This is a genomic window from Calothrix anomala FACHB-343 (assembly GCF_014696435.1).
In the GTDB taxonomy this organism is placed as follows: domain Bacteria; phylum Cyanobacteriota; class Cyanobacteriia; order Cyanobacteriales; family Nostocaceae; genus Aulosira; species Aulosira anomala_A.
Window position 1 is genome coordinate 57,672 of the sequence record NZ_JACJQG010000004.1, and the last position, 57,671, is coordinate 115,342.

The 57,671-nt window shown below is 39.4% G+C and carries 42 protein-coding genes and 1 pseudogene (1 of these 43 only partly in view); 27 read left to right on the forward strand and 16 right to left on the reverse strand.

The window, feature by feature from the left end; translation table 11 throughout:
• The 11 genes from H6G08_RS02980 to H6G08_RS03030 all read left to right on the forward strand — a co-directional run.
• Window positions 1-2,007: the final stretch of a non-ribosomal peptide synthetase gene (locus tag H6G08_RS02980; protein WP_390625552.1), read on the forward strand. Its footprint begins 7,623 nt before the window's first position; 2,007 of the gene's 9,630 nt are visible here — the last part of the coding sequence; its start codon lies off the left edge, out of view; the stop codon is at window positions 2,005-2,007.
• A 2-nt stretch (window positions 2,008-2,009) separates the two neighbouring features.
• Window positions 2,010-6,242, forward strand: coding sequence for a type I polyketide synthase (locus H6G08_RS02985; RefSeq protein ID WP_190538808.1), 4,233 nt, complete (start codon window positions 2,010-2,012; stop codon window positions 6,240-6,242).
• 357 nt (window positions 6,243-6,599) lie between these two features.
• Window positions 6,600-18,755: a non-ribosomal peptide synthetase gene (locus H6G08_RS02990; RefSeq protein WP_190538809.1), complete on the forward strand. Its 12,156-nt coding sequence runs from the start codon at window positions 6,600-6,602 to the stop codon at window positions 18,753-18,755.
• An 86-nt stretch (window positions 18,756-18,841) separates the two neighbouring features.
• On the forward strand, window positions 18,842-20,863 hold the full coding sequence (locus tag H6G08_RS02995) for an ABC transporter ATP-binding protein/permease (protein WP_190538810.1): 2,022 nt from the start codon (window positions 18,842-18,844) through the stop codon (window positions 20,861-20,863).
• Window positions 20,864-21,134: 271 nt separating this feature from the next.
• The gene (locus H6G08_RS03000) at window positions 21,135-21,278 is read left to right on the forward strand and encodes a microviridin/marinostatin family tricyclic proteinase inhibitor (RefSeq protein WP_167721284.1); all 144 of its coding nucleotides are present in this window, start codon (window positions 21,135-21,137) and stop codon (window positions 21,276-21,278) included.
• Window positions 21,279-21,506: 228 nt separating this feature from the next.
• A complete protein-coding gene (locus H6G08_RS03005) occupies window positions 21,507-22,511 on the forward strand; it encodes an MvdC family ATP-grasp ribosomal peptide maturase (protein WP_190538811.1) in 1,005 nt (334 codons plus the stop codon).
• A 52-nt stretch (window positions 22,512-22,563) separates the two neighbouring features.
• Window positions 22,564-23,541, forward strand: a complete 978-nt coding sequence (locus H6G08_RS03010; protein WP_190538812.1) for an MvdD family ATP-grasp ribosomal peptide maturase — start codon at window positions 22,564-22,566, stop codon at window positions 23,539-23,541.
• Between the two features lie 103 nt (window positions 23,542-23,644).
• On the forward strand, window positions 23,645-25,660 hold the full coding sequence (locus H6G08_RS03015) for a patatin-like phospholipase family protein (RefSeq protein ID WP_190538813.1): 2,016 nt from the start codon (window positions 23,645-23,647) through the stop codon (window positions 25,658-25,660).
• A gap of 122 nt (window positions 25,661-25,782) precedes the next feature.
• Window positions 25,783-26,187, forward strand: a complete 405-nt coding sequence (locus H6G08_RS03020; protein ID WP_190538814.1) for a hypothetical protein — start codon at window positions 25,783-25,785, stop codon at window positions 26,185-26,187.
• 122 nt (window positions 26,188-26,309) lie between these two features.
• Window positions 26,310-28,331 carry an ABC transporter ATP-binding protein/permease gene (locus H6G08_RS03025; RefSeq protein ID WP_190538815.1) on the forward strand — a complete coding sequence of 674 codons (2,022 nt, stop codon included), beginning with the start codon at window positions 26,310-26,312 and terminating at the stop codon, window positions 28,329-28,331.
• A 66-nt stretch (window positions 28,332-28,397) separates the two neighbouring features.
• The gene (locus H6G08_RS03030; protein ID WP_190538816.1) at window positions 28,398-30,092 is read left to right on the forward strand and encodes a GUN4 domain-containing protein; all 1,695 of its coding nucleotides are present in this window, start codon (window positions 28,398-28,400) and stop codon (window positions 30,090-30,092) included.
• A gap of 239 nt (window positions 30,093-30,331) precedes the next feature.
• Here H6G08_RS03030 and H6G08_RS03035 read toward each other — a convergent pair whose 3' ends face one another.
• The 3 genes from H6G08_RS03035 to rsmA form a co-directional block, all read right to left on the reverse strand.
• A complete protein-coding gene (locus tag H6G08_RS03035; RefSeq protein ID WP_190538817.1) occupies window positions 30,332-30,655 on the reverse strand; it encodes a DUF3082 domain-containing protein in 324 nt (107 codons plus the stop codon).
• 180 nt (window positions 30,656-30,835) lie between these two features.
• Window positions 30,836-31,789, reverse strand: a complete 954-nt coding sequence (gene ispE, locus H6G08_RS03040) for a 4-(cytidine 5'-diphospho)-2-C-methyl-D-erythritol kinase (RefSeq protein ID WP_190538818.1) — start codon at window positions 31,787-31,789, stop codon at window positions 30,836-30,838.
• A gap of 50 nt (window positions 31,790-31,839) precedes the next feature.
• Window positions 31,840-32,661 carry a 16S rRNA (adenine(1518)-N(6)/adenine(1519)-N(6))-dimethyltransferase RsmA gene (gene rsmA / locus H6G08_RS03045; RefSeq protein WP_190538819.1) on the reverse strand — a complete coding sequence of 274 codons (822 nt, stop codon included), beginning with the start codon at window positions 32,659-32,661 and terminating at the stop codon, window positions 31,840-31,842.
• Window positions 32,662-33,140: 479 nt separating this feature from the next.
• Between rsmA and H6G08_RS03050 the strand changes: the two genes are divergently transcribed.
• From H6G08_RS03050 to H6G08_RS03070, 5 genes and pseudogenes are all read left to right on the forward strand, one after another.
• Complete coding sequence (locus H6G08_RS03050; RefSeq protein ID WP_190538820.1) at window positions 33,141-33,530, forward strand: Pepco domain-containing protein; 390 nt, start codon at window positions 33,141-33,143, stop codon at window positions 33,528-33,530.
• 222 nt (window positions 33,531-33,752) lie between these two features.
• A complete protein-coding gene (locus H6G08_RS03055) occupies window positions 33,753-34,655 on the forward strand; it encodes a M48 family metallopeptidase (protein ID WP_190538821.1) in 903 nt (300 codons plus the stop codon).
• Window positions 34,656-34,733: 78 nt separating this feature from the next.
• Window positions 34,734-36,119 (forward strand): annotated as a pseudogene (locus H6G08_RS03060) (bifunctional serine/threonine-protein kinase/formylglycine-generating enzyme family protein); the annotation flags it as partial.
• A gap of 6 nt (window positions 36,120-36,125) precedes the next feature.
• Window positions 36,126-36,302 carry a DUF6888 family protein gene (locus H6G08_RS03065; RefSeq protein WP_190538823.1) on the forward strand — a complete coding sequence of 59 codons (177 nt, stop codon included), beginning with the start codon at window positions 36,126-36,128 and terminating at the stop codon, window positions 36,300-36,302.
• On the forward strand, window positions 36,299-36,475 hold the full coding sequence (locus H6G08_RS03070) for a DUF6887 family protein (RefSeq protein ID WP_190538824.1): 177 nt from the start codon (window positions 36,299-36,301) through the stop codon (window positions 36,473-36,475). The genes H6G08_RS03065 and H6G08_RS03070 overlap by 4 nt, the downstream gene beginning before the upstream one ends.
• 131 nt (window positions 36,476-36,606) lie before the next feature.
• On the opposite strand, the gene H6G08_RS03075 is transcribed toward H6G08_RS03070, so the two are convergent.
• The 3 genes from H6G08_RS03075 to H6G08_RS03085 all read right to left on the reverse strand — a co-directional run bounded on the left by H6G08_RS03075 (window position 36,607) and on the right by H6G08_RS03085 (window position 39,845).
• The gene (locus tag H6G08_RS03075; protein ID WP_190538825.1) at window positions 36,607-37,149 is read right to left on the reverse strand and encodes an REP-associated tyrosine transposase; all 543 of its coding nucleotides are present in this window, start codon (window positions 37,147-37,149) and stop codon (window positions 36,607-36,609) included.
• 369 nt (window positions 37,150-37,518) lie between these two features.
• The gene (locus H6G08_RS03080) at window positions 37,519-38,157 is read right to left on the reverse strand and encodes a Uma2 family endonuclease (protein WP_190538826.1); all 639 of its coding nucleotides are present in this window, start codon (window positions 38,155-38,157) and stop codon (window positions 37,519-37,521) included.
• Window positions 38,158-38,375: 218 nt separating this feature from the next.
• Window positions 38,376-39,845 carry an integrase gene (locus H6G08_RS03085; protein WP_190538827.1) on the reverse strand — a complete coding sequence of 490 codons (1,470 nt, stop codon included), beginning with the start codon at window positions 39,843-39,845 and terminating at the stop codon, window positions 38,376-38,378.
• A gap of 194 nt (window positions 39,846-40,039) precedes the next feature.
• Here H6G08_RS03085 and H6G08_RS03090 point away from each other — a divergent pair, with 194 nt between their 5' ends.
• Together H6G08_RS03090 and H6G08_RS38035 are read left to right on the forward strand one after the other, a co-directional pair.
• Window positions 40,040-40,669: a GerMN domain-containing protein gene (locus H6G08_RS03090; protein ID WP_190538828.1), complete on the forward strand. Its 630-nt coding sequence runs from the start codon at window positions 40,040-40,042 to the stop codon at window positions 40,667-40,669.
• Window positions 40,670-40,737: 68 nt separating this feature from the next.
• Complete coding sequence (locus H6G08_RS38035; protein ID WP_277877793.1) at window positions 40,738-40,863, forward strand: hypothetical protein; 126 nt, start codon at window positions 40,738-40,740, stop codon at window positions 40,861-40,863.
• 31 nt (window positions 40,864-40,894) lie between these two features.
• Here H6G08_RS38035 and H6G08_RS03095 read toward each other — a convergent pair whose 3' ends face one another.
• Entirely contained in the window at window positions 40,895-41,167 is a 273-nt protein-coding gene (locus H6G08_RS03095; RefSeq protein WP_190538829.1) for an RH3 domain-containing protein, read from the reverse strand.
• Window positions 41,168-41,285: 118 nt separating this feature from the next.
• Complete coding sequence (locus H6G08_RS03100; RefSeq protein ID WP_190538830.1) at window positions 41,286-41,903, reverse strand: ParA family protein; 618 nt, start codon at window positions 41,901-41,903, stop codon at window positions 41,286-41,288.
• Window positions 41,904-42,839: 936 nt separating this feature from the next.
• On the opposite strand from H6G08_RS03100, the gene H6G08_RS38040 reads away from it, so the two are divergent.
• Both H6G08_RS38040 and H6G08_RS03105 read left to right on the forward strand, forming a co-directional pair.
• The gene (locus H6G08_RS38040) at window positions 42,840-42,962 is read left to right on the forward strand and encodes a DUF8629 family protein (protein ID WP_096577909.1); all 123 of its coding nucleotides are present in this window, start codon (window positions 42,840-42,842) and stop codon (window positions 42,960-42,962) included.
• A gap of 230 nt (window positions 42,963-43,192) precedes the next feature.
• Window positions 43,193-44,860, forward strand: a complete 1,668-nt coding sequence (locus H6G08_RS03105; protein WP_190538831.1) for an MBL fold metallo-hydrolase — start codon at window positions 43,193-43,195, stop codon at window positions 44,858-44,860.
• Window positions 44,861-45,014: 154 nt separating this feature from the next.
• Here the strand turns inward: H6G08_RS03105 and H6G08_RS03110 are convergent, their stop codons facing one another.
• The 4 genes from H6G08_RS03110 to H6G08_RS03125 all read right to left on the reverse strand — a co-directional run bounded on the left by H6G08_RS03110 (window position 45,015) and on the right by H6G08_RS03125 (window position 47,736).
• Window positions 45,015-45,326, reverse strand: coding sequence for a DUF6679 family protein (locus H6G08_RS03110; RefSeq protein ID WP_086765716.1), 312 nt, complete (start codon window positions 45,324-45,326; stop codon window positions 45,015-45,017).
• Between the two features lie 568 nt (window positions 45,327-45,894).
• Window positions 45,895-46,110 (reverse strand): hypothetical protein, encoded by a 216-nt coding sequence (locus H6G08_RS03115; protein WP_190538832.1) that lies wholly within the window; start codon window positions 46,108-46,110, stop codon window positions 45,895-45,897.
• 317 nt (window positions 46,111-46,427) lie between these two features.
• Entirely contained in the window at window positions 46,428-47,216 is a 789-nt protein-coding gene (locus H6G08_RS03120) for a Nif3-like dinuclear metal center hexameric protein (RefSeq protein ID WP_190538833.1), read from the reverse strand.
• Between the two features lie 106 nt (window positions 47,217-47,322).
• Window positions 47,323-47,736: a secondary thiamine-phosphate synthase enzyme YjbQ gene (locus tag H6G08_RS03125; RefSeq protein WP_190538834.1), complete on the reverse strand. Its 414-nt coding sequence runs from the start codon at window positions 47,734-47,736 to the stop codon at window positions 47,323-47,325.
• A gap of 417 nt (window positions 47,737-48,153) precedes the next feature.
• Here H6G08_RS03125 and H6G08_RS03130 point away from each other — a divergent pair, with 417 nt between their 5' ends.
• Window positions 48,154-48,555: a pentapeptide repeat-containing protein gene (locus H6G08_RS03130; RefSeq protein WP_190538835.1), complete on the forward strand. Its 402-nt coding sequence runs from the start codon at window positions 48,154-48,156 to the stop codon at window positions 48,553-48,555.
• Window positions 48,556-48,617: 62 nt separating this feature from the next.
• Complete coding sequence (locus H6G08_RS03135) at window positions 48,618-49,571, forward strand: DUF4351 domain-containing protein (protein ID WP_190538836.1); 954 nt, start codon at window positions 48,618-48,620, stop codon at window positions 49,569-49,571.
• An 80-nt stretch (window positions 49,572-49,651) separates the two neighbouring features.
• On the opposite strand, the gene H6G08_RS03140 is transcribed toward H6G08_RS03135, so the two are convergent.
• Window positions 49,652-50,524 (reverse strand): DUF8623 domain-containing protein, encoded by an 873-nt coding sequence (locus tag H6G08_RS03140; RefSeq protein WP_190538837.1) that lies wholly within the window; start codon window positions 50,522-50,524, stop codon window positions 49,652-49,654.
• Between the two features lie 83 nt (window positions 50,525-50,607).
• Between H6G08_RS03140 and murG the strand changes: the two genes are divergently transcribed.
• The 4 genes from murG (at window position 50,608) to H6G08_RS03160 (ending at window position 53,939) form a co-directional block, all read left to right on the forward strand.
• Window positions 50,608-51,684, forward strand: coding sequence for an undecaprenyldiphospho-muramoylpentapeptide beta-N-acetylglucosaminyltransferase (gene murG / locus H6G08_RS03145; protein ID WP_190538838.1), 1,077 nt, complete (start codon window positions 50,608-50,610; stop codon window positions 51,682-51,684).
• Window positions 51,685-52,555: 871 nt separating this feature from the next.
• Window positions 52,556-53,038, forward strand: coding sequence for a hypothetical protein (locus H6G08_RS03150; protein WP_242046046.1), 483 nt, complete (start codon window positions 52,556-52,558; stop codon window positions 53,036-53,038).
• Between the two features lie 172 nt (window positions 53,039-53,210).
• Window positions 53,211-53,456 carry a DUF6737 family protein gene (locus tag H6G08_RS03155; RefSeq protein ID WP_190538839.1) on the forward strand — a complete coding sequence of 82 codons (246 nt, stop codon included), beginning with the start codon at window positions 53,211-53,213 and terminating at the stop codon, window positions 53,454-53,456.
• Between the two features lie 333 nt (window positions 53,457-53,789).
• Complete coding sequence (locus H6G08_RS03160; RefSeq protein WP_190538840.1) at window positions 53,790-53,939, forward strand: PsaJ protein; 150 nt, start codon at window positions 53,790-53,792, stop codon at window positions 53,937-53,939.
• A gap of 59 nt (window positions 53,940-53,998) precedes the next feature.
• On the opposite strand, the gene H6G08_RS03165 is transcribed toward H6G08_RS03160, so the two are convergent.
• Together H6G08_RS03165 and H6G08_RS03170 are read right to left on the reverse strand one after the other, a co-directional pair.
• Complete coding sequence (locus H6G08_RS03165) at window positions 53,999-54,802, reverse strand: SDR family NAD(P)-dependent oxidoreductase (RefSeq protein WP_190538841.1); 804 nt, start codon at window positions 54,800-54,802, stop codon at window positions 53,999-54,001.
• A 611-nt stretch (window positions 54,803-55,413) separates the two neighbouring features.
• Window positions 55,414-56,004 carry a thioredoxin family protein gene (locus H6G08_RS03170; RefSeq protein ID WP_190538842.1) on the reverse strand — a complete coding sequence of 197 codons (591 nt, stop codon included), beginning with the start codon at window positions 56,002-56,004 and terminating at the stop codon, window positions 55,414-55,416.
• A gap of 133 nt (window positions 56,005-56,137) precedes the next feature.
• Here H6G08_RS03170 and H6G08_RS03175 point away from each other — a divergent pair, with 133 nt between their 5' ends.
• Window positions 56,138-56,542, forward strand: a complete 405-nt coding sequence (locus H6G08_RS03175; protein WP_096641900.1) for an NIL domain-containing protein — start codon at window positions 56,138-56,140, stop codon at window positions 56,540-56,542.
• 18 nt (window positions 56,543-56,560) lie between these two features.
• Here H6G08_RS03175 and H6G08_RS03180 read toward each other — a convergent pair whose 3' ends face one another.
• Window positions 56,561-57,631 carry a DUF3616 domain-containing protein gene (locus H6G08_RS03180; RefSeq protein WP_190538843.1) on the reverse strand — a complete coding sequence of 357 codons (1,071 nt, stop codon included), beginning with the start codon at window positions 57,629-57,631 and terminating at the stop codon, window positions 56,561-56,563.
• Between the last annotated feature and the right edge of the window lie 40 nt (window positions 57,632-57,671).

A 57,671-nucleotide genomic window follows, 5' to 3' on the forward strand; every position in this document is an offset into this window, starting at 1 on the left:
GCGTCCACCATTGAGCGCATGACTGGTCATTTTGTCACCTTGCTGGAAGGTATTGTTGCTAATCCAGAACAGAAAATTGCACAATTACCTTTATTGACACAACATGAGCAACATCAATTATTAATTGAATGGAACGATACACAAGCAAATTATCCTCAACATAAATGTATTCATCAGTTGTTTGAGGAACGAGTTAATCAGACTCCCAATGCAGTAGCAGTAGTATTTGCAGAACAAAAACTGACTTATCAACAGCTAAATATTCGCGCTAACCAATTAGCTGATTATTTACAATCTTTGGGTGTAAAACCAGATACTTTAGTGGGTATTTGTGTGGAACGCTCTTTAGAAATGGTGGTGGGACTTTTGGGGGTTCTCAAAGCAGGTGGCGCATACCTACCACTTGACCCTGAATATCCAACCGAGCGTTTACGCTTCATGTTGGAAGATGCTCAAGTTTCAGTACTACTAACTCAACAGCGACTTGTTGAGAGACTCCCCGAACTTCAAGCAAATCTTATCTGTTTAGATGATATATGGGAAGAAATTGCCCAAAACAATCAAGATAACCCAAATAGTGAAGTTAGAGCCTTTAATTTAGCTAATTTAATTTACACTTCCGGCTCAACAGGTAGACCGAAAGGTGTGATGGTTGAGCATAAGGGATTATGCAACCTAGCTCAAGCTCAGATACAAACTTTTGGCGTAAATTCTGATAGTCGTATTCTTCAATTTGCATCCTTTAGTTTTGATGCTTCGATTTGGGAAGTCATCATGGCTTTGGGTTCAGGCGGAACGCTGTATTTAGGAACAAAAGATTCTCTACTCCCTGGAAAGCCATTAGTTGAGCAATTACGCAAACATAGCATTACCCATGTCACTCTACCACCATCGGCGTTAGCAGTGATGCCGAGTGACGAATTGCCAGCACTGCAAACAATCATTGTCGCTGGGGAAGCTTGTTCGCCTGAATTAATCAAACAATGGTCTGTTGGTAGAAGCTTCTTTAACGCTTATGGCCCAACGGAAGCAACTGTTTGTGCAACGATTGCAAAATGCACTGAAGATGAGAAAATTACTATTGGAAATGCGATCGCAAATACGCAAATCCACATTTTAGACGAGTATTTACAACCCGTACCCGTGGGTGTAGCAGGAGAATTACACATTGGCGGTGTAGGTTTAGCGCGAGGCTACCTCAACCGTCCAGATTTGACGCAAGAGAAATTTATTCCTAATCCATTGGAGAAGGCAGAAGGGAGTAGATTATATAAAACTGGGGATTTAGCACGTTATTTATCAGATGGCACAATTGAATATTTAGGACGTATCGACCATCAAGTAAAAATTCGTGGTTTCCGCATCGAATTGGGAGAAATTGAAGCAGCACTCAGCCAACATAATGATGTGCAGATATGTTGTGTTATTGCTCGTGAAGAAACTGGGGGAAATAAGCGTTTAGTCGCCTATGTAGGAACACAAAAGAACGTGACAATCACCACAGGCGAATTGCGGCAATTTCTGGCTGATAAATTGCCTGGGTATATGGTACCAAGTGCTTTTGTGATTCTTGAATCTTTACCTTTAACGCCTAACGGTAAAGTAGACCGTCGCGCTTTACCAAACCCAGATTTACATCAAGAATTATCAGATTATGTCATGCCAAATACAGAGATAGAAAATATCATTGCTGGCATTTGGCAACAAGCTTTAGCAATAGAAAAGGTAGGAATTTACAATAATTTCTTTGAACTAGGGGGTCATTCCTTATTACTGGTAAGCATTAATCAGCAGTTGCAAGAAAAATTTGGGGTAGAACTATCAATAGTTGATCTGTTTAATTACCCAACTATCCATAGTTTCAGCCAATATTTGATTACTAAAATCAATCAAGAAGAGACAACTAAGCAGAATCATAACCGCACACAAGCTTATAGCGAATTGAACTCCTTAAAAAATCAAAGATTACAGTCAAGACAACAATATCGCTCGCAGAGAAAAAGGTAAAAATGAGCTTAAATTTAAATAATAATGAATTTAATAATTCGGAAATTGCAATTATCTCTATTGCTGGGAGATTTCCAGGAGCAAAGGATATTGCTCAATTTTGGCAGAATCTTTGTGATGGTGTAGAGTCTATCTCTTGGTTGACAGATGAGGAATTAATTAATGCTGGTGTTGCACCAGATTTAGTAAATAATCCTCATTATGTAAAAGCTAGTGCGGCTCTAGAAGATATTGAATTATTTGATGCTAATTTCTTTGGGTATAGTGCGAAAGAAGCTGAGTTAATTGACCCACAACAACGCTTATTTTTAGAATTAGCTTGGGAAGCTATAGAAAAGGCTGGCTATGACCCGCAAACCTACAACGGGTTAATTGGGGTTTATGGTGGTGTGGGAATGAATCGGTATTTACTGAATAACCTTTATCCTCATCATCAATTATCAGAAACCTTTGACCCTCTACAATTAGGAATTGCCAACGATAAAGATTTTTTACCCACAAGAGTTGCTTATAAACTTAACTTAACTGGCCCAGCAATAAATGTACAAACAGCTTGTTCTACTTCTTTAGTTGCTGTTCACTTAGCTTGTCAAAGCCTTTTAAATGGTGAATGTGACATGGCTTTAGCTGGGGGAGTTTCTCTGAGCATTCCGCAAAACAAAGGCTATTTATATCAAGAGGAAATGATACTTTCTCCTGATGGACATTGCCGTGCGTTTGATGCTAAAGCACAAGGAACTATTGGCGGTAGCGGTGCGGCGATTGTGGTATTGAAAAGATTACAGGATGCAATAAGCGATCGCGACCAAATTTATGCCATCATTAAAGGCTCGGCTATTAATAACGATGGTGCAATGAAGGTGGGTTACACTGCGCCTAGTGTTAGCGGTCAAGCCGCAGTTATTGGTGAAGCACAAGCTGTAGCTGATGTAGAAGCCGAAACAATTACCTACATCGAAGCGCATGGTACAGCTACACCTTTAGGAGACCCCATCGAAATTGCCGCTTTAACTCAAGCTTTTCGGCAAAATACTGATAAAAAAGGCTTCTGCGCTATTGGTTCGGTAAAAACCAACTTGGGACATTTAGATACAGCCGCAGGTGTGACAGGTTTGATTAAAACGGTGTTAGCACTGCAACATAAAATGCTCCCTCCGAGTTTGCATTTTGAGACACCCAATCCCAAAATTGATTTTGCTAACAGTCCTTTTTATGTCAATACAACCCTAACTGAATGGACAACAGATAATACTCCTCGCCGTGCTGGGGTTAGTTCTTTTGGGATGGGGGGGACTAATGCTCATGTAATTTTGGAAGAAGCCAAACAAGTCAAAAGTCAAAAGTCAAAAGTCAAAAGTAAATATTTACTATTGTGTTTGTCAGCGAAGACTGCGAGTGCGTTGGAGAAGGCGACAAATAATTTAGTTACTTATTTAAAAGCGCATCCAGAGGTTAATTTAGGTGATGTAGCTTATACGCTTAATAGCGGTCGTCGAGGTTTTAATCATCGGCGGATGTTGATTTGCCAAAATTTAGAAGATGCTGTTCAATCTCTGAGCAATTTAGAGACAAAACAAGTTGTTACTAACTATACAGAGATTACAGAACGGTCTGTGGTCTTTATGTTTCCCAGTCAAGGTTCTCAATACGTCAATATGGCGCGGGAAATTTATCAAACAGAGATAGTATTTCAAGAACAAGTTGATGATTGTGCAGAAATTCTCAAACCCCTACTAGGGTTAGATTTACGCCATATTCTTTACCCTAGTGATGACAAAATTACTGAAGCATCACAGCAACTTCAACAAACTGCGATCGCGCAACCTGCTATTTTTGTCATTGAATATGCCCTAGCTAAATTATGGCAGTCTTGGGGAGTGGAACCACAAGCTGCGATCGGTCACAGTATTGGCGAATATGTAGCAGCAACCCTCGCCGGCGTTTTTTCCTTAGAAGATGCTTTATCTCTAGTAGCAGCACGCGGACAGATGATGCAGCAGCTTCCCACTGGCGCAATGCTTTCTGTTCCCTTGCCCGTAGAAAAGGTAAAATCCTTATTAGGCTCAGAGCTTTCTGTAGCTGCGATTAATCAACCTTCACATTGTGTAGTTTCCGGTTCCATAGCAGCAATCGAAGCTCTACAACATCAATTAGCTGCTCAAGGTGTTGAATGTCGTCGTCTGCATACTTCCCATGCTTTCCATTCTCAGATGATGGAACCAATATTAGAGGTATTTGCAGAGCGAGTCAAAAAAGTTACTTTAAATCCCCCAAAACTTCCTTATATTTCCAACCTCACAGGTACTTGGATTACAGTTAGTCAAGCCACAAATCCTGACTACTACGCACAACATCTGCGTTCTACAGTGCTGTTTGCTCAAGGTATCGATAAATTATTAGCAACACCGGAGCAAGTCTTATTAGAAGTAGGGCCAGGACATACACTCACGACATTAGCTAAAAGACATCCAGATAAAGCTGCAACACATACAATTTTAAATTCGGTACGCCATCCCCAAGATCAGCAATCGGATGTAGCTGTATTATTTACAACATTAGGTCAACTTTGGCTGGCTGGTGTAAAGATAGATTGGTTGGGATTTTATAGTCAAGATGAATATTATCGAATTCCCTTACCAACTTATCCCTTTGAACGTCAACGTTATTGGATTGAACCACCACAAAAAACGGCTTGGGGACAGTTGCAAACTGTACCAACAACAGCAAAATTGTGGACATCGCTGATAAAAGCAGGTGAAAAACAAGCCAATGCTAAAGATGTAAAACTCAATGAGGTGACATATCAAGAAAATAAACAGTGCTTAGATAGTTTATGTACAGCCTATATTAATATAGCTTTCCAGCAATTAGAGGCTTTTAGTAGTAGCAGTGAAAAGTATTCTGGAGAAGATTTGATAGCAAAATGTCAAATTGTACCCCGCTATCACCAATTGTTTTCTAGATGGTTACAAATATTAGTAGAGCAAGGTCAAATACAGCAACAGCAAGGCTTATTTACTAAATTTGTACCATGTTCGCCAAATTTTATTGATGAACATTTAGCAGCAGTTAGAGAAAAATTTGCTGCTACAACTCCTATAGATTTAGATTTAGTCCAACGCTGTGGTGAAAATTTAGCTGCTGTTGTTGTTGGTAAACAAGAACCATTAGAATTTTTCGATGAGTTGGTTTATCAAGATAAGCAAAACGGTTCGCATTTAGAATCACCTTTGGTTGCTTATTACAACTCTATTTTGCGTTCTAGTTTGGCACAAATGGTTAAGTTATTACCGCCATCAGTTCACCTAAGAGTTCTAGAAATTGGCGGAGGAACTGGTATGTCTACCCAAGCGATATTACCTGTTTTAGCCGCGCAACAAACCAGCTATACTTTTACAGATATTGGTAGCGGTTTCTTAACTCAAGCGCAACAGAAGTTTCAAGAATATCCATTTATTGACTACCAATTACTCGACATAGATAAGTCGCCTACTGAGCAAGGTTTTGAAAAGTATAGTTTTGATGTAGTCATAGCTTCTAATGTGTTACACGCAACTCAAAACATTGATAAAACCCTCCATCATGTGCGCTCTTTATTAGCTCCTGGTGGCTTTCTTTTACTCTGGGAAGTAACTCAGCCAAAAATCGATTTTGATATGAGTTGGGGTTTATTGCTAAAACCTTTAGATGATATAAGACGCAGCCCAGGTCAGCCTTTTATTACTCAAGAACAATGGTTTGAAGCATTACAAGCGCAAGGTTTTGTTGAAGTTGCTGCTTTTCCTCAAAGTGAAGCTTTCGACCATCAGATAATTATGGCTCAAGCTTCTGTGCAAACAGCATTTAGTAACAACTTTGAGAGAAAAGAGACTGAGCAAAAATCACAGAGTTTTTTACAGCCGCAAGCCAGGTTATCTACAATCTACGCCAGACCTGATTTGTCAAACTCATATATAGCTCCCAGGAATGATATTGAAGATAAAATTGCGGAGATTTGGCAAGAGTTATTAGGACTGAAACAGGTGGGAGTGAATGATAATTTCTTTGAATTAGGAGGAGATTCATTAATAGCAGTTCAAGTGATGTCTCGATTGCGGAATGCTTTTGATATCCAATTATCTGTGGCAAATTTGTTTGAGTCTCCCACAATAGCTGAAATAGCATTGAGGCTGGAGGAGCAAATAAAATTAGATACTGATTCGATTGCAATTGAGAGAGAAGAAATTGCAATTTAAAGGTTGAAATTGCCTAAAATTTGGGGCGGGCAAGATGCCCACCCCACAAGATGAATGATTTACAGCAATATTTGATAAGTTTTGAACACAAAATTATTATGACGAACCGCGAAGTTCACATAGACGCATTAGCGGCTTCCCGCAGGGTAGGACACAAAGAAGAAAATAAGAAAGAACACAGGAAATATTTTTATGAACAGTTTAAGTCTACTTTCTTTATTGAAATTATTAGGACTTATGCAATAACTCTCTAAAACATTCTTTGCTTCGTGTTCTTTGTGTCTTCGTGGTTAGTTTTTAATTACTGAATGACTTTGTAAGTCAGAAGTTAGGTGAATAGTTGGAGGTAATGTTTCTGTGAATATTGAGCAATTGGTAGCCGACCTAAATAAGCAAGGTGTAAAGTTGTGGGTGGATGGTGAGCAGTTGCGTGTTAATGCTCCCAAGGGAGTTTTGACAGCAGAAACTCGTGATTTATTGGCTAAAAATAAAGCAGAACTTATTTCATTACTACACAAGAATAATGAGATTAGTAATCACACACAGTCACCTTTAATTAAATGCGATCGCACTCAAAACTTACCCCTATCTTTTGCTCAAGAAAGACTCTGGTTATTAAACCAATTAGAACCAGATAACCCCTTCTACAACGAACAAATAGCTCTACAACTTCACGGTCAGTTAAATATTACTGCACTAGAGCAAAGCCTCAACCAAATTATCGCTCGCCACGAAGCTTTACGTACCAACTTCCGCACCATCAACGATCAGCCAGTTCAGGTAATTGCTGACAAATTAAATTTAAGTATATTAGTATTAGATTTAACGAATTTACCTGCGAGTGAAAGAGCGATCGCTACTCAGCAATTAGCGATCGCAGAAACTACCAAACCCTTTGACCTCGCTAATTCTCCTTTAATCCGAGTTTCTGTGCTGAAGCTCACGGATACAGAAAATATATTGTTAATTACAATACACCACATTATTATTGATGGTTGGTCAATGGACTTGCTAATGCGAGAGTTAGCAACCATTTACTCAGCTATCTGTAATAATTCGTCTCCAGAGTTACCTGAGCTACCAATTCAATACGCTGATTTTGCGGTTTGGCAACGAAAATGGTTGCAAACAGAGGCTATGCAAAAACAGCTAAACTACTGGCAGCAACTACTTCAAAACGCTCCTACCTTATTAGAATTACCCACAGACAGACCTAGACCTGCGATTCAAACTTTCCAAGGCGCACTGAAATATGTACACCTTCCCCAGGATTTGAGCCAAGCTCTAGTTAATTTCAGCAGACAACAGGGAGCTACTTTATACATGACCCTGTTTACAGCGTTTGTAACCTTACTTTATCGCTATACAGGCTCAGATGATATTGTAGTGGGTACGCCCATTGCCAACCGCGATCGCATAGAAATTGAAAGGTTAATTGGTTATTTTGCCAATACTTTAGTCCTACGCACCGATTTATCAGATAATCCTACTTTTAAAAAGTTACTGAATCGAGTGCGCCAGCAGACACTAGAAGCTTACGCTCATCCAGACTTACCTTTTGAGGAGTTGGTTAAGGTTTTGCAGCCACAGCGCGACCTCAGCTATACACCACTGTTTCAGGTAATGTTTGTTCTTCAGAATGGGGTCACATCGCCAGCAGAATTAACTGGTTTAACTGTCAGTCCCTTAGCTACAGGTCGGACAACCGCCAAGTTTGATTTAACTTTATTAATGCAGAACACTAGCCAAGGACTAGTGGCTGTTTGGCAATACAACACTGATTTGTTTGATGCAGCCACTATCGAGCGGATGGCTGGTCATTTGCAAACCTTGCTGGAAGGGATGATTACTAACCCACAGCAGCAAATTTCCCAATTACCTCTGCTGACGGAACCAGAAAAACAAAAGTTACTCGTTGAGTGGAACAATACTCAAACTGACTATGCCACAGATAAGTGTATCCATCAGTTATTTGAGGAACAGGTTCAGCGTACACCTGATGCAGTTGCGGTAGAGTTTGGCAATCAAAAACTCACCTACCATGAATTGAACTGTCGCGCTAATCAGTTAGCTCATTACTTGCGTTCATTGGGCGTGAAACCTGATGTTTTAGTTGGGTTATGTGTCGAACGTTCTTTAGAAATGGTCGTAGGACTATTGGGAATTCTCAAAGCGGGTGGTGCATACTTACCACTTGACCCAGAATATCCGCCTGAACGCTTGAGTTTTATGCTCGAAGATGCTCAAGTTTCTGTATTGCTGACTCAGCAGTCACTTGTTGACAGACTACCCCAGCATCAAGGGAAACTGGTTTGTTTAGATACTGACTGGCAGGTAATTTCACAGTTGAGCCAGGAAAATCTCATATCTAGAGTGCAAGGAAATAATTTAGCTTATGTAATTTATACCTCTGGTTCTACAGGTAAACCCAAGGGAGTGGCGATTAATCAGCTTCCCCTTTGCAACCTGATTTTGTGGCAACTGCAAAACACTACAATTTCTCATAGAGCAAAAACACTGCAATTTGCGCCCATCAGCTTTGATGTCTCCTTTCAAGAAATCTTTTCTACTTGGTGTTCTGGAGGCACATTGCTGTTAATTACAGAGGAATTGCGCCGTGATGCTGTGGCTTTATTAAGTTTTCTCCAAGAACAAGCTGTTGAAAGACTGTTTCTTCCCTTTGTCGCCTTACAGCAACTAGCGGAAGTAGCTGTTGATAGTGAAATATTTGCTAGTCATCTCCGAGAAGTAATTACGGCTGGGGAACAGTTGCAGATTACTCCCGCGATTTCCCAATGGTTCAGTAAACTTGGCGATCGCACTTTGCACAATCATTATGGCCCATCGGAAAGCCATGTAGTTACTACTTTTACACTTACTAATCCCGTAGAAACTTGGCCGTTGCTTCCTCCGATTGGCAAGCCAATTGCTAATACAGAAATTTATATATTAGATAAATATTTACAGCCTGTACCCGTTGGTGTACCAGGAGAGTTGTACATCGGTGGTTTATGTTTGGCTAGAGGCTACCTTAACCGTCCAGAGTTGACGCAGGATAGATTTATTCTGAATCCGTTCCAAAGAAGCAGAGGAGCAGAGGAGCAGAGGAGCAGAGGAGAGATTTTTTATTATGAACGTCTATATAAAACTGGGGATTTAGCTCGTTATTTGCCAGATGGAAATATTGAATACTTAGGACGCATCGATAATCAAGTAAAAATACGTGGGTTTCGTATTGAGTTGGGTGAAATCGAAGCTGCACTTAGCCAACATAGTGATATACAAGCTTGTTGCGTGATTCCCCGTGAAGATACACCTGGCGATAAACGTTTAGTTGCTTATGCGATCGCAAATCAAAACTCTACACCTACAATTAGTGAATTACGACAATACTTAAAAGCAAAACTCCCAGAATACATGACACCCAGTGCTTTTGTATTTCTGGATTCTCTACCACTTACGCCAAGTGGTAAAGTAAACCGTCGTGTTTTACCTGCACCAGATTCTTACATCGCCAGCACAGACAACTATATTGCACCGCGCAACCCTATCGAGGAACTATTAGTACAAATTTGGTCGCAAGTCCTCAAAGTAGCTCAAGTCAGCATTACTGATAACTTTTTTGAATTAGGTGGACACTCCCTATTAGGAACGCAATTAGTTTCACGCATCCGCAACATTTTCAAAGTAGAGCTACCATTGCGTGAGTTATTTGCTACTGCAACATTAGCAGAATTAGCCCAAGTAATTGATAAGTTACAGCAACAAAAAATAGAACTTTCTGCACCGCCAATTTTACCAAGGGCAAACAATGCAGAGTTACCACTGTCATTTGCTCAACAGCGTTTGTGGTTTTTAGACCAATTAGAGCCGAATAGTGCTTTATACAATATTCCTGTTGCTTTGCGTCTGGTAGGGAATCTCAATCAAGCAGCTTTAGAACAAAGCTTAATTGAAATAATTCATCGCCATGAAGCTTTACGTACTAATTTCATTACAGTTGATGGACAGCCAACACAAATAATTAGGGAACAGGGAACAGGGAACAGGGAACAGAGAATAATATCAATAGTTGATTTCAAGGCTTTATCTGCAACCCAACAAGAAATAGCGACGCAGCAATTAGCGCAACAACAAGCGATTGAACCATTTGACCTAGCAACTGAAGCGTTAATTAGAGCCACATTAGTAGTGCTGAATGATACAGAACACATTTTGTTAGTTTGTATGCACCATGTTGTCTCTGATGGCTGGTCAATGGGTGTATTTATCCAAGAACTAGCAGCACTGTACAACGCTTATTCTCAAGGTCAGCAGTCACCATTAGCACTACTTTCAATTCAGTACGCAGATTTTGCGATTTGGCAAAGAAACTGGTTGCAAGGGGATGTACTGCAAAGTCAACTCTCTTATTGGGAACAGCAATTAGCAAATGCACCCGCTTTATTAGCGTTACCTACAGATAGACCAAGACCTGCGATACAGACATTTACAGGCTCATATCAACAGTTCGCGCTGTCAGTTGAATTAACTGATAAATTGGTCAAACTCAGCCAAGAGCAAGGCTGTACTCTGTTTATGACGCTGTTGGCAGCCTATGATACCTTGCTTTATCGCTATACAGGACAGTCAGATATTTTGGTGGGGACACCAATTGCAAACCGCGATCGCTCTGAGATAGAAGGGTTAATTGGCTTTTTTGTCAATACCTTAGTTATGCGGAGCAATTTAGCAGGTAATCCCAGCTTTAGCGAATTGCTAAATCGCGTGCGAGAAATGGCAATGGATGCTTATGCTCATCAGAATTTGCCATTTGAAATGCTGGTGGATGCTTTGCAACCAGAACGGGATCTTAGCTATACACCACTGTTCCAAGTGATGTTTGCACTTCAGAATGCGCCGATGTCTCAAATAGAGTTGGCTGGGTTGACTGTTACTCCGTTGACCGCAGAAAGTTCAACAGCGAAATTTGATTTGAGTTTATCAATGCAGAATACTGCTGATGGACTGGTGGGTGTATGGGAGTATAGCACCGATTTATTTGATGCCAGCACTATTGAGCGGATGGTTGGGCATTTTGTCACCTTATTGGAAAGTATTGTTGCTAATCCAGAACAGAAGATTGCACAATTACCACTGCTGACACAAACTGAGCAACATCAATTATTAGTTGAATGGAACAATACCCAAGCAGATTATCCATTAGATAATTGCATCCATCAGTTGTTTGAGGCGCAAGTTGAGCGCACACCCGATGCTGTGGCTGTGGTGTTTGAAAATCAAAAACTGACTTACCATCAATTGAATTGTCGCGCTAATCAGTTGGCTGACTACTTACGCTCATTGGGCGTAAAACCAGATACGCTGGTGGGTATTTGTGTAGAACGCTCATTAGAAATGGTCATAGGGCTTTTGAGCATTCTCAAAGCAGGTGGAGCATACCTACCACTTGACCCAGATTATCCTCAAGAGCGTTTGAGCTTTATGCTTCAAGATGCTCAAGTTTCTGTGTTGTTGACTCAGCAGCATCTGAGCGAGACTTTACCTAAGCATCAAGCAAAACTTGTATGTTTAGATACTGACTGGCACTTAATCGCTGAGTATAGCCAGGAAAATGCCATCACCGATGTACAAGCTAGTCAATTACGGGAAAATCCCACAACCGAGCATGAAAATCCGTCTTTCCATGCCCCATGCCCAATGCCCCATGCCCATTCTCAAGCTAATAACTTGGCTTATGTAATTTATACTTCTGGTTCTACAGGTCAGCCTAAAGGGGTGATGCTTACTCACCGCAACCTTTGCAACCATATGTTATGGATGCAAGAAACTTTCCCGCTAAGTGAAACAGACAAGGTTTTACAAAAAACTCCCTTTAGCTTTGATGCTTCTGTTTGGGAATTTTACGCCCCCTTGTTAGTTGGCGGACAGTTGCTATTAGCTCAACCTGGCGGTCATGCTGATGCTGCTTATCTATTAAATGTAATTGCTCAACAGCAAGTTACCACTGTTCAATTTGTCCCATCTTTATTACGAATCCTCTTAGAACAGGGCGGAATTGAAAGTTGTGATTCTCTCAAGCAAGTATTTTGTGGTGGTGAAGTTTTACCAGTTGCTTTGCAAGAGGGTTTGTTAAGCAAGCTGGATGTGAATTTATACAATCTCTACGGGCCGACAGAAGCTTGTATTGACTCAACTTACTGGACTTGTCAGCGTGGTAGTGAGAGACAAGTTGTACCTATTGGTCGCGCGATCGCCAACGCGCAGGTTTATATTTTAGATGAATATCTGCAACCCGTACCAATTGGCGTACCTGGTGAATTGCACATTGGCGGTGCTGGGTTGGCGCGAGGTTATCTTAATCGTCCAGAGTTGACACAAGAAAAATTCATCCCTAATCCGTTTGCGCAAGCAGGAGGGAGCAAATTATATAAAACGGGGGATTTAGCGCGTTATTTACCAGATGGCACAATTGAATACCTGGGACGCATCGATAATCAGGTCAAAATTCGGGGTTTCCGCATTGAGTTGGGAGAAATTGAAGAATTACTCAATCAACATGAGGATGTACAAGCTGCTTGTGTTATTGCTCGTGAAGATAACCCAGGTGAGAAACGCTTGGTTGCTTACGTGGTAGGAAATCCACAGCATCCACCAACAATTATTCAGTTGCGATCGCTCCTCTCTAGTCAATTGCCACAATACATGATTCCTCATGCTTTTGTGTTGCTAGAATCTTTACCTTTGACTCCCAATGCTAAGGTTGATCGCCGCGCTTTACCAGCACCAGACACCCGTGAGGGATTGGAAATCAGTTTTGTTGCTCCACGCAACCAAATTGAGGAAACATTAGCGCAGATTTGGGCAGAAGTTCTGAGAGTCGCGCAAGTCGGTATTCATGATAACTTCTTTGAACTCGGTGGAGACTCTATTCTCAGTATCCAAATTCTGGCGAAAGCCAAGCAAGCGGGATTGCAATTAACCCTCAAGCAACTGTTTGGTAATCAAACGATCGCACAATTGGCAGCAGTCGCAGGTACAATTAAAGCGATCGCGGCAGAACAAGGTTTAGTTACAGGAACATTACCGCTAACACCAATTCAACACTGGTTTTTTGAGCAAAATTTCTCAAATCCCCATCACTTTAATCAAACGTTTTTGCTCTCCGTTCCCTCTGACACCCAGCCAGAGTTATTAAAGCAAGCATTACAGCAATTACTCGGACATCACGATGCGTTGCGCTTACGATTTACACCGTCTGACTCGACTTGGCAACAAATTCACTCCCAACCTCATAATATTGCTTTCTCGAAAGTAGACTTATCTACGCTTTCTGAAAGCGAGCAACAAGCAGCTATGGAAGCTCAAGCCAATTCCTTACAGGCGAGTTTGCATCTGTCAGAAAATCTAGTGCAAGTTGGCTTTTTCAATTTAGGTATTGACAAAAGAGCGCGATTACTCATAGCTATCCACCACTTAGTAGTTGATGGTGTTTCTTGGCGGATTTTATTAGAGGATTTGCAAACAGCTTACCAGCAACTTGCTCAAGGTAAAGCAGTTACGCTTCCTGCTAAAACCACTTCTTTCAAAGATTGGTCTAACAAATTAACTCAATATGCACAGTCAGAAACTCTCAAATCTGAGGTAGCTTATTGGCTGAACGAATCTCGCGCCGCAGTTCCTTCGATACCAGCTGATTTTACACAAGGAGCGAACACAGTTGCATCTGCTGATACAGTCTTAGTCTCGTTAACTGAGGAAGAAACTCGCGCTTTACTCCAAGATGTGCCGAAAGCTTACAATACTCAGATTAACGATGTGCTATTAACAGCTTTAGCGTTAGTTTTGAGCAGATGGACGAATTTTAACTCTGTACTGTTCAATTTAGAAGGTCATGGGCGGGAAGATATTATTGATGGTGTAGATTTATCGCGTACTGTCGGATGGTTTACAACCATTTTCCCTGTACTTTTGGAACTGGGAGTAACAGGAAATCTCGCAGATGCTTTAAAATCTGTGAAGGAACAACTGCGGGCTATACCCAATAAAGGAATTGGCTATGGTTTATTGCTTTATTTGAGCCAAGATGCAGAAATTTCTGCTCAATTACAGGCGTTACCACCAGCGCAAATCAGCTTCAATTATTTAGGACAATTCGATCAACTCCTGAATACATCCGCTTGGATACAACCAGCTAGTGAGTCTGCGGGATACAACCAAAGTTTGCAAAGCGATCGCGCTCATCTTCTGGACATCAACAGCATTATTATTGAAGAACGGCTGCAAATAAATTGGACTTATAGCAAAAATGTCCATTATCACCAGACAATTGAGAATTTAGCACAAGAATTCATCAACACATTACAGCAGCTAATTGCTCATTGTGTAGCATCAGAAAATGGTGGCTATACGCCTTCAGATTTTCCGTTAATTAAGCTCAATCAACAAGAATTAGACAGACTTTTAGGCAGCTTACAATCTAGCTGGCGAAATATTGAGGATATTTATCCGCTTTCTCCAATGCAACAGGGTATGCTGTTTGAAAGTTTATATGCTCCAGATTCAGGAGTATATTTTGAACAGTTAAATTGCTCTTTATCAGGAAATTTAGATGTAATCGCCTTTGAAAAAGCTTGGCAGCAAGTAGTAGCAAAACATTCAATTTTCCGAACTGCTTTTGTGTGGGAGAATGAGCAACAGCCACTGCAAGTAGTGTATCGCCAGGTAAAAGTTAGTGTAGAAATTCATGATTGGCAAGAGTTATCTACACAACAGCAGCAACAGCAATTAGAAAATTTCTTGCAGTCACAGCAACAACAAGGCTTGTCATTATCTCAAGCACCTTTAATGCGCCTGAATTTGATTCAGTTGGGAACTGATAAATATCAATTTATTTGGAATTCTCATCATATATTGCTCGATGGCTGGTCATTACCTTTAGTTTTCCAAGATTTGTTACAGTTTTATCAAGCAATTTCTCAGGGTGAAAGTTTACCTGAGCAATCAACTAGAAGCTACCGCCACTACATTGCTTGGCTACAGCAACAAGACTTAACTTTAGCTGAAGAATTTTGGCGAGAAAAACTTAAAGGTTTTACCGCACCCACACCTTTGACTGTAGATAAACCATTATCAAACCGCAAGCAACAAAAATCTAGCTACAGCGAACAGCAAATTCAACTAACAGCACAAGCAACAGCCGCCATACAGAATTTTACCAGACAGCATCAGTTGACAATGAATAATCTGGTGCAAGCTACTTGGGCAATGTTACTGTGTCGCTACAGTCGAGAAACAGATGTAGTTTTTGGTGCTACCGTTTCCGGTCGTCCACCGGCGCTGACTGGTGTAGAGTCAATGGTGGGATTATTTATTAATACGTTGCCAGTGCGAGTACAATTTTCTTCAGAAACTCAAGTACTGGATTTGTTGAAAGATTTACAGGCGCAGCAAGTAGAATCTGAGCAATTTTCCTATAGCTCATTGGTAGAGATTCAAGGCTGGAGTGAAGTTCCTAGAGGAAGGTCTTTATTTGAGAGTATAGTTGTCTTCGAGAATTATCCTGTTGATGCTGCATCTGCGACGCAATCAGAAAATCACGGTTTCTCTATAGATAATATTCACGCTGTTGAACAAACTAATTATCCTTTGACTGTAGTTGCTATCCCTCGCGAGCAATTCCTGGTAAAAATTAGTTATGACAATAACCGATTTGATGATGCAACAATTACCCGGATGTTGGGACATTTCCAAACTTTGCTAGCAGGAATTGTCAGCAATCCAGAAGAAATAATTTTCCAATTACCATTGCTAACAAAACCTGAGCAACAACAGTTATTAACTCAATGGAACAACACTCAGGCGAATTATCCCTCTAACAAGTGCATTCATCAATTATTTGAGGAGCAAGTTCAACGCACACCCGATGCTGTAGCAGTGGTTTATGAACAGCAAAAACTGACGTACCAAGAATTAAATATTCGCGCTAATCAATTAGCACATCACCTCAAAACCTTGGGTGTAGGCGAAGATACACTAGTGGGTTTGTGTGTAGAACGCTCGCTAGAAATGTTAATAGGAATATTGGGAATTCTCAAAGCTGGTGGTGCTTATGTGCCATTAGATCCAGACTATCCTGCTGACCGTTTAGCATATATGCTAAATGATTCACAAATACCAGTTTTATTAACACAAGAAAAACTACTCAACACCTTACCAGAACATCAAGCCAAAGTAGTTTCTTTAGATAAAGACTGGGAAAATATTTCTTATCAAACTAATAACAACCCAATTACCAACTGCACAACAGAAAATCTAGCCTACGTTATTTACACATCAGGTTCAACAGGTAAACCCAAAGGTACATTAGTCAACCATGCCAACGTAGTTAGACTATTTAGCACTACAGAAGCTTGGTATCACTTCCATCAAAATGATGTGTGGACAATGTTCCATTCCTACGCCTTTGATTTCTCTGTGTGGGAAATTTGGGGAGCATTATTATATGGTGGAAGATTGGTAATAGTTCCTTATTTAATTACTCGTTCTCCAGAATCTTTTTATGAGTTATTGTGTCAAGAAAAAGTTACCATTCTCAATCAGACACCCTCAGCATTCCGTCAATTAATTCAAACAGAACAGTCAGGAATAACCAGCGGCAAATTAAACTTACGCCTAGTAATATTTGGCGGAGAAGCATTAGAAATTCAGAGTTTACAACCTTGGTTTGAAAGACATGGCGATCAATTACCTCAATTAGTCAATATGTACGGAATTACAGAAACCACCGTACATGTTACCTATCGTCCCTTGAGTAAAGCTGATTTAAACTCCACAGCCAGCGTTATCGGTCGTCCCATACCCGATTTACAGGTTTACGTACTAGATGAATATCAACAACCAGTACCGATAGGCGTTCCGGGTGAAATGTACGTTGGTGGTGCTGGAGTGACAAGAGGTTATTTAAATCGTTCCGATCTGACAGCACAAAAATTTATTTTTAATCCCTTTAACCACAACTCAAGACTTTATAAAACAGGAGATTTAGCGCGTTATTTACCCAATGGCGAGTTAGAGTATTTAGGACGCATAGACCATCAAGTTAAAATTCGTGGTTTCCGTATTGAGTTAGGAGAAATTGAGGCGTTATTAGCAACTCATCCTGATATTTGGGAAAGCGTGGTATTGGTGCGCGAGGATGAGCCGGGGGATAAACGTTTAGTTGCTTACATAGTAACTAAAGAACAATCTCCCACCGCTACAGAACTACGCCAATACTTAAAAGCAAAGCTACCAGAATACATGGTTCCCAGTGCTTTTGTAACTCTACAATCTTTACCCCTCACCTCTAACGGTAAGATAGACCGCAAAGCTTTACCCGCACCTTTTCAAAACAGTAATTCAGAGAGATTTGTTGCACCTCGTAACCAATTAGAACTGCAACTAACGCAAATTTGGTCACAGATTTTAAAAGTTGAGGAAGTAGGAGTAAAAGATAACTTTTTTGACCTTGGCGGACATTCTCTGTTAGCTCCTTATTTAAGCACAAGAATTAAGCAACAGATTGGTAAAGAGATTTCCATAGCTACCCTCTTCCAAAACCCAACTATTGAACAGCAAGCGACAATTTTACAGCAAGATTCAGATAGTACAAATTCCTCTTGTTTAGTCGCAATTCAACCTCATGGTTCTCAACCTCCTTTGTTTTGCTTACCCGGTGCTGGTGGAACGCCTTTCTACTTGTCCAACTTGGCGCGTTGTCTCGGACAAGAGCAGCCATTTTACAGCTTTCAAGCAAATAATCTTGCTGGAGAATTAGAAGCGATCGCGCAAGTTGAAGATATAGCCGCCAATTACATTCAAGAACTCTTAATTGTGCAACCGCAGGGGCCATATTTCTTAGCAGGACATTCTTTTGGCGGTAAAGTAGCTTTTGAAATGGCGCAGCAGTTAATTGAAAAAGGTTATGAAGTCGCTTTAGTTGCCATTCTTGATAGTAAAGCACCCTTTGAGCAGGAAAAACTAGTAGGTCATGACTGGGATAATGCTAAATGGTTATTAGAATTTGCTCGTGCAACAGAATTAGTTTTTGCAAAAAACTTGGATATTTCTGACGAAATTATGCCATCTTTAGTTTGGGAGGAACAACTGAAATATGTTCTACAGCGTTTAAAAATAGTTGATATTCTACCTCCTGATGCGGAAATTATACAGCTAAATAACATGGTGCAAATTCTCAAAGCTAATTCTCTAGTCAACTATGTGCCACAACGATTTTATCCTACCCAAATTGCCCTATTACGTGCTATTGAAACTGCGGTTGAACAACCTGATAGTGAATTACATTCTCAGATTTTGCAAGATGCAACCTGGGGTTGGAGCAAGTTTTCTACTAAACCCATAAATCTCCATTTTGTTCCAGGTAATCATATTACGATGATGAATCCACCCCATGTCCAAGCTTTAGCTGAATGCTTGAAAGTTTGCATAAAGCAAGCACAAGCAAATATCTAAAGGCAAAAATACTTTTAAATACTGGGTGAAAAAATCCACTCAGTATTTATTACTTATTCTGCAAAATGTCAGTTTATTTCTAGAATATGGCAACACAAGTAGCTCAAAACAAATCATTAAAAAATACTTATTCCGCTTTTACTCAATTTTGGGAAGATATCAAGGCGATCGCCGGGCCTTACTGGTATCCAACCAAGCCAGGTGAAAGAGCATTTTCAGACGTAATTCGTGCCTGGGGAATGCTCTTTCTGTCGATTTTTTTAATAATCTCACTTGTAGGGATAACTGTTTTTAATAGCTTCATTAATCGTTATTTACTCGATACCATCATTAAATATAAAGATATTTCCCAATTCTTTAATACTTTATGGCTTTATGGAATAACCCTCGTAGTCGTCACTCTTTTAGTAGGGTTTTCTAAATTTGTCAGAAAACAAATTGCTCTTGATTGGTATCAATGGTTAAATAATCAGATTTTATCAAAATATTTCAACAGCCGAGCATATTATAAAATCAACTTTAAATCAGAGATTGATAATCCGGATCAACGTCTATCTCAAGAAATTGAACCCATTGCTAGCAGTGCGCTCAGTTTTTCAGCTACTTTCTTAGAAAAAGTTCTAGAAATGATAGCTTTTTTAACTATTCTGTGGTCAATCTCTCAGCAAGTTGCAATTATTTTAGTTACTTATACAATCATTGGTAATTTAATTGCTATTTACTTAACGCAAGAATTAAATAAAATTAATCAAGAAGAACTGGAATCGAAAGCTGATTACAGTTATGCACTGACCCATGTTCGCGATCATGCTGAATCCATAGCTTTCTTTCAGGGAGAAAATCAAGAATTAAAGATAATTCAACGCAGGTTTATTAATTTAATCTCTCATGCAAAAAGTAAAATTAATTGGGAGAGAAATAAAGATATTTTTAACAGAGGATATCAATCGGCAATTCTCATATTTCCGTTTATTGTATTCGGGCCTTTAGACATTAAAGGTGAAATGGAATTTGGCGAAATTAGCCAAGCCGCTTTAGCTTGCAGTCTGTTTGCTAATGCGGTGGGAGAATTAATCAATGAATTTGGAATTTCGGGAAAATTTTCTAGTTACGTTGAGCGTTTATCTGAGTTTGCAAATGCCTTAGAACAAGTCAACAAACAACCCGAAAATGTCAGTACTATTAAAACAATAGAAGATAGCCATCTCACATTTGAGAATGTCACCTTACAAACACCTAACTATGAGCAGGTAATCGTCGAGAACTTATCATTAACTGTTCAGCCAGGTGAAGGATTATTAATTGTCGGGCCTAGTGGTAGGGGTAAAAGTTCCTTATTGAGAGCGATCGCAGGTTTGTGGAATGCAGGAACCGGTCGTCTGGTGCGTCCTCCCTTAGAAGAAGTTTTATTCTTACCTCAACGTCCTTATATAATTCTAGGCACTTTACGCGAACAGTTGCTTTATCCTCATACCAATCATCACATGACCGATGCACAACTCAAAGCAGTTTTACAACAAGTTAATTTACAAAATTTGCTCAGTCGAGTTGATGGTTTTGATACAGAAGTCCCTTGGGAAAATATATTATCTTTAGGAGAACAACAACGCCTAGCTTTTGCACGGCTTTTAGTCGCTAATCCTCGGTTCACGATATTAGATGAAGCTACAAGTGCTTTAGATTTAAATAATGAAGGAAATCTATATCAACATTTAAAACAGACGAAAGCAACTTTCATTAGTGTGGGACATCGAGAAAGTTTATTCGATTATCATCAATGGGTTTTAGAACTTGCACAAGATTCCAGTTGGCAACTTATGGCTGTGCAAGATTATCGCCAGCAAAAATCAATTACTGCTAATTCTGCGGAAAATATTAGCATTACCACAGACACTTTACCTAATAGTGAATACCGAAATAAACCAGAGATATCGATTCAACAAACTACAAATGAAGGACTTTCGCATAAGGAAATCAGTGAATTAACTAACTATTCCATTAGCACTATCAGAAGTAAGGCTAGTAAAGGAGATTCTGTCACTACTAAAGACGGCTTAACCTACCGTTATAACAAAAACCCAAGTGTGTTGAAATGGCTGAGAATTTAGCTGCATCATTGCTTCCGAAAAAATAGCTTTCTATTGAAATTAGTAAAAAATTTGTTTATTTACATACCCGACTTTTGACAAAAGTCGGGAAATTGTTGTTTAAAATAACTTATAAATACAAGATAACTAATAAATATTTTTCCTTCAATATCAACTTAACTTGCTTAACTTTCTGAGACTGATTACTTCTTAACTGTCTTAACTGTCCTTGCAAACACATTTAATTATTGATATATCTTTTAATGGCCAAAACCACTTTATAAAAAGCACCATGTCTACAAACAAAACTACAACAGTGGATGTTGGAGTGGTACCATTTTTTGCGCGTTTCTTGGAAGTACAAACTGCTGAAGGAACAGAAACTCCTTCTGTTCCCTGGACTTTCAAGTATCCTTCAGATTTGGAAGACCAATAATTTTAGTCTTCAAATTTGGAACTTTAAGAAGTAGTAAATATAAAGTAAATGCTACTTCTGGTAACTACTCTTGAAAACACGATCGCTTCCATATTATCTAAATCCATAACATGAAGGCGATCGCTTTTCTCCCATCTCTGACTTCTGCTTCTACAAATCACAATTTTTTCACAACAATTGCCGATTATTTCTTAACATTTACTTTTTCAAAAATTAATCAAATATGTTATGCACCTGTCTCGCGATGTTGTTTTACTAATTACCCACAGTGCTGACTTCTTCACAATAGATAGAGTGGCAGAAGCCTTGTCAAAAAAAGGAGTACAACCTTTCCGTTTAGATACTGATAAGTTTCCTCTCCAAGTGCAATTAACAGCACATTTTGACAAGTATAAAAATTACCACACCATAGAATATAATAACCAGTCAATCAGCACAGAGCAGGTGCAAGCTGTGTGGATGCGTCGCATTTGGGAACCAGAACTAAGTAAAGAATTAGTACCCAAGTTCCGAGAAGCTTGCATAAGAGAATCAAAAGCTACTTTAGATAGTTTTTGGGATAGCCTCAAAGAAGCTCGCTGGATAGATGATTTACAACGAATAAATTATGCAAGTAATAAACTACGTCAACTGCGGATTGCATCTGAGGTAGGTTTTGTTATTCCTCAAACTCTGATCACCAATAAAGCCCAAGCAGCACGAGAGTTTTTTGTGCAAGTCAACGGCAAAATGGTGAGCAAACTTTTAACCACTCTTTCCCACAGTATGGAACCTACGTCATTCTTTCTTTACACCAGCACTGTTAAAGAAGAAGACTTACAAGATGCTGACTCACTGCGCTATTGCCCAATGGTATTTCAAGAACAAATTCCCAAGCAGCAGGAATTAAGAGTGGTGTATGTGAATGGCAATGTATTTGTAGGAGCGCTCAATGCAGATATGTATGCAGAGGCTAAAGTTGATTGGCGCAAACCCGGTGTTGAGGTTGGCGCATGGCAACATCACCAGCTTCCTGATGAAGTCGTTCGTCGTCTGCAAGCCTTTATGGGTAAGTTTGGGCTTTCCTTTGGCTCATTAGATTTCATCCTGACACCATCAGGTGAATATGTCTTTTTAGAAGTCAACCCCGTAGGCGAATGGGGAATGCTAGAGAAAGATTTATATTTGCCAATTTCGAGTGCGATCGCAAATACTCTACTGCAAACAGACAAAATACCCATCTCACAAGACTAATAAAATCATTCCGCAAATATGCAAACCCTTAATTAAATACTTCATCCTGTTTATGACTGTCTTAATAGTGACTTTTAGCCAAGATAACGAAAGTATTCCTCTAGTAGTCAAAGAAATTGAAGCTAGAGGAGAAAAAGCCTTTCGCTTTGATACAGATAGATATCCCACCGAAGTCCAACTAGATATTTACTCTGAAGATTTAGAACGAGTAATTATTACTGATGGAGAACAACAGCTCGATTTGAGTGAGGTGTCCTCAGTTTGGTATCGTCGGATGCGCTACGGGCAAAAAATCCCTAATTCAATGGATAAGCAATACAGAGATGCTTCAATTAAAGAATGTCGCGTCACTGTCAGAGGAATGATTGCTAGCCTCCAAGGATTCCATTTGGATCGAATGTCAAATGTGGATCGCGCTAATAATAAGCAACTACAATTGAAAGTTGCCAAAGAAGTTGGACTTTTAACTCCACGTACTCTCACTTCCAACAATCCCGTAGCAGTCAAAAAATTTGCTCAAGATTGTCAGCAAGGTATAATCACCAAAATGCTTTCTTCCTTTGCTATTTATGATGAGCAAGGACGAGAAAATGTAGTGTTTACCACTCCAATTACAGCTACAGATTTGGAAAATATGGAAGGGTTGCGTTTTTGTCCGATGACGTTTCAAGAAAACGTGCCAAAAGCATTAGAGTTGCGGACAACTATTATCGGACACCACATATTTACAGCCGCAGTAGATTCTCAAAACTGGGAAAGAGCAACTTATGATTGGCGTAAAGAAGGGAGAGCTTTAGCTAAAAATTGGCAACCTTACAAATTACCCGAAGATATTGAGAAAAAGCTACTCAAGCTCATGGCTGAGTTTGGCTTAAACTATGGAGCAATAGATATTATTGTTACTCCCGATGGCCGGCACATATTCCTTGAGGTTAACCCAGTCGGGGAATTTTTCTGGCTGGAGATATATGCCCCACACTATCCTATTTCCCAGGCAATCGCCGAAGTATTGTTAACTCGGAAAAATTAGAATATAAAAATAAAATTTTATTGCTATATCTATATATTTAACAACTGATTTTTAAATTAAAGATTATAAACCAATAAGTATTTTATTTGGAGTTAAAAATTTTGTGACCAACCAAATACATACACAAGCAGTTCTAACATTTGATGGCATAGATGATTATATAGATTTTGGCAGGAATGATATCGGTGGCGTTTTCGCTGAAGGAAGTTCAGCATTTACAGTTTCAGGATGGATAAATCCACATGAGCTAACAAATAAAGCCACTAGTTACGGAACACGTAATGTATTTTTCGCACGTTCTTCAGAGCGATATAGCGATAATTTTGAATTCGGTATTAGTGAAACAGGAAGCCTAGATGTATTCATCGATGAAACGGTGAGCAAAGGTATTAAAACTTTTGGTAATGGAGAATTAGTTATAGGAGAATGGCACTTTTTTGCTATTGTTTTTAATAGCGGTCAAATCACAGTATATCTTGATAATAATGAATACAAAGATTCTCTGAGAGGTTCATCTTTAAACAAAGCCACAAGTTCTGTTACTCTCGGCGCAACTGTACATAAACAAGTCTATTTTAAAGGGCAATTAGCTAACATTAGCGTCTGGAATTATCCCTGTACTCAGGAGCAAATACATAATCATCGCTGTGGATTGATAGCAGGTGATGAAGAAGGATTAGTTGCTTATTGGAAATTAGATGATGGACAAGGAACAAGTGTCGAAAACCAAACCGGAAATTCCTTCAAGGGGAATTTTCGTGGTAATCCTACTTGGGATTTAGCACAAATTCCATTTGCTACCAATCAATCTGAAAGTTTTATAGAGACAGTAATTCAGTTAGAAACTGAGGACGAACAAGCACAAATAAATAGTGAAGAATCAGATAATATCCCAAACCAGATACCTCTTGTAACACAAGTTGAAGAACTCACAACCAATTTATTAGCAGCAACAGTATCTTTAGTAAAAAACGACGAAGATAAACCAAAAGAAATTCCGCCAGCGCAAATCGCAGATACCGTCAATATCCAGGAATCGCCAGTAACTACTATGAATACAGAAGCCCAGCCCAAATATAAAATACTGTCAATTGATGGCGGTGGTATTCGGAGTATTATTCCTGCATTCCTCTTAGCAGAAATTGAAAGACGGACACAAAAGCCTATATTTAGTTTATTTGATTTAATTGCTGGTACTTCTAGCGGCGGAATTTTAGCATTGGGGTTAACTAAACCACAATTAAATTCACAAGAATCTGATAAGCTGCCAATAGCTGAATACAAGGCTGAGGATCTCTTACAACTTTTTCTTGAGTATGGGGTAGAAATATTTTATGAGCCATTTTTTGAAAGACTAATTGGCCCCATAGAGGATATATTTCTCCAGCCAAAATATCCTTCTGACAGCAAACAAGAAATTTTTCGCAAATATTTTGGTAGCGCCTCTCTAGAAAATAATCTCAAAGAAGTTTTTGTGACAAGTTACGATATTGGGCAGCGAGTTCCAGTATTGTTAACAAACAACCTAGAAAAGCAAGAGATAAAATCAAAAAGTTTTCGCCAGTTATGTGCAGACGTTTCGCTCCTAGATGCGGCATTAGCAACTAGTGCTACCCCAACTTATTTTTCTCCCCATCAAATTGTCAATTCCGAAAATAGTGGCATCGTTTATACTTTAATTGATGGGGGAGTGTTTGCTAATAATCCAGCACATTTAGCGATTTTAGAAGCACAAATCACTAGTAAAGCCAAAACTAAAAAAGTTCTCAATACAGAAGATATTTTAATAGTTTCTTTAGGTACAGGTTCGCTGACGAGTGCCTATCCTTATAAAGAAGTCAAAAATTGGGGACTATTACAATGGGGGCGACCACTTTTAAACATCGTATTTGATGGTAGCAGTGAAGTGGTAGCTGGAGAATTAGAAAGGTTGTTTAAATCTAGCGATGAAGAATCTAAAAGTTTTTATTATCGCTTTCAAACCTTCTTAGATGGAGAACTAGAAAAGATAGATAATATCAAGCTACAAAATACTCGTCAGCTACAAGCTATAGCCCACCGAATGATTGCTGAAAAAAGTCAACAAATCGATGAATTATGTAGTCTTTTACTGGGTTAAATTCAGATTTCTTATATCTTGTACTAGGTACAAGAAGTAAGATTGTTAGTTTCTTTAAAAAAGAAATTAGTTATGACTTTCCTAGTCATGTTTTCACCTTTTAAAGATTGTAGGTAAGTACAATGGATGAACTCGTCAAAAAAATTGCTGCTTTAGGTCTTCCGGGCATACTTTTTGTAATTGCGACAGCTACATCAGGCGGTAGTGTCGCAGCAGTTGTCACTATGCTGTCATCGCTGGGCGGCCCTTTAGGCCTCTTAGGCGGTTTGGGCTTACTGGGACTGGTAGGTATTCTAGGGGAATATATAGCGGGATTTGGAGTGGAAAACGTTCTCAAGCTCATCTATACAGAACGTAGCAAAACTGAATCTGTGAGATTCCTGCTCAAGGAAATTAAAGAGTTACCAATTACAGATGACTTAAAACTCAAACTAGAACATCACATTAGCCCAGTCGTCGTTACTGAAACTGACGAAGCTCCTGCTCCCAGAACAATCGAAATTGTTGATGAGGAATCAGTAACCTAGAACGTTCAATTCAAGTTTTCAGAAATTTCCTGGAAATACAAATGGCCTCTGAGTTTAACTTAAATTCTCAAAGGCCATTTGCAAATTCAGATTGTAATTATTAACGGCTACATCTTGAGAATATGCAAACTTCATCTGTCCGCGAGCAAAACACAACAAATCCTTTTTCAGTCTTAACCCAATTTTGGGAAGATGTGAAAGTAGTTGCTCAACCTTATTGGTATCCTACAAAAGCAGATGGCAGAGTATTTGCAGATGTAATTCGTTCCTGGGGAATGCTGATACTTCTACTATTATTAATAGTTGGATTTGTTGCAGCCAATACTGCAAATAGCTATTGGAATCGCTATGTAATTGATATTGTCATTGAAGAAAGAAACCTTGATAAATATAATAGTACTTTATGGATATCAAGCCTAATTATATTAGGGACAGTACTCTTAGTAACCTCTTTAAGATATCTGCGAAAAAAAATTATTCTTGACTGGTATAAATGGTTAAACAACCATATATTAGAAAAATATCTTAGCAATCAAGCTTATTACAAAATTAATTTTAAATCTGATATTGATAATCCAGATCAACGTCTATCCCAAGAAATAGAACCCATTACTAGTAATGCTTTAAGATTTTCAACTGCTTTTTTAGAAAAAGTTTTAGAAATAGGCAGTGCTTTGTTAATTGTCTGGACAGTTTACCCACAGATTGCAATTTATTTAATTATTTATACAATTGTTGGAAATTTCATAGCTGTTTATTTAAATCAAATAATAACTAAAGTTAACCAAGAAGAAATTGCATTTAAAGCAGACTTTGCTTATTGTCTAACTCATATTCGTAATCACGCTGAATCAATTGCTTTCTTTCAGGGAGAAAATGAAGAGTTAAAAATAGTTCAGCGAAGATTTAATAATGTTTTGCAAACTGCTGAACGTAGGCTGAGTTTGGAAAGAGGACAAGACGCTTTTGGCAGAGCATATCAGTCTGCTATTGGTGTATTTTCCATGTTTATTCTCACACCTTTATTTCTTCAAGATAAAATCGATTATGGAGAAATTAACCAAATTAGTTTTGCTTGCTTTATGTTTTCTAACGCTCTGGGAGAGTTAATAGCTGAATTTGGAATCTCCGGGCGATTTTCTAGTTATGTAAAGCGTTTAGCCCAGTTTTCTGATGCTTTAGAAACTGTGAGCAAACAACCAGAGAATGTCAGTACTATAAAAGTATTAGAAGACCAGCATTTGGCTTTTGATTATGTCACTGTAAAAACCCCAGACTATGAGCAAGTTATTGTTGAAGACTTGTCACTTTCTGTGCAACCAGGTGAAGGGTTATTGATTGTTGGCCCCAGTGGTAGGGGTAAGAGTTCTTTGTTAAGAGCGATCGCAGGTTTGTGGAATGCGGGAACTGGACGTTTAGTCCGTCCTCCCCTCAAAGATATCTTATTCTTACCCCAAAGACCATACATCATTTTGGGTACTTTGCGGGAACAGTTGCTCTATCCACATACAGACTGGAAAATGAGCGATCGCGAACTTGAAGCAATTTTACGACAAGTTAACCTACAACACTTGCTGACTCGTGTAAATGGTTTTGATACGGAAGTCCCTTGGGAAAATATATTATCGTTGGGAGAACAACAACGCCTTGCTTTTGCACGGCTATTAATTACACATCCTAGTTTCACTATTTTAGATGAAGCAACAAGTGCTTTAGATTTGCATAATGAAGGTAATTTATATCAACAGTTACAACAAACAAAAACAACTTTTATTAGTGTGGGTCATCGAGAAAGCTTGTTAAATTATCATCAATGGGTATTAGAACTTGCACAAGAATCTAGCTGGAAACTGCTTTCTATAGAAGATTATCGCCAACAAAAAGGAATTACTATTACACAAGTTAAAAAGGAGCATATCGCATCAGATAATTTTCCAGTAAATGAACTCACAAAAGAACCAGAAACTTCAGTAGCTACAGTCACAATTGTCGGGCTTTCTCATCAAGAGCTTAAAAGTTTAACAGATTATTCTCTTGCTACTATTAGATCCAGAGCTAGCCAAGGAAAGCCGATTGCTACAAAAGATAATGTGACTTACCGCTATAACAAAGACCCAAAGATATTAAAATGGATCAGGGATTGAAAGTAATTATAATCAAATATCCCCTGAGTAAGATTTTAGCGATACTTGTATAATTTCAAAGCAGTGATGTTAGCTAGAAAGCAACAACTAATTACTTATGCATCAATTACGATTTATGAAAAAAATTATAAGTTTCCTATTTTAAAAAATCCAAAATTCAAAAAAATTCAAAAAAAAATTCAAGAATGTCAAATTTTAATTAAAGAAGGTAAAAAATCTTACTCTTATATTTGGGGCATAGTTAAACGCCAACAAGAAATTAACCAAAGAGAGATTTTATCAGAAGTAAAATTATTAATCAAAGATTACAATCAACTGCTTGATTCTGTAGAAGATTACAAAGATAGGTACCAAGAATTTTTATTAAGTTTTATCGATGATTGGAAAAACCTGTTTAATAAAAAATATTTGGAAATTAGAAAAATTAATGAAGAAAGAAAAAAGCTGGAAATTAAAAATATTGATAATCTCCAAATTATTGAAAAGTTAAAATTTGAAAATGAAGAAAATTTAAAATCACTCTTGTTATTGAGTAATACAAATTTTTTAATTTTAGAAAAAGTAAAGTTACTCAGTGAAGGAATTAAAAACTTAGCAGAAGATACTAAAAATCAAAAGCAAGCTATAAGGCAAATAGTTAAAGATATAGAAGTATATCAAGAATTTTATGAATATCAAAACAGAGCTATAAAAATTCGTCAGGAAATAGCAAAAATAGCTAACACAGCAATAAATCTAGAAAACTCTCTACAAAATTACTTTAGCCCACTGCAATCTTTAATAGATGAGGTAGTCAAAATAGATACAAATTTTTACGCAACTGTCGGTGAAATCCAAAATTTAGCCAATAGCGATTTAAATACTCAATCAGCTTACTTAACTATAGAAGATAGTAATATATTTTCTCCTAACTTGATAAATTTATTAGTAAGCAGTTATGAGAAAAAAGATAGATTACAAGATGCTTTTTTTCAAGCACAACTATTAGATGGAAACATCTATGATTTTTATGCCAGTAACCATGAGATAAATGTAAATCAAACAATTAACTTAATATCTAACTATATCTCTACTCAACTAGTGGCTCAAAAAAAAGTACTAGGGATAGTAGAAACAGATTTTGTGTCTTCCCATTCTCAACCTAGCATTGGCAACGCAGAATTAGCAGAACTATCTCATAATTATATTGAGTTTAATCAAGAATCAGAAATTAACTGGCAGATTGATTACACTATATTGCAAAACTTACTTTCACAGTCTAAATGGCAAGAAGCTGATATAGAAACTGCTAAATTAATGCTACAGGTTATGGGTAAGCATTATTGGCATGAAGTTTATAAAGAAGATATTTTAAATTTTTCTTGTCAAGCTTTTCATAAAATTGATCGACTTTGGCAACAATATAGTCATGGTTATTTTGGCTTTAGCGTGCAACAAAACATTTGGGATGAAATAGGTAGCCAAATAGATTATGAAACAGAAAAGAGATTGGGCGATCGCTTAGGTTGGCGAAAAGAGGGAAATTGGTTAAACTACGACCAACTCACTTTTAAATTATCTCCGACAACACCGATGGGACATTTACCGGTTAAATGGTTACATTACGACCAAGATATTTGTGATATATCTGCAAATTCTCCTGCAGAACCCATGTCAATGGGAGCATGGCGGGTTGGTTCTTGGCTAATATGGCAGATGCACTTATTTTTTACTCGTGCGAAAATCTGTAATGAAACTTTCCCATTCAACATTTCGCCATAGCCAAATTATCATAGCTTTAAAGCTTCAACTACATTGTGAAAAAAGCTTTTTGATTGACTGATTAAACCATGTTCACTCAGTAGATGCATTATCGGAGAATATATTTATGCTAAATGGCAGGCAGACAAGCCGATGTTCCAGCGCAATCCAAAGAAGTATGGGCTTCGGGGTTCTGGTAATTTTACCTGCCATCCAGACGCTCAGTTGTATTTTCTGAGTTTTGCGCCTAATTTCTCAGTTTAAGACTGTGGACTTTTTTTCAGCTTTTGCAATAACAACTGCAATGCTAAAGCCAATAAACCCACAGCTACTAAACCAAATATTCCCGAACCCAAGGCGAATAAACCGACTACTAAGGTACGAACTGCGGAAGTTAGGCGCAACACCAATTGATTATCTGAGTGTATTGGCTTGCTAGCAAAATTTGTAGCGATCGCAATCATCACCGAATAAAGTGCGTAACCTAATCCTCCGGAAACGATCGCGCCACTTACACAGCGTACCGGACTTGTTTGTACTTCTGCGGGAGTCTCTGGTTGAGGAAGGGAATTTGGATCTGTCATACAATTTTAGATTTTAGATTTTGGATTTTGGATTGAGTAATTAAAGGCAGAAGGCAGAAGGAGTAAAATTTTTATATCCTGGTTTGGAGTAGTTATCTTTGGAGAGTTAGCTTCAAGGAGTAATGAACAATAATCCTCCTTGTCTTCCTTGTCCTCCTTGTCCTTTTTCCTTCCTCACCTTTAAACTGACGACGCGATTTTAATTCCATGTGAAGTGGTTCGCGTCACAAATAATTCTAAATCTTCGTCGGGGATGGCGGCTCTAATTTTTTGCTTAATTATTTCTGCTTGGGGTTGGGATTCAACTAAAGCAAACACTGAAGGGCCGGAACCTGACATCATGGTTCCGATCACACCTTCTTGTGCTGCAAATAATTCTCGCAGTTGCAGAACTTGGGGATACTCTGGTAAGACGACGCGCTCTAAATCGTTATGTAATTTTTGCGCGATGTCAGTTACATCTTTATTCGCGATCGCTTTAACTATCGCTCCGGAATGCACTGCATTGGCACGAGCTACCAAGTCAGCAGTATCTTTAATATATGTATTGCCATACTGTTGACGATAGGTTTTGTACGCCCAAGCTGTAGAAACTTCCAAGCTGCGATACTTCGCCAATACTATATATATATTGTCTAAACTTGGTAGCGGTGAAAGTTGTTCGCCTCTCCCCGTCGCAATTACTGTTCCCCCTGCAATACAAAAGGGGACATCTGAACCGAGAACCGCACCTAATTCTTCTAATTCTGTTTGCGTTAGTCCTAAATTCCAGAGTAAATCTATCCCCACTAACACAGCTGCGGCGTTTGTCGAACCACCAGCCAACCCAGCTGCTACAGGTATGTGCTTGTCGATGGTAATTTCTACACCACCATATTTAGCAAAGGTATCGGGAAATTCTTTCACCATTAATTCTGCCGCACGGTAAGCGAGATTAGTTTTATCTGTGGGGACTTGGGTATGCTGAGAGTGGACGCGAATTGTATCTGTGCTGAGGGAACGCACGCCAATTTGATCGGCTAAGTCGATGCTTTGCAAGATCATCGCTAATTCATGAAATCCATCGGGGCGATCGCCGATGATTTCCAGATACAAGTTAATTTTAGCAGGGGCAATGAGGGTGTAAGAACGCATAGTAATTTTGGATTTTGGATTTTAGATTTTGGATTTTTCTCCAAAACCTGCTAATCATCGGTTACAAGTAACTGATTTGCTAAAGTTACCCATTGAGAGACGCTGAGATCTTCAGCGCGTACTTGGGGATTTATCTCTAATTGTTCCAGTAAGTGAGTCAGGCGATCGCGTTCTACTACTGGTTGTAAATTATTTCGTAACATTTTCCGCTTGGCACCAAACCCCAATTTCAGCAAGTTCTCGAATTTTCGCGGATCATTTGCAGGTATTTCGATTGCTCTGGGACGCATTCTCACGACTGCGGAATCTACTTTTGGTGGGGGATAAAATGCACTAGCGGGGACTGTACAAATTAACTCACATGCTGCTAAATATTGCACCCTTATACTCAATGCCCCAAAGTTTGTCGTACCGGGTTTAGCATATAACCTGTCGGCAACTTCTTTCTGCACTAATAATACTATTGAATCAAATGGTCGCGGATTCGGATTCGCAATTGTGCCTAAGAGTTTTTCGATTATCGGCCCTGTAATGTTATAAGGTATATTCGCCACTACTTTATTTTGATTTTGAAAGTTAGGAAATGCTGCTACAGTTTCCCCAACATCCAAAGTCAAAAAATCTCCTTGTAACAGCAAGAAATTTTCTTTCTTCCCCAATTGCTTTGCCAATAAATCGCACAAATCGCGGTCAATTTCCACCGCCAATAAAGACTGCACCAAAGGTAATAACCGACGAGTCAGGATACCTGTACCCGGGCCAATCTCCAGGATGCGATCGCTCTGTTGACAATCTGCCGCCTTGACGATTGCCTCTAGAGCCTTCTCACTTTTGAGCCAATGCTGCGCAAAGGCCTTGCGCGGTCGAACCATCTATTTCTCCTTCTATATCTACATTCCAGCCTTTTACCAAAAATTCGTTTCTTACTTTTTTCTTACTTTTTACTCCCCCTTTTTTACCTGTTTTGTCTGTTTATTACTTGACAAATGCACCAAAATCTGATTTAGATGAGCAAAAGATTGGTAAAAATCAGACTTAAACCATTGTCTCTGAAGATGAGACTATTGACTTGGAAACTCTTGCTAAGGTATTATATAGATAATGGAAAAGGTGTGCGCATATAAACTAATTCCTGCTAAAAAATATCTAATTATCAACCAATAGAGTCTGCTTTTCACCTCAAATTAAAAATAGGGAAATTGAGGCGATCGCCATTCAAACCGATTGGACAAGTCCAAGAGCTAGCAAATCAATTTCCGCCAGACAATAATTTAGCGAAATTCTCATTGTGAGCGTTGTATATTACTGAAAGTATTTTCAGCAAATCTGAGATAAACGCGAAAAAAAAACCATGTCAGATACACCCGCAGATAGCATTTGGATAGTCACCGACGACACCCCACAAATAGCCATTCCCGACAACAATCAAAGCGGTAATTTTAGAGGAATTAACCGCAGTGACGAAACCAGAGAAACGACAGGAAGCAAAGGCGTAACAGATGCAGTTCCAGTTTCTGCGCAAAAATTAGAACAAGAAATGACAAAATTTCTGGGAGTAGTAGGACGTTTATTCAATCAAGCAGAACAGCAAACGCAAGTAAAATCGGGAATGCAGTTAGAAGAAATTGAACTTTCCATAGAAATTAGCGGCGAGGGAGAAGTAAAGTTAATTGGTAGCGGTGCAAAAGCTAGCGGGAAAGGCGCAATCAAACTGACATTTAAACGCCAAGCAGCAACATAGGAGCAGATAGCGATCGCACTATGCAAAAATCTTTAGGTAATGTGTAAGAGACTTCCAAGTAAAAAAATATTCCATTGCTATTGTTGTAGGGGCGGGTTTAACCGACGTATCTGTTTTCGACATGAATATCTCACAAAACCCGCCCCTACAGACTGTTAACTGTGAACCGTCAACCGTCAACGTTTAACGGAATAATTTATTTTTTGGAGTTCCCTAAGACAAATGACACGTAAAATACTCCACAGTTTAAATCCAGACAGCTACCAACACCCCTTTGATCGTAAAGCCTTGGCTACACTGCAAAAAATGCCAGGGTTACCACTGCTGCTGAAAAAAATTAATGAGTATGGTATAGATCGTCTGCTGCGACTACAAACACTGGGTAACGAGTTTCGCGTCAACTCCCGTAACTTCCCCAAATTGCACAACGCTTTCATCGAAACATGCAAAATTCTGGACGAACCCGTACCAGATTTATATCTTTATCGAGGTACAGGACATATTTCCACCTATGCGATTGGCGTTGAGAAACCATTAATCGGCGTCAACTTAGAAACCCTGGAATGGTTAGAAGAAGAAGAACTATTATTTGTTTTTGGACATGAAATTGCCAGAATCAAAGGTAAATATTTAACATATCAACAACTGGCAGTAGTCATGCCATTATTGAAAAACGTCATCAGCAGTACCACCCTAGGATTTGGCGGATTAGCCGCTAATGGTATAGAAATTGCATTGTACAACTGGATTATGATGGCGAAACTTACCGCCGATCGCGCGGGATTGTTAGCATGTCAAGATATTAATATTGCGATCGCATCTTTGATGAAATTGGGTGGATTACCAGGTGAATACTTAACACCAGAGGTAATCGAAGACTTTACACAGCAAGCGCGTGAATTTAATTTCCAAGAACTTGAGGGATTAGACCAAGTTACCAAAATATTTAGTTTCATGGCATATCAAATTCCTTGGCATGTTATGCGAGCATCAGAATTATTGAAATGGGTAGAAACTGGCGCATATACTCAATTAATGGAATCAGATCCGGCTCAACCACCACCACAAGAAGCAACAGAAGAGTCAGAAAATGTCAAAGATTGGGACTTCTTAGGTAACTGGTAGTCAAAAACCACCCCTTACGAGACATCGAGTATAATTTAGCTCCATAGGCTAAATTATTCATCAAATTAGGTAAATCGGATGTTGATCGGTGCAGTTCTCCGCAATCGCTACAAAATCATCAAACTTCTGGGAAGCGGTGGGTTTGGAGACACCTATCTAGCTGAAGATTTAGATTTACCGGGAAACCCGAAATGCGTAGTTAAACACCTCAAATCAAACAACCTTAATCCAGCAGTTTTACAAATAGCCAGACGGTTATTTAATAGCGAAGCAGAAACATTATACCGATTAGGCAACCTCCACAACCAAATCCCCAAACTCTTTGCCCACTTTGAAGAAAATAGCGAATTTTATTTAGTCCAAGAATTAGTCGATGGTGAAGACTTAGGTAAAGAAATCGCCCCAGGGAAGCGATTGAGTGAGGGTGAAGTAACTCAGTTATTACAAGAGATTTTAGAAATACTCGCCGTAGTTCATCAGCAAAATATCATTCACCGCGACATCAAACCGCAAAACATCATGCGTCGTCGTCAAGATGGCAAAATTGTCCTGATTGACTTTGGTGCAGTTAAAGAAACTATGGCAGTTAATGCCCAAGGACAAACCAGTGCTACAGTTACTATAGGTACACCAGGCTATATGCCCAGCGAACAAGCCAACGGACAGCCAAAATTATGTAGCGATGTTCATGCTGTGGGGATGTTGGGAATTTACGCCTTAACAGGGATACAACCGCACGAACTCCCAAAAGATCCCATTAATGGCGAAGTTATATGGCGCAATTGGACAAATATTAGCGATCGCCTAGCTAATATTTTAACCAAAATGGTGACTTATCATTTTCGCGATCGCTATTCTACAGCCGCAGAAGTATTACAAGCACTCACACCACCACCACCACCTCCTCCTCCCCCACCACCACCATCACGACGGCGAATCATTCAAACTGTTGGGTTAATGGGTGCGGGATTTGGTTTAGCGATTATTGGTGAACGGTTTTTATTTGGTTCAAAAGAGAATTCTCCACCATCAACACAGAATACAGGTGAACCGAGAACAACTCCGAGAACACCAGCTAGTTCTGTTACCCAGTCTCCCACCTCACAAAATCGCTTACAAACCTTTGAATTTGAAACCGTCAAAGTAGATGCGCAGGGAAACATCACCAACCGTCGCAACCTGAACGCCAAATACTTTGTTGAAGACTTGGGGAATGGTGTCAGCTTAGAAATGGTGGAGATACCAGGGGGAACCTTTACAATGGGTTCGCCAGCAGGGGAAGCAGAACGAGCAAATGATGAAAGTCCACAGCATCGAGTAACAGTCCCTGGCTTCTTCATGGGTAAATATGAAGTCACCCAGGCGCAATATCAAGCAATAATGGGGAATAATCCTTCTAAATTCCCAGGTGAAAACCGACCAGTAGAACAAGTGAGTTGGGATGATGCGGTAGAATTTTGTCAATAATTAATGAAACCTACCGTCGAGCAACTCGAAGCATTTTTTGATTTTTGCGTTCGCACTAGCAATTTATTCCGTGACATAACCCTAGTGAGATTTGATGAACGAAGCAACCGCATCGTGATTTTAATAGGTGAATCTATCCAAATAGAAATTCTTAGTAATGGGGAGAAAATAATAGAATGAGTGACTATTTAAGCCTTAGCGAAGCCGAACTGAGAAAATACGTGATTGCACACCCTGACGATGAAGACGCATTTCAGCACTATATGGAAATTGTTAGAGCCAAACCAGGACGTATAGTAGTCAAAACTACAGAACAATTAATAGAGGAAATAAAAAAAAGAATGGCATCATAACCAAAAATCATCTAGGAATCATCTTTAGACGTAGGTTGGGTTGAACGCAGTAGACGTAGGTTGGGTTGAGGAACGAAACCCAACATTCCCACCCCAACACCAAACGCGGATATTACCTTTAACTACAAAATTTACTCCTTACCAATATCCGCAGCAAAGACAATCTCCTCCCCAGCACCCCACATCACATCATACATACCCTGACGCACCGCACGATGAAAGCTAGAATATTCCCAATCCTTTGGAGCTTGCACCAAACCATGTTTCACCGGATTGTAATGAATATATTCCACATGATTTTTAAAATCTACCTCATCCTTAATCAAATGTTCCCAAAAACGACGCTGCCAAATTGCTCTTTCTTGTTTCTTTTGCTTAGAGCTAGATAAATTTTCTGCTAATAAAGTATCACATTTGCGGCTAAAATAGCTTTTTATCAACCGCCAACGGGTAGAAAAATCGCTATCTTCTGGTGGTAATGTCCAAATACAGTGCAGATGATCTGGTAATACAACACAAGCATCAATAATAAACGGGTGTTGTTTCATCACATCTCGAAAAGCATCTCTCAATAAAACTACATAGCTTGGTATACATAGAAACTTTTTTCTATTATCTGTAACGACTGTAAAAAAGTAAGTTCCACCCGCAATTGTAGCGCGACGATATTGCATTTAATTAATATTCAGAAGCTTAATTTCTCCACCTTAAACCAGTCTAATCCAGGCAAAAACAACCGTCAATTTACCATCAATGTAGGTTGGGTTGAGGCTTTGCGAAACCCAACATTCCCCCCACAACACCAACGCCGATGTTGGGTTTCGTTCCTCAACCCAACCTACGAAGAGATTAATAAAATTATAAAAAAGCTAGGGGACATCCAATTTTTTAAATACCCAATCAATTTGTAGCTAGTAGGTTGGGTTGAGGCTTTGCGAAACCCAACATTCCTCGCATAACACCAAGCGCCGATGTTGGGTTTCGTTCCTCAACCCAACCTACGAAGAGATTAATAAAATTATAAAAAAGCTCTCAAACAACAATTATATTTGCTCCCTCACCCAACTGCGAAACGCTCTCATCGCTGCATTTCTCCCCTCAGTTTTACTCCGCATTAAATATTCAGGAATAACTTGAGTAATAGGTAAATTAGGAAAAATCGCACTAGCAGTAGAGGCTACATATTTACCATTAATCATCACATTAATTTCTAATCTATTACCCTTCCATCGCCATAATTCTGGCACACCTAACACCTCATAATTATTAAACCGCGTCCGGGATGTAATATCAATTTCAATCGCTAAATCAGGCGGCGGCTCGACAGTTAAATCAATTCTATCCTTCCCCCTTACAGCCGCTTCATTTTGAATGTAGAAACAATCATCAGGTTCTACCCCAGCATCCATTTTTTCTCGATCAAAAGTAGTAGATCCTAAACTCCAAAAGTCTATATCGAGTTCTTCTAATATAGCCTTTACCAAATCCCCAATCATCACTTTAGCAACTTCATGTTCTGGTAGTGGAGCCATGATTTCCAACATTCCCTGACTGTAAGATATCCGCGAACTGCGGTTTTCACCCAATTCAGCCAAAATACTTTTGTATGTTGACCAGGATATGTTTTTAATTAATAATTGATGTCCTACAGGTACAATTAGCTGGTTGAGTTTAAGTAACATAACTTGCCTCGCTGGTAAAATTCACCTAACTAGTACCAATTTCATCATACATTGAAAATAGCCGTAGGGTGTGTTATGCCGCAGGCTAACGCACCTTGAAATGTTGACGGAGCATGACTACTATTTTAATCAAATATTTGGCATTATTGACTGTGGTACTTCTTGCTGTGTTACAGAAATCTAAATAACATAAGATAAGCAAAAACAACTGACAATTATCAAGTCAACAACTCACCCAATTGATGCTGAATTAGCAATGCTTTCAACGTAGCATTTTCCGCTTTCAAAGCCTGAGTCTCTGCTTCCAATTCACTAATTCTGGCTTTCAAAGCCTCCTTAGTTGTACCTTGTCGATGAATTACAACTTCTCGATAAATTGCTAAATTAGCATCCTCACTCATCCATCTTTGATAAGTCTTAGTATGCTCTTGCACTGTATGTCCCATATAATCTGCCATTGTTTTGATGGGAACCTGCAAGCGATGTCCGCGAATAGCGTAAGCGTGACGCAATTCGTAAGGACGAAAACCTAAATTAGCCGCTCTAAATCTAATATGCAGTTTTGCAGTTTTATTACTCAGGGTTCCCTCATTGTAAGGAAACTTAATATTTTTTAAATCAAACAATTCTACCCAATGGGGATGTAAAGGCGGAATTCCACAACTACGTTCGCCGGTTTTCGTTCCCTGAGTTAAACTAGGATTTAAATAAACTAAGTGAAAAGTATTATTAGGGTTAATAAAAGCCTCGATATCAACAGCAAATAATTCATGAGGTCTTAAGCCATAACTTGCTAACATACCATAAGCCCATTGCCATTGTTCTGGTAGAGTAAAATTCTCTCTAATAGCATAGGTTGATAAAGCCATTCCCACTTTCGTAAAGCCTTGAATAATCTCTTCATCTGTGGGAACTTTCCGAATAGTTGGTTCCGGTTTAGGAGTAGCATAAGCAGCAATAGTTTTTAAACCATTAATCCCGCAAAATTCACAAAACTTCTTTAATTGCCATACTAAGAAAAATCTACCAGATGTATTAGGTTTAGTTTTTTCCAGGGCTTTCTCTAAAGCAGATAAAGATAAAGGTAAATCTTGAGGTAGCTTTTTCAAATGTCGCCAATAATGAGTTTCCCAAGTACGTATACCTTGGCGATTCTTCTCATGGGTTTTCCAAAATTCCCGCTCATAATCTTGAATCCATTCACCAATGAGCTTGGTAGAACTTTCCTGTTCGGGTAACGCTATCTTCTGCGCCTGTTTACCTAATAATTCTGGCGTCCAACGAAATTGCTTGGTGATTAATAATAAATCTAATTCCCTAGCTTTGACGACTGCCGTTTTTACACCAACATCATTAGCAACAAAACCAAAGGAAATGGTATACTGCTTACTTGGACTCCCATTTTTACCAAGATCCCCCGGTTTACAGGGAAAAGTCCCTTGTAAGCCAATAGTTTTAGCACTAGTCAGCTTAAGTTTCACCTTCACTCTATCCAAACTTAACGCCGAGTTAGCTTGTGCAACAGCGTGTTTGATTCTTAAATATTCACGTTCAGCTTTCACGCCTTCATCAGATGAAGCATGTTTAGCTTTCCATTGTTTCCACTTCGATGGTTCCCATTGGTCGATTCCCACACCATCCCATTCAGCATTACGGAGGTCGTAAGTAGTAGATTCATTGCTAGACATAAGTAATTCTTGCAATTTCTAATTACTGTAAATTTTACGCTTTAAAAGCAGCAATTGCCTTGAAAATAACCGATGACAAACTCAAAAGTAAAGCTAGCTTCAACTAGCGCCAAAGTTAACAAAAGCTATAAAATTATACGGAAATAAACTTAATAACACTGAAGTTAATAACACAACCCAACAAATATAAAATTATGCATACCACAATTGATACAACAAAAAGATATTTCTTAGCATTTATTGCAACCGCGATCGCAACTAGTCTGAGCAGCTGTAATTCTAGTCCCACCGCTAATCAAGACAATATTAGCGAAACACCCGCGCCAACCACAACAGCTGCCATATCATCCCCATCCCCCAGCCAAACCCCCAGTATGGCGCAATTGAGAGCCAAATCAGAGGACGTTCAGACACCCACTCCTACAGAATCCCCTACAGCTACACCCACACCCGCAGAATCTCCCACCACCAGTAACCAAACAACAGATGTCACTTTATATACAAGTGATACTCAATGTCAGCAATTAATTCCCCAAAAAGTACCAGTATCAGCCGATGAGCCTGTAAAAGCTGCGGTAGGTAAAATTTTAGAGAAAAGAGATTCAGGGGATTTTAGCTTATCAAGTTATCGGATTAACGTGAAAAATGGCGTTGCTACCGTTGATTTGCGCGTAGCACCTAACTCAAAACGCCAAATAGCTTCCCTTTCAAGTTGCGAACAATTTGCATTATTTGGTAGTGTCCGCAAAACCCTCACAAGTAACGCTCAATGGAAAATTAAAGATGTGCGTTTTACCGAACGCGGTGAAGAAATTGTATTTTAGTCAGTTGTCAGTTGTCAGTTGTCAGTTGTCAGAAGATTCATTTTTATTGTTCCTTGTGAGCGCATCTCATGGAGTCTCTTGCAAAAATCCTAATTTTCGCCTTCTTCTTTGCACGCCAGTTGCTTCAAGTCGGCAGAGCCGCCCAACGCACTGGCTTGTCTTTGCGTCTTTGCGTGAGCTTTGCTAATGATTAGTCAAAAAAGCCAAAATATTTATACAAGAAGTCTATTCTTGATTGGGATTATGAGACGACAACCATTGTTCAACTAACTCTGTCATAATATCGCTCATTTGTCGCTCACTAGAAACAGCAGCAGCTTTTAATTTTCGATGTAAACTTTTCGGAAGATAAATAGTAGTGCGGATATATTCGGGATTAGTACTTTTGCTTAAAGAAGTAGGTTGAGTCTCAGTTGTTGCTGGATTGTCTCTTTGTTGACGACTGCGAGCCGCATCAATTAAATCATCAAAACGACTAGTTTTTTTCTTATTATTCACAATAAAATCCTCCAGGTTAAAATAATTCGTAATTCGTAATTCGTTATTCGTTTTAATACATCTTTGTCTACAAGTAGCAGATTTTCACTGTGGGTTTAAATCCCCACTGAAAATCTCTTTAATTTTGAATTTTGAATTTTGAATTTTGAATTGTTATTTCCTGACCTACCTCAGCGTAACAGCGCCAAGCAATTTGAGCGTAAGCATCTTTGACAGCATTCACAGGTACACCTTCTAAAGCAGCTCGTTGAAATACAGCTAACCGTCGAATTCCCGATTTAAATATCGGTAGTCCGGCTTTTTCCAAAGCTGCTCTCGCTTCTTCTCCTGCTTTATTGGGATGAGGAGGAATCAGAGTCAGTAAAATGCGATAATTAGTTTTAAATGGCTTGAGAGATTCAACCATTTGCATAGTTGCAGCTAGTGCGATCGCATCTGGAGTCGTAGGTATAACTAACAAATCGCAACCTTGCGCAATAGTTTTTAATTCATCTGGGTTTGGTCTAGCTGGTGTATCAATCACAATATTCTCGTAAAGTTTTGCTAAAAGTATTCCCTGCTTTTCATCCGCAACTTTAAATGGTAAACAACCCCGGTTCGACCAATCCAACGCACTCCGGTTCAAATCACCATCTACTAGCAATGTATCAGCCGTATTTTGTAAGTATGTCGCCAGGTGTAGCGCGGTAGTAGATTTACCTACGCCTCCCTTAAAAGCCGCTACTGTAATAATCATTTTCAATTACTCGCAAACAATCCCAAGATTCTACTGCATATTTAAACATCTAGATGTTAAGTAAACATTCAGATGTTTAGATGTTTATTAAATGTTTGGACATCTAGATGCTTGATTTATGTAATTTACGTATATAAATAGTATGTATACAGGCATTAAGCTTACAAAATATTTTCAGTAAAATGTGAGCAATCAATAAAATATATACATTGACACCTAAGTATAAAGCAAATATTTTAAGAAACTCTTGCTATGTATAGGTTTCAGCAATTTTTAAATAAAGCATAATTTGCAAATCTAAAACAAAATGGTAGGGTTCACCGAAGAGGCAGAGGGGAAGGGGGCAGGGGGAACAAGTCCTTCTGCTGGAATGTGTAACGTCTCGTAGAGAAGCCCCGCCCTTCTAGGGCGTTCTTACAGGGGCGGAGTCTGAGCTTCTGTCTCAGTTTTCCCCCTTAGGAAACTCCAAAAAATAAATTATGCCAAATTGTAGGGGCGGGGTTAACCCGCCCCTACGAGTTGCGGATTTGGTAAGTTAATGATTGGAATATTTTTTTATTTGCAAGTCCCTTACTCCCTGCGCACTGCTCCCCTGCCTCTTTGGTCAGAAGCATAGATAAATTAAATAAAAACTAGAAATACAATATGTATTGCCAATGGAAAAGAGTAAGTTGAGTAAATGAGTAGCTGGGGAATATTTACCAAACAGCCTAAACACCACTCTTTACGGCATCAGAGTTGTACAGTGTGAGCCTAACAGTGGTATATAGATAGATAGACAGGTTGAGCGAAAAAGTCTACAATCTGAACTTATTGCAGTAAATTTACCTATTCGCAATCAACCTAAGCATAGTAAAGATTTTCTAGTGTTTCAGGCTTGATGCTGGAGCGCTCTATTAATATTATGAAAGTCTTTTAGTAGAGGGCAGAAAACCGATGGATGTAAAGCTGATTTTAGTGGGATTAACAGTCGTATTTACAGTTTTGTGCTTGTTTTTTGGCACAAAAAATGGATTTTATGATTCCGATAACTATCACGGCAATGGTTCTGCACATTAAAAGAGGTTTGAAAATCGGCTTTTGACCCTCTGAACTTCGGAAAAGTTAACCAATTTTCCGAACTGGGGCCGGGTTAGGCTATGATATCCTCCCCCATCAAAAAAATCCGCATTTTCAGGGTGAAGGGGCGCAAAATGAAACTTACCCCTAGTTCACAAAACCAAAAACAACCCCTTAATTTTTGGCTTTTGGGATATTTCCATGACGATGAGGTTTAAGGGGAGGAGAACATGAGGGATCGAATTTCGTCGTCCTCTCGTGTTGATGCTGATGAGGGAACTAGCGAACTAGAATGTTTACCTTATAGTGTCCAACACAATGACGAGGGCGTTTGTTTATTGATACGGATGGGGCCGTATCGCATCCTGTTAGATTGTGGTTTGGGGGATATTTCTTCACTGGTGAGGGAGTTAAAAAAATTGGCGCGTCAACGCAATTCCTCCCAACCAGTGGATTTAGTGTTGATTAGTCACGCCCACCCGGATCATGCTAGGGGTTTGCTGGCGCTACATCAGGCTTTTCCCCAGTTAGCTATCTACGCCAGTGAAGTAACCAGCAAGTTGCTATCATTAAACTGGCTAGATAAAGATCCTCAAGAAATTCCTCAATTTTGTCAAGCCTTACCATTGCGATCGCCTGTAGAATTTCATGAAGGTTTAGTAGCAGAATTGTTTCCCGCCGGACATCTTCCAGGGGCGGTGGCGATTATGCTTACCTATACAACTTCGCAGCGTTCCTACAAGTTACTATATACAGGAGACTTTTTCTTATCTAACTCCCGGTTAGTAGAAGGCTTGAGATTAGAAGAATTACGCGGCTTAGAGCTAGATGCTTTAATTATTGAAGGAACTTATGGCACATCACGCCATACCCACCGCCGCAACCAAGAAAATCAACTAGCCGAAAGAATTTATCGTGCAATTAGCGATCGCAGTTCTGTTATACTGCCTACACCCGCATTAGGGTTAGGTCAAGAACTGCTAATGCTATTACGCAGCCATCACCACTTCACAGGTAGAGATTTAGATATTTGGGTAGATGGTGCTGTTGCCAAAGGCTGCGATGCTTATTTAGAACTATTACCCCATCTCCCCCCATCAGTTCAAAACTTCGCCCGTCATCAACCGTTATTTTGGGATGAAAGAGTACGTCCTCGCGTGCGGCGGTTGCAAGCAGAACATCGTCCCCATATCGGGAAGACACCCTGTATAGTTCTTACCGACTCCACAGCCGATTTTAGCCAATATTGTCAGCCAGAAACAGGCCCTTGGTTAATTCTCCTGCCAGAGAAAATAGATATAAAAGTTAAAAAAAAATATTTAGCACCCACCACCATTGAAGGTTATCTCCTCGCCCAACATAGCGATGGCCCTGGGACTACCCAATTAATCCATAATTTACGACCCCAGCATGTCGTTTTTGTCCACGGTAGCCCAGCCTACCTAGCAGATTTAACCAGTTTAGAAGAACTACAAAACCGCTATCATCTTCATTCCCCAGCCGCCGGCATTTTAGTAGAATTGCCCATTGGCGATACATTTATCCAACCCGCCGCCCCAGAAACCAACTACGAAGGCGAACTCACAGAATCCGACAGCATCATCACCATTAGCCTTCCCGACACAATTACCGCCGATCCCCGTTGGCGACAATTTGCCGATACAGGTTTAATCGAAGCCCGTTGGCAAGGAGAAGAATTAGTCTTAAGGGGATTATCCCAGCGAGAACTACTCAACCAAAACAGCGATCGCTACATCTTGACAGATGTAGACTGTTGTGGTAATTGTCGTCATCAACGAGGACAACGTTGTTGGAATCCCAACTCCCCCCTATATAACTTCAAAGTCACCCTTGAAGGTTACTGTCCCGCCTATGAGAGGTTGATGGAAAATGAATAGGGACAAACAATTCAAAATTCAAAATTCAAAATTCAAAATTCAAAATTAAGAATTCTATTTGACCAATGCCCCATGCCCAATGCCCAATGCCCAAAAATCAAGAGTCCAGAGTGGAAATCTTGACCCTGGACTCTCAACTTTCGACTATTTGGAATTATTCAGGATTAGAGTCAGTGTAACGGTTGCGGATACGCTCTGCTTCCGGACAATCTTCGGTCATCAGAGGTTCTACATTACCGCGAGGTACTGACGCTAACTTTTGGGTTACAGCACCAATACTTTCCAGCCGAACCATTTCTTCCCAAGAACAAACTTCATCTTCTTCTTCTGTTTCATAGCGTAGGGTCACTAAATCTCCCTCGATATCAATGATGCGGGCGCGTTCTATCCAGCGTTGCTGGTCCCGCAAGAATACACATACCTCCCGCCCATCGCAACACAATTGATAAATCTTGCGGTGTAGCATGTACTGCTTCTGCCTTTTTAAACAACGTAGTTAAACCTTTCAAAATCTGGGTTATGCCCCAGTGCATAATAACCTTAAGAAGTCAGTTTTACGGTTACGAATAACTAAGTGTTTTGACCCTCACCCAAGATTTGCTCCTATTTGTCAGAATCTCAGGATTTTTAGAGTCATCACCGCCTAGCCATCGCGTGGGTGAAACTAAAACTCCTTCAGGGTAATTCAGCGAATGTATTCTTCGTAGAAGTCATACAATTCGGGATTTGTCCTAACTAGGTTAATCCTTGCTGGTGAGTTATTCCTACCATTATGTAATAATAGATACTCCAATATAAGCATTGGTTGCGGTTGTTTGAGTTGCCTACTTGTAGTCATTGGCATTGCTGGGAAGTCCGGGAACTCGGCTGTACTTTTACCCCTATGTATTTGATCTTAACTCATTCTTTGGCTGTCCTGAATGGTTTTAAACAATAACAAGCCAAGAGTTTTTAAGTTGAGGGTTATTTGACTGATGTGACAAGTCCCGTTTAGGAGCGACTACGCAACGCCAAAGTCAACTTTTGTAGGGGTATCAGCAAGATTTGTTCTTTAAGGGAAATTCCATGAGTACTGTAGAGGATGCTTCTCGCTTAATTTGACCAGCACGAACCGCTTCATATAACTCGGTTAAAGCTAGCAAATCGTCAGACTGATAACACTTCGTTGCTAGAACTTGGTGCAGTAGACCCTCTGATTCAACACTCAGACATCCAGTTTGGAAAGCAGATTCAACAATTGTGCGAATCATGTTGATTAGGGCTTAGTAAGCAATTTGTTACCTCCAGTATGGAATAATCCCTAATTTCCCAAACTGATATAAAACAGCGCCCATAGTGATTATAATTACCTGATTCTGTGATCTCTATCATCGATAAAACCCATACTATCTGACCACTGAATCGCCTTGATTTTAATACAGTTGAGAAATAAACCAGCCATAGTTTTCTACAAACGAAATGAAAATCAGACTAATGAATATGATAATCAAATATACATGATTTTTCAGTAAATGCCGATAGCAAGATAGTGAATTAATTCTCCAGAGGAATAATAATATACAAGTAACTAAGGGAAAAACTGGCGGAAATCCTCATCGCGATCGCTTAAATTTACCCAATCGAGATTTAAATACCGTAATTTTTGCACCAAGCGATCGCAAGCTGGGCGTTCGGTGGCATAATGACCAGCATCAATTAAAATCAAATTGCGATCGCGACTTTCCTGAAATTGATGAAATTTACAATCAGAAGTTAGATAAGCCGTAGCACCAGTCTTGACAACCGCCGAAATATAACTAGCGCCAGAACCGCCTAATACAGCAATGCGCGAAATTTCTTGTTGTAAATCAGCAGATGGGGAAACCAGCAAATTCTTGGGAGCAAGACGACTGTGGATAACTGCCAATAAATCCTTTAAAGTCATTACAGGCTCGATTGTGCCTACTCGACCATATCCTAAGCCATTTTGGGTAGGGACAATGGGCGTTGCATCCTTCAATTCTAAAATTTGCGCCAAAACATCAGCCGTCCCATCCTGTACCTGGTCAAAATTCGTATGGGCGCTGTAGATGCCGATATTGTGGAGAAAAGCTAACCGTACCATATCCGCGATCGCTTCACCAACGCGGAAAGATTTGGGAGGGGCAAAAATCAGGGGATGATGGGCAAAAATCAGATTAGCATGAGATGCGATCGCTTCTTCCATCACCGCCAAAGTCGGCGTTAAACACACCAAAACCCTAGCTGATTCCTGTAAAATCCCCGGCTCCACCTGCCAACCACAATTATCCCAGCTTTCACACCAAGCCGGATTTGCCCAATCTTCAAACCACGTAATTAAGTCAGCAATTTTCATGAAATTTTAGTAGCTCCCAAGCGGGCTAACTATTTTATGCCTAATTAAGCGCCAAGAAAACTGTGGCTTAAGTAATATTTAATGATTGCTAAATCCAGCAAAAGTTCTAACCAGAGATATGGACAACCAACTCTCTGACATGACTGCGCTGACGATGTTCCCAAACATAAATACCTTGCCAAGTTCCAAGTACCAAATGACCGCGATTAATCGGAATATGTTCGGAAGTGTGGGTAAGCGCTGAACGGATATGAGCCGGCATATCATCAGGACCTTCCGCATCATGAATATACTGGCCTGATTCTGGTACAAGTTTCGCCATAAAATTAGCCAAATCCACCAGCACATCGGGGTCAGCATTTTCTTGAATCACTAAACTAGCGGAAGTGTGGCGTAAGAATAGAGTACAAAGACCAGTTTCCACCCCCGACTCGGCAACAATCGCTTCAATTTTTGAGGTGATATTTTGAAAAGACTTGCCAGTAGTGGAAACTCTGAGTAGCTTTTGGTAATGAGTCATCTGCAATGAGTTAAAAGTCCACTGAGCGTCAGAATACGCTTGCTGATTGAGAATATATCACACAACTTGGCAAGAAGTAGTCTGCCAAGCAAAGTTTCAAGGATTCTTCGCGAGCTGATTGAACAGATTAAGGGGGAGCATCCCAATTTTGCAAATGTTTTTATTATTTGAAAATTTTTGTGCATAATTAATAATTTTAAATGTGGCGATCCTAGCTCTTAGGTTGGGTTGAGGAACGTAGACGCGGAGCGGCTTCCCGTAGGGTAACCCAACATTGATAACCGATATTTCACCACAAAACTATCAAAGAATTCATCACTATAATTAAATATACAAATTTTTCTACATCATCAATATCCGCCTCAATTATTGATAATATTGTTAATTTAGCAAGTAGTTTGAAGCAAGAAGTAAGTTATGGATGTTGAAGAATTCTTCAATCGGTTGAATGCTGGAGAGATTGACTTTGTAGGAATTAACTTGAAAGGTGCTTGCTTAATCAGGTCTGATCTGAGAGATATCAACCTTAGTCAATCTGACCTGAGAAATGCCGACTTGACTGATGTAGATTTAGCTCGTGTCAACTTGATGGGTGCTAATCTCAGCGGTGCTATTTTGCTGAATGCCAATTTGGAATACGCTATTTTGAAAGGGGCTGATCTGAGCGGTGCTGATTTGGAATGTGCCAATTTCGAGGGTGCTGACCTCACTAACGCCAATCTCAGAAATGCAATTAACCAGAGCGTTCGTGATGCCATTCTCTGTAATACCATCTTGTCAAATGGAAGAATTTGTAATGATGGTTGTGGACGGGAATGAATAATTTTGATATGAAGTGCGATCGCTCCTAGCTCATAGCTAAAATTTAATTAGAAATCCAGATGACTGAGGAAATAGAAAGAGCCGATAATGATTCACCGTGGAAAGAAATATTAGAAGCATACTTTCCCCAAGCCATGCATTTTTTCTTCCCAGAAACCGCCAGATTAATTAATTGGGAACGTCCCCATGAATTTTTAGATAAAGAATTTCAGCAAATAGCCCGTGATGCTGAACAAGGCAGAAGATACGCCGATAAATTAGTCAAAGTTTGGCAAATACAAGGAGAAGAAATTTGGCTGTTAATTCATGTAGAAATTCAAGCCAAATCAGAAGATAATTTTGCCCAAAGAATGTTTTCTTATAACCTGCGGATATTTGACAAATTTGGTAAACCAGCAATTAGCTTGGCGATTTTGTGCGATGCTGACCCAAATTGGCGACCAAATCAATACAGTTACAATTATCCCGATACCAAGCTAAATTTTGAATTTGGCACCATCAAACTTCTCGATTATCAAAACAGATGGACAGAATTAGAAGCCAGCGATAACCCATTTGCAACGGTTGTCATGGCACATTTGAAGACACAGCAGACAAGTAAAAAACCAGGAGAACGCAAAACTTGGAAATTCAGTTTAATTCGGCGATTATACGAACAAGGACTGCAAGAAAAAGATATTCGTAACCTCTACCGATTTATCGACTGGGTTATGATTTTACCAAAAGCATTGGAAGCGGAGTTTTGGCAAGAATTTAAGCAATTTGAACAGGAGCGAACTATGAGCTATGTAACCACAGGTGAACGTATTGGCTACGAACGAGGAAAACAAGAAGGTGAGCAAAGTCTTGTGCTACGTCAAATAAAAAAACGGGTGGGAGAGTTAGCGCCAGAAGTTCAAGAACGCATTCAATCGCTTTCCCTAGTGCAATTAGAAGCACTGGGCGAGGCTTTGTTAGATTTTTCAGGACTAGAGGATTTACTTAGCTGGTTAAAATCAAATATTACTGAGTAGTTGTAGCCAGTCGTGTTTGCAGAAGAAAACCCAACATTTATATTATTTTGTTGGGTTTTCTAGCCCCTAAGCCCCTAAATTTATTTTTTCACCACTTGTAAACGCTGAGTTATCATTGTCATGCCATCTCCCCGTAAAATTACGGCAGAAAGCCATTGACTACCAGGAGTAGAGGGAGCGCGTCCGACTTTAAACAAGCCGCCAGAATTGAGTAATTCTAAATCTACAGGTGTGGGGTTGAGATATTTATCTGCTTGAATAGGTTCTTCTATGGCTGTTCCTAAGAGGAATTCATCACCTAGTGGTTCTTGGACGATCGCATCAAAATTATATTGCTGTCCAACTCTCACTTGTTGTGGTAACTTAACATCAACTTGCGGTGGTTTGCTACCAGAAGTGAGTAAAGTCCGTTCGGTCAAAATATCTTGACGGACGATTTTGCCACCTGAGATGCGCTGACGGGACTTAATTGTGGCATTCAGCGCCATATTATTACTGTTAGCAGAAGGTAAGCCACTGATATTAGTGACTGTTTCCGCGACAATGACATTCCCTTCAGTGCGCCAAGATTGCAACTGAGTAGTGTATCTTAATTTGGGATATCGCTTCCAGAGGTCAATTAAGGCTTTTTCTAGGGTTTGGCGATTTAAACCGTCGCCATGAGTAAAATTAGGGCTGTAGAATTCGATTACCTTTTTTACATCACCTTGGTTGGCGGCTGCATCAATTTGTGTTAACAAATTCGTTAATTGAGCAGGTGCGTTTTGGGCGTATTGCTCGGCGGCTAGTTGTTGGGATATGGGTTTTTTGGCTGGTTGTAAGTTGCGTGGCGTACTAGCTTGACTAGATTGCCAAGTACTTGCAATGCTCACTGTCAGTATGGATAAAATTAGCCAGATGCTAGCGGGGAATTTGCGGTAGCGTTTCAGTAATAAGGTAATAATCTTAGTCATTGGCAAGAGTTTACTGATTTTACTTGATAAGGTAGGAAATTGTTTTATCTTAGTGAAGCTAAACAATAAATGGTAGAGGTTTAATGGTAGAAGAAGCACCGATTAGATTATTAGTAGCAGCCAGTGGGACTGGCGGACATCTATTTCCGGCGATCGCTCTGGCAGAAAAACTGCCAGAATATGATATTCAGTGGTTGGGCGTACCCAATCGCTTAGAAACTCAGCTGGTTCCTCAGCAGTATCAATTGCATACTATTGCAGTTGAGGGGTTTCAGCAAGGTTTTGGTATTTCCTCTCTTCCTATTTTAGGTAAACTGCTGAGTTCGGTTCTCAAAGTTAGACGCATCCTCAAGCAGGGAAAATTTCAAGGCGTATTTACCACTGGCGGTTATATTGCAGGCCCGGCGGTGATTGCGGCGCGTTCTTTAGGAATTCCCGTAGTTTTTCACGAATCTAACGCTTTACCGGGAAAAGTAACGCGGTTTTTTGGCCCTTGGTGTCATGCTGTGGCTATAGGCTTTGAAGCGGCTGCCCAGTATTTACCCCGTGCTAAAAGTATATATGTGGGTACGCCAGTGCGATCGCAATTTTTAGATGACAATCATCATGCATCCCTAGATTTACCCATTCCTGATGGAGTTCCCTTAATTATTGTCTTTGGTGGTAGCCAAGGCGCAGTGGCGGTAAATAAGTTAGTTCGCACCGCCGCACCAGCTTGGTTTGATACTGGCGCTTATGTTGTGCATTTAACTGGCGAGAACGATCCAGAAGCGGAGAGTTTAAAACATCCCCAGTATATAGCTTTGCCCTTTTATAACAATATGGCGGCATTGTTGCGGCGAGCAAATTTAGCTATTAGCCGTTCTGGTGCGGGTAGTTTAACAGAGTTGGCGGTGTGTGGAACACCAGCGATTTTGATTCCTTACCCCTTTGCCGCCGAAGACCATCAAACCTATAATGCTAAGGTCTTTACGCAAGCAGGCGCAGCTTTAGCCTTTAAACAATCGGAGTTAACCCCGGAAATTTTGCAAACTCAAGTTTTAAACTTGTTGAACTCCCCCACAGAGTTAGCGAAAATGGGAGAGAAAGCAAAAGCGATCGCTATTCCCGATAGTGCAGATAAATTGGCACAATTAGTCCGGGAAGTAGTCGAGAGATAGACAGAAGTTGCTCAGGGATTTCCGACTAAAAATATCCCATTCCTGTGTAAGCACAGTCAGCAGAGTTAGAAGCATCTCATATTTATCTTCACTCTCCAAACTGGATAATTTAATTGCTGGAATTCCCTAAACAAACCTATCTTTGTTTCTCGCTAAATTTATAAAATTTGATATTTTTGCTTAATTTTATATTATGCTTTTTGGAGAAAAAGCTAAATTTTGACTATTAAAGCAGATTGTCAGTTTGTGAGGTACAGATAATCGTTGATTGTAGGGGCACTGGCACTGCCATGCCCCAAAGCGCATACCTCATTTACCTGCAATATGCTGTAAATCAGGTTTATTTAAAAATTTTGGTGCTACTTTTAATTGATGCATACATAAATTTATTATAATAATAATTTAAATAGCTTTACGGCACATCAATATATTCTAGAGGGCATGGCAGTGCTATGCCCCTACCATCTTTCATATTCTTCTTTTAAATTGGGATAAAAACACATTTTGATAGGGAATGATTGTATATTATACCAATTAAAAAAATGATTGCGACAGATGCACAGCCCCAAACCCTTGTTGTGTTTGGTTTCTTAATTTTGAATTTTGCGGAAAGTCTGAGCGGAGGTTTCCTCCGATCAGAACTTTCCAAGAGAGAATTTTGAATTTTGAATTGGTATTATTTTTCGCCTAATCTGGTAAATAAATTTGCGAAACTGATTGCGCATCAATGTCAACCGTAAATTACCATATTATTAATGATTATTAATACCATAGTCCCAAATTATCAATATTATTCCTGATGAAGATGACAATTTGATTCATCTGCCGATATGCTGAATTTATAACGAGTTCTCATTTAGAGCAAATCAGAATGTTGATAGGTAGGGTTATGCAGAGGTTGACTTATAGTCCTCTAGTTATTACATTTTTCCTAGCAGTAGCAGGGCAATCAGCCATCGCTAAAAGCACGATAAATCATGCTCAAATGGGGATCAACTATGTCCAGATATCTCCAGATTCTACCGCAGAGCAGGCTATAAAAGTTGCTCAAAGTTCTAGTGAAATTGACGAGAAAGCAGCTGTAAAGTTAATTGAGAAACTACCACAAGTTAAACGCAAAGCCAGAGAAATTGAACGCCTGTCTCGTGGAACTATTCGCGTAGCAACGATGCTTGAGAGTTCACCAACGCCAGAGACACCTTACTACACAATTCGTGTAGTAGAGAATCATGTAGACCACGTTGATACAATTTATCTATTCCGCGTCTTAAATCCTGGTGGTGAAATCCGAGTTTACGATATTCTCACAGATGATTATATTCCATTGCCAAATTGGAAACCTAACGGAAGATAGGGTTTAGGGACTAGGGACTAGGAAGAGAGATGTTGATGGTTGGTGTGAGTGTAATTCTCTTTTCAAGGCTAGTATTTTGATGGGTGAAAATCTACATAGCAATGCCCAGCCAAATCATGATATGGTTGGCATTGCCAAATCTACAAAATTATTGAGCAAAAATAATTCTCAAATGACTGAAAATAAGCCCTTAAGTCCTTGGAATTATAAACCTTGGTGGTGTCAGCCTTGGTCTATTCTCCTCACAGGTGTAACTATCATTAGTGGTAGTTGGTTAATTTTTAAAACTATTTGGTTAACGGTGCTGATTTCTCTCCCGATATTAATTTGGATGGGGTTCTTTTTATTAATTTGGCCGCAGCTAATTATGCGTAACGGGATTTTAGATTCATATCAAAATAACAATCTCGAAAAATAATTATAAATCATTGAGGATTCCTTCTTCCCTGTTCCCTGTTTCCTGTTCCCTTCCTACGCCAATAATTTCAGGTATATTAACTTTTGACTCTTAGCTAATTTAAAGTAACCCTGACTACAAAGCAATTTAATACAAAGCATTACTTGAGTTAGACGTTCCCAAAATTATTAATAATTAATCTTTTGGTTGTGCGGTCGAATTTCTGATTCGCGGACTTCTCTTGCTGAGAAAAACAGAGATATTTTTTCAGTGATTTATATCTCACAAAAATAGGAATGTTCCGTTTACCGCACTTTTCCAATGTAATTACTAAATGCTATTAGAGGTTTCTCTATGCAGAAAGCCAACGATCAACAATCTTACTTCCGTAGATACCTTTCTCTCGCACCTGTGCTGGCGGTTTTAACTATATCAATCGCCTTCTCTACCTGGGCTATTTTTAACTTCGTTTTCCCAGATTTGCTATTCCATCCTATGCCATAAGGGGAGATAATTCGGATTGGGCGATCGCACTTTACATGCGATCGCATCACTCATGCTGATTATTTAATTTCTTGCATACTTTTGACAATTTTTGTTACCAAATTTCTGGGTGTAAATCTCACCAGTTCCGCCAGTAATTTATTTTTTAACCCAGGAATAGCCACAGTTTTACCAGCCATTAACGCCTGATAACCGATTTTAGCCACTGTTTTTGCATCCATCATATTATTATTTTCTACCTGTCTAGCACCAGCAATTCCCGTTCTTTCATGAAAAGCTGATTGTGTAGGGCCTGGACATAACGCTGTGACAGTTACACCAGTACCTTCTAATTCACTAGCTAGTGCTTGAGAAAATGATAAAATATAGGCTTTAGTTGCAAAATAAACAGCCATTAAAGGGCCTGGTTGAAAAGCCGCAGCCGAAGACAGATTTAAGACTTTTCCCTTACCTTGTTTTACCATATCTTTCAGGAATAATTTAGTTAAATGAGTGAGACAAACTAAATTTACTTGCAGCATTTCTAATTCAGTATTTAAGTTTGTCTCATTAAATAACCCATGAATCCCAAATCCCGCATTATTTACCAGCACATCAACTTGAATTACTTCTTGTTGTAATTCCGTAAAAATCTCTTCTGGTGATGTTTGAATAGATAAATCTTTGACAATAGGCTTCACAAAAATGCCAAATTGTTCTCGAAATTTATCGGCTACTTCAGCTAATTTATGAGCAATTCTATCTACTAATACCAAATTGTAGCCATTCATCGCAAAAATATAAGCTAATTCGTAGCCGATACCATTAGCCGCGCCAGTAATTAGAGCCGTTTGTTTACGGTTTTTTGGGATTGTTGTATTCATATGACAAAATATAGAAATTTTACTTGATAGGGCTTTTAGGCATTTTGAGTAATCGACCTCGGAACAAATTAGATTAGTTAATGGTCGTTACTTGTTTAAATACTTGCTTGATGCTTTTTAGCTCAATGACTGTCGTTTTATCGGAATTTAACGCAATACTTAACTTTAAGTTAAATTTTTAGCTCCTGAGTCATCAACGCTAGTAATTACGCCAGCCTATTTTGAATATACTTTGCTGAATATTAAGCAGTTGTAGTTATCAGAACAAACTGGGAAAATTATAAAGTTATAACTTATCAATCACGAGTTTATCTAATACCAAAGTTGTATTCTCAAAATCCGTAGGCTGATTTTTTATCATTCTCCAGTGAATCTCTACAGAAATGCGCTACAATAGCCTATTTATTTGGATGATGATAGTTAAAGTTTGGTTTTTATATCTACATATTTGGGAAAAAATCATGTAAGACAACTGTGATATTATTAATAAGTAGATATCAGGATATATCAGCAATATAAAAATTTAATTGTTATTTTGATGACCATAAAAAACCTCCTAAACAGGTGGTGCTTAAGAGGAGAAAATAAGCTGTTTTTTGATAAATACGCTATTAATTAACCACTTGAGAACCGTGGCTGCGGGGGTCATCTTGACTAGTAGTTGGTGTAACTGGTGCGGAAAATTTAGAAACCTTGCCACTAGTTTGGGCATAAGGTAAAGGAGAATTACTTAGTAAAGCATCCAAATTACTAGCCATGACGGTACGCGGTTGATCGCCAATAGCCTGAGCGATCGCTTCCCCATCCTTACCCAAAAAGACAAAATGGGGAATTCCATCTACCCGATATTTCAACATTTCCGGCAGCCATTTGGTATTATCAACATTCAGCATGACAAAATTTAGCTTGTCAGCATATTGCTGTTCTAACTCAGCTATATCTGGAGCCATTTTTTGACAGACAGTACACCAATCAGCGTAAAATTCCACCAGTGTGGGTTTACCGTTAGCGATCGCAACTTCTAAGGGTGTAGAGGACTCGCCTAACTTGGAGAGAGAAGCTGTAGTTGTTTCAGTTCGCAATCCTAAAACTAAAGCAACGCTAAGAGCGATCGCGACTATAGCGACTAAGAAATTTCTCACGCGCCCGCCTACAATTGATTCAGGCTTGGCGGGAGAATTAACAGGTGAATCTGGTGTCATAACAGAATTATTAAAACATATTAAGCAGGATCATCTTCAGTTTAGCGGAAGGGGATAGGGGCTAGGGGACAAGGAGAATAATTGTACAGACGCGATTCATCGCGTCTCTGATAACTGACAACTGAACAAATCCATGAAAAAACGAGTTACTTTAACATTTCCCAAACGCGCTGTACAAATGCCGGTAACCTATAGACTGGCAAAAGAGTTTAACGTAGCTGCTAATATTATCCGTGCCCAAGTTGCACCTAATCAAATAGGTAAATTAGTCGTAGAACTATCGGGAGATATCGATCAGCTAGATGCGGCGATTGAATGGATGCGATCGCAAAATATCAATGTCTCTCACACCTTGGGCGAAATTATCATTGATGAAGATACTTGTGTCCATTGTGGTTTGTGTACTGGGGTATGTCCCACAGAAGCGCTGACTCTGCATCCAGAGACATACAAATTAACATTCACGCGATCGCGCTGCATTGTCTGCGAACAGTGTATTCCTACCTGTCCTGTCCAAGCAATCTCTACTAATCTTTGAATTGTCAGTTGTCAGTTGTTATTTCCCTAACTCCAAGACATCGGCTATAACATTGCGATCGCCTATTAACCTATTCTTAGCCGGAGAGTCATACACTACTAACAATGAAGGTTTACCAGACACATCATTAAATAGAGTCATACCTTCTGCATGATCTTCCCGCTTTCCATAGGGAACATCTTGGACAAACTCTGGGTAACTCAGAGTATTTTCTGCTGAATTCACACCCACTTGCCAACGGTAAATTTGTACTGGCCCGTCTAAATCCATCGTCGGCCCGGCTAAAATCAGCACATCCTCGTTATCTAGACACAAATCGCGAATTCCTAGACCATTTAACCAGAGAAAGTGTTTTTTATATCCTTTTTTTTGTTCATCAATTGGCTTTAATGTCATCAGTCCCAGGTGAGAATTTTCTAATTCTATTTCTAGAATTACAGCCCAACCACGCAACACTGGGCCTCGCAAACCTAGAAAAATGCGATTTTGATAAATACTAAGTCCTTCAATATCAAAGCCATTATCTTTTCCCGGAATTGCTGCTTGAATATAAAAGCCTAAATGGGGATCGTTTGCTAAGGCTGTCATGAGCAAATTACCCTCATTAGTTAGCTCTAGTTTAGCAGCGCTTAATTGCTCATTTGGTTTATCTGGATGGGGACAAGTTGAGAATAATTCTCCATTTATTAAGGGAATTCTACCTAAGATGTAGCGGTTAGGTTCTGATGTAATTGTTGCTAATCTTTCAATATTTATGATATCCGTATATTTGCTTTTAGGTTTTTGGCGTTTGTAGCTATGAGAACCAACAAACCATAAGTAGTAATCTGCATAAGCTAGTCCTTCAATATCAATTTCTGCGCTTTCTGGTGCTGGTAAATCAATATATTCTGCTATGTGGAATTGTTTGTGGTCGCCAAACTTGTTACTTTCAATAAGCGAGAGTCTTTCTAAAGATGAGCTTTCATCCGAGCCTAACCATAGATGCTGCTGTGCAGTTAGCGCGATCGCGCTCAAGTCTTTTCTGTGTTTAGCAAAACTCTCGAGGAAGGTTAAATATACTGGTTCTAAAAATGTTTTGTTATACATTTGACACGATGGTTTGCACAGTAGATTGAGAATAATTTTA

Coding starts and splice junctions, on each gene's coding strand:
- H6G08_RS03155 (WP_190538839.1), top strand. CDS start 53,211: ATGACTGAAAATAAGCCCTTAAGTCCTTGGAATTATAAACCTTGGTGG.
- H6G08_RS03050 (WP_190538820.1), top strand. CDS start 33,141: ATGTCAGATACACCCGCAGATAGCATTTGGATAGTCACCGACGACACC.
- H6G08_RS03065 (WP_190538823.1), top strand. CDS start 36,126: ATGAAACCTACCGTCGAGCAACTCGAAGCATTTTTTGATTTTTGCGTT.
- H6G08_RS03100 (WP_190538830.1), bottom strand. CDS start 41,903: ATGATTATTACAGTAGCGGCTTTTAAGGGAGGCGTAGGTAAATCTACT.
- H6G08_RS03180 (WP_190538843.1), bottom strand. CDS start 57,631: ATGTATAACAAAACATTTTTAGAACCAGTATATTTAACCTTCCTCGAG.
- H6G08_RS03165 (WP_190538841.1), bottom strand. CDS start 54,802: ATGAATACAACAATCCCAAAAAACCGTAAACAAACGGCTCTAATTACT.
- H6G08_RS03090 (WP_190538828.1), top strand. CDS start 40,040: ATGCATACCACAATTGATACAACAAAAAGATATTTCTTAGCATTTATT.
- H6G08_RS03070 (WP_190538824.1), top strand. CDS start 36,299: ATGAGTGACTATTTAAGCCTTAGCGAAGCCGAACTGAGAAAATACGTG.
- H6G08_RS03055 (WP_190538821.1), top strand. CDS start 33,753: ATGACACGTAAAATACTCCACAGTTTAAATCCAGACAGCTACCAACAC.
- ispE (WP_190538818.1), bottom strand. CDS start 31,789: ATGCGTTCTTACACCCTCATTGCCCCTGCTAAAATTAACTTGTATCTG.
- murG (WP_190538838.1), top strand. CDS start 50,608: ATGGTAGAAGAAGCACCGATTAGATTATTAGTAGCAGCCAGTGGGACT.
- H6G08_RS03170 (WP_190538842.1), bottom strand. CDS start 56,004: ATGACACCAGATTCACCTGTTAATTCTCCCGCCAAGCCTGAATCAATT.
- H6G08_RS03105 (WP_190538831.1), top strand. CDS start 43,193: ATGAGGGATCGAATTTCGTCGTCCTCTCGTGTTGATGCTGATGAGGGA.
- H6G08_RS03035 (WP_190538817.1), bottom strand. CDS start 30,655: ATGACAGATCCAAATTCCCTTCCTCAACCAGAGACTCCCGCAGAAGTA.
- H6G08_RS03000 (WP_167721284.1), top strand. CDS start 21,135: ATGTCTACAAACAAAACTACAACAGTGGATGTTGGAGTGGTACCATTT.
- H6G08_RS02995 (WP_190538810.1), top strand. CDS start 18,842: ATGGCAACACAAGTAGCTCAAAACAAATCATTAAAAAATACTTATTCC.
- H6G08_RS03135 (WP_190538836.1), top strand. CDS start 48,618: ATGACTGAGGAAATAGAAAGAGCCGATAATGATTCACCGTGGAAAGAA.
- H6G08_RS03030 (WP_190538816.1), top strand. CDS start 28,398: ATGTTAGCTAGAAAGCAACAACTAATTACTTATGCATCAATTACGATT.
- H6G08_RS03150 (WP_242046046.1), top strand. CDS start 52,556: ATGTTGATAGGTAGGGTTATGCAGAGGTTGACTTATAGTCCTCTAGTT.
- H6G08_RS38040 (WP_096577909.1), top strand. CDS start 42,840: ATGGATGTAAAGCTGATTTTAGTGGGATTAACAGTCGTATTTACAGTT.
- H6G08_RS03125 (WP_190538834.1), bottom strand. CDS start 47,736: ATGACTCATTACCAAAAGCTACTCAGAGTTTCCACTACTGGCAAGTCT.
- H6G08_RS03140 (WP_190538837.1), bottom strand. CDS start 50,524: ATGACTAAGATTATTACCTTATTACTGAAACGCTACCGCAAATTCCCC.
- H6G08_RS03085 (WP_190538827.1), bottom strand. CDS start 39,845: ATGTCTAGCAATGAATCTACTACTTACGACCTCCGTAATGCTGAATGG.
- H6G08_RS03025 (WP_190538815.1), top strand. CDS start 26,310: ATGCAAACTTCATCTGTCCGCGAGCAAAACACAACAAATCCTTTTTCA.
- H6G08_RS02985 (WP_190538808.1), top strand. CDS start 2,010: ATGAGCTTAAATTTAAATAATAATGAATTTAATAATTCGGAAATTGCA.
- H6G08_RS03075 (WP_190538825.1), bottom strand. CDS start 37,149: ATGCAATATCGTCGCGCTACAATTGCGGGTGGAACTTACTTTTTTACA.
- rsmA (WP_190538819.1), bottom strand. CDS start 32,661: ATGGTTCGACCGCGCAAGGCCTTTGCGCAGCATTGGCTCAAAAGTGAG.
- H6G08_RS03160 (WP_190538840.1), top strand. CDS start 53,790: ATGCAGAAAGCCAACGATCAACAATCTTACTTCCGTAGATACCTTTCT.
- H6G08_RS03110 (WP_086765716.1), bottom strand. CDS start 45,326: ATGCTACACCGCAAGATTTATCAATTGTGTTGCGATGGGCGGGAGGTA.
- H6G08_RS03175 (WP_096641900.1), top strand. CDS start 56,138: ATGAAAAAACGAGTTACTTTAACATTTCCCAAACGCGCTGTACAAATG.
- H6G08_RS38035 (WP_277877793.1), top strand. CDS start 40,738: ATGGAGTCTCTTGCAAAAATCCTAATTTTCGCCTTCTTCTTTGCACGC.
- H6G08_RS03130 (WP_190538835.1), top strand. CDS start 48,154: ATGGATGTTGAAGAATTCTTCAATCGGTTGAATGCTGGAGAGATTGAC.
- H6G08_RS03005 (WP_190538811.1), top strand. CDS start 21,507: ATGCACCTGTCTCGCGATGTTGTTTTACTAATTACCCACAGTGCTGAC.
- H6G08_RS03080 (WP_190538826.1), bottom strand. CDS start 38,157: ATGTTACTTAAACTCAACCAGCTAATTGTACCTGTAGGACATCAATTA.
- H6G08_RS03020 (WP_190538814.1), top strand. CDS start 25,783: ATGGATGAACTCGTCAAAAAAATTGCTGCTTTAGGTCTTCCGGGCATA.
- H6G08_RS03115 (WP_190538832.1), bottom strand. CDS start 46,110: ATGATTCGCACAATTGTTGAATCTGCTTTCCAAACTGGATGTCTGAGT.
- H6G08_RS03010 (WP_190538812.1), top strand. CDS start 22,564: ATGACTGTCTTAATAGTGACTTTTAGCCAAGATAACGAAAGTATTCCT.
- H6G08_RS03120 (WP_190538833.1), bottom strand. CDS start 47,216: ATGAAAATTGCTGACTTAATTACGTGGTTTGAAGATTGGGCAAATCCG.